The 57,671-nt window shown below is 34.5% G+C and carries 58 protein-coding genes (1 of these 58 running past the window's edge); 50 read left to right on the top strand and 8 right to left on the bottom strand.

Annotated features, from left to right (window positions below):
• The first annotated feature begins 4 nt into the window (after positions 1 to 4).
• Positions 5 to 487 (top strand): GNAT family N-acetyltransferase, encoded by a 483-nt coding sequence (locus tag ACQVD9_RS10800; protein ID WP_264745961.1) that lies wholly within the window; start codon positions 5 to 7, stop codon positions 485 to 487.
• 135 nt (positions 488 to 622) lie between these two features.
• On the opposite strand, the gene ACQVD9_RS10795 is transcribed toward ACQVD9_RS10800, so the two are convergent.
• A complete protein-coding gene (locus ACQVD9_RS10795; RefSeq protein ID WP_264745663.1) occupies positions 623 to 1,663 on the bottom strand; it encodes an IS481 family transposase in 1,041 nt (346 codons plus the stop codon).
• 91 nt (positions 1,664 to 1,754) lie between these two features.
• Complete coding sequence (locus ACQVD9_RS10790) at positions 1,755 to 3,758, bottom strand: hypothetical protein (protein WP_264745960.1); 2,004 nt, start codon at positions 3,756 to 3,758, stop codon at positions 1,755 to 1,757.
• A 197-nt stretch (positions 3,759 to 3,955) separates the two neighbouring features.
• Here ACQVD9_RS10790 and ACQVD9_RS10785 point away from each other — a divergent pair, with 197 nt between their 5' ends.
• Positions 3,956 to 4,225: a tyrosine-type recombinase/integrase gene (locus tag ACQVD9_RS10785; protein WP_264747890.1), complete on the top strand. Its 270-nt coding sequence runs from the start codon at positions 3,956 to 3,958 to the stop codon at positions 4,223 to 4,225.
• Positions 4,226 to 4,482: 257 nt separating this feature from the next.
• Here the strand turns inward: ACQVD9_RS10785 and ACQVD9_RS10780 are convergent, their stop codons facing one another.
• Entirely contained in the window at positions 4,483 to 13,653 is a 9,171-nt protein-coding gene (locus tag ACQVD9_RS10780; protein ID WP_264745959.1) for a hypothetical protein, read from the bottom strand.
• Between the two features lie 894 nt (positions 13,654 to 14,547).
• Between ACQVD9_RS10780 and ACQVD9_RS10775 the strand changes: the two genes are divergently transcribed.
• The 20 genes from ACQVD9_RS10775 (at position 14,548) to ACQVD9_RS10680 (ending at position 31,108) form a co-directional block, all read left to right on the top strand.
• Positions 14,548 to 14,868, top strand: a complete 321-nt coding sequence (locus ACQVD9_RS10775) for a hypothetical protein (RefSeq protein ID WP_264745958.1) — start codon at positions 14,548 to 14,550, stop codon at positions 14,866 to 14,868.
• Positions 14,869 to 15,201: 333 nt separating this feature from the next.
• Complete coding sequence (locus ACQVD9_RS10770) at positions 15,202 to 16,101, top strand: ParA family protein (protein WP_201095235.1); 900 nt, start codon at positions 15,202 to 15,204, stop codon at positions 16,099 to 16,101.
• A gap of 12 nt (positions 16,102 to 16,113) precedes the next feature.
• The gene (locus tag ACQVD9_RS10765; RefSeq protein WP_201095237.1) at positions 16,114 to 16,725 is read left to right on the top strand and encodes a hypothetical protein; all 612 of its coding nucleotides are present in this window, start codon (positions 16,114 to 16,116) and stop codon (positions 16,723 to 16,725) included.
• On the top strand, positions 16,722 to 18,086 hold the full coding sequence (gene dnaB, locus ACQVD9_RS10760) for a replicative DNA helicase (protein ID WP_201095239.1): 1,365 nt from the start codon (positions 16,722 to 16,724) through the stop codon (positions 18,084 to 18,086). The genes ACQVD9_RS10765 and dnaB overlap by 4 nt, the downstream gene beginning before the upstream one ends.
• Before the next feature lie 18 nt (positions 18,087 to 18,104).
• On the top strand, positions 18,105 to 18,383 hold the full coding sequence (locus ACQVD9_RS10755) for a hypothetical protein (protein ID WP_201095945.1): 279 nt from the start codon (positions 18,105 to 18,107) through the stop codon (positions 18,381 to 18,383).
• A 2-nt stretch (positions 18,384 to 18,385) separates the two neighbouring features.
• Positions 18,386 to 19,156, top strand: coding sequence for a hypothetical protein (locus ACQVD9_RS10750; protein WP_201095242.1), 771 nt, complete (start codon positions 18,386 to 18,388; stop codon positions 19,154 to 19,156).
• A 23-nt stretch (positions 19,157 to 19,179) separates the two neighbouring features.
• Entirely contained in the window at positions 19,180 to 19,599 is a 420-nt protein-coding gene (locus ACQVD9_RS10745; RefSeq protein WP_201095244.1) for a hypothetical protein, read from the top strand.
• Complete coding sequence (locus ACQVD9_RS10740; RefSeq protein ID WP_201095245.1) at positions 19,592 to 20,332, top strand: DUF2786 domain-containing protein; 741 nt, start codon at positions 19,592 to 19,594, stop codon at positions 20,330 to 20,332. Before ACQVD9_RS10745 ends, ACQVD9_RS10740 begins: the two co-directional genes overlap by 8 nt.
• On the top strand, positions 20,322 to 21,212 hold the full coding sequence (locus ACQVD9_RS10735; RefSeq protein WP_201095246.1) for a DNA adenine methylase: 891 nt from the start codon (positions 20,322 to 20,324) through the stop codon (positions 21,210 to 21,212). The genes ACQVD9_RS10740 and ACQVD9_RS10735 overlap by 11 nt, the downstream gene beginning before the upstream one ends.
• Positions 21,209 to 22,978, top strand: coding sequence for a ParB family protein (locus ACQVD9_RS10730; RefSeq protein ID WP_201095247.1), 1,770 nt, complete (start codon positions 21,209 to 21,211; stop codon positions 22,976 to 22,978). Before ACQVD9_RS10735 ends, ACQVD9_RS10730 begins: the two co-directional genes overlap by 4 nt.
• Before the next feature lie 14 nt (positions 22,979 to 22,992).
• On the top strand, positions 22,993 to 23,898 hold the full coding sequence (locus ACQVD9_RS10725) for an STY4526/YPO1902 family pathogenicity island replication protein (RefSeq protein ID WP_201095248.1): 906 nt from the start codon (positions 22,993 to 22,995) through the stop codon (positions 23,896 to 23,898).
• Position 23,899: 1 nt separating this feature from the next.
• Positions 23,900 to 25,147 carry an STY4528 family pathogenicity island replication protein gene (locus tag ACQVD9_RS10720; protein WP_201095249.1) on the top strand — a complete coding sequence of 416 codons (1,248 nt, stop codon included), beginning with the start codon at positions 23,900 to 23,902 and terminating at the stop codon, positions 25,145 to 25,147.
• A 79-nt stretch (positions 25,148 to 25,226) separates the two neighbouring features.
• Positions 25,227 to 25,739: a hypothetical protein gene (locus tag ACQVD9_RS10715; protein WP_201095250.1), complete on the top strand. Its 513-nt coding sequence runs from the start codon at positions 25,227 to 25,229 to the stop codon at positions 25,737 to 25,739.
• A 373-nt stretch (positions 25,740 to 26,112) separates the two neighbouring features.
• The gene (locus tag ACQVD9_RS10710; protein WP_201095251.1) at positions 26,113 to 26,919 is read left to right on the top strand and encodes a PFL_4669 family integrating conjugative element protein; all 807 of its coding nucleotides are present in this window, start codon (positions 26,113 to 26,115) and stop codon (positions 26,917 to 26,919) included.
• A 10-nt stretch (positions 26,920 to 26,929) separates the two neighbouring features.
• Complete coding sequence (locus ACQVD9_RS10705) at positions 26,930 to 27,445, top strand: DUF3158 family protein (protein ID WP_201095256.1); 516 nt, start codon at positions 26,930 to 26,932, stop codon at positions 27,443 to 27,445.
• 70 nt (positions 27,446 to 27,515) lie between these two features.
• A complete protein-coding gene (locus tag ACQVD9_RS10700) occupies positions 27,516 to 27,983 on the top strand; it encodes a single stranded DNA-binding domain-containing protein (protein WP_201095257.1) in 468 nt (155 codons plus the stop codon).
• Between the two features lie 127 nt (positions 27,984 to 28,110).
• Positions 28,111 to 28,416 (top strand): hypothetical protein, encoded by a 306-nt coding sequence (locus ACQVD9_RS10695; RefSeq protein ID WP_201095258.1) that lies wholly within the window; start codon positions 28,111 to 28,113, stop codon positions 28,414 to 28,416.
• Positions 28,417 to 28,453: 37 nt separating this feature from the next.
• Positions 28,454 to 28,663: a hypothetical protein gene (locus tag ACQVD9_RS10690; RefSeq protein ID WP_201095259.1), complete on the top strand. Its 210-nt coding sequence runs from the start codon at positions 28,454 to 28,456 to the stop codon at positions 28,661 to 28,663.
• Positions 28,664 to 28,672: 9 nt separating this feature from the next.
• Positions 28,673 to 28,942, top strand: a complete 270-nt coding sequence (locus ACQVD9_RS10685; protein WP_201095261.1) for a hypothetical protein — start codon at positions 28,673 to 28,675, stop codon at positions 28,940 to 28,942.
• 138 nt (positions 28,943 to 29,080) lie between these two features.
• Positions 29,081 to 31,108, top strand: coding sequence for a DNA topoisomerase III (locus ACQVD9_RS10680; protein WP_201095262.1), 2,028 nt, complete (start codon positions 29,081 to 29,083; stop codon positions 31,106 to 31,108).
• A 73-nt stretch (positions 31,109 to 31,181) separates the two neighbouring features.
• Here the strand turns inward: ACQVD9_RS10680 and ACQVD9_RS10675 are convergent, their stop codons facing one another.
• The 3 genes from ACQVD9_RS10675 to ACQVD9_RS10665 form a co-directional block, all read right to left on the bottom strand.
• Complete coding sequence (locus ACQVD9_RS10675; protein ID WP_201095263.1) at positions 31,182 to 31,940, bottom strand: tetratricopeptide repeat protein; 759 nt, start codon at positions 31,938 to 31,940, stop codon at positions 31,182 to 31,184.
• 94 nt (positions 31,941 to 32,034) lie between these two features.
• Positions 32,035 to 32,289, bottom strand: a complete 255-nt coding sequence (locus ACQVD9_RS10670; protein ID WP_201095264.1) for a hypothetical protein — start codon at positions 32,287 to 32,289, stop codon at positions 32,035 to 32,037.
• 37 nt (positions 32,290 to 32,326) lie between these two features.
• On the bottom strand, positions 32,327 to 32,788 hold the full coding sequence (locus tag ACQVD9_RS10665; RefSeq protein ID WP_201095265.1) for a hypothetical protein: 462 nt from the start codon (positions 32,786 to 32,788) through the stop codon (positions 32,327 to 32,329).
• Between the two features lie 999 nt (positions 32,789 to 33,787).
• Between ACQVD9_RS10665 and ACQVD9_RS10660 the strand changes: the two genes are divergently transcribed.
• The 19 genes from ACQVD9_RS10660 (at position 33,788) to ACQVD9_RS10570 (ending at position 48,641) form a co-directional block, all read left to right on the top strand.
• Positions 33,788 to 34,045 carry a hypothetical protein gene (locus tag ACQVD9_RS10660; protein ID WP_201095266.1) on the top strand — a complete coding sequence of 86 codons (258 nt, stop codon included), beginning with the start codon at positions 33,788 to 33,790 and terminating at the stop codon, positions 34,043 to 34,045.
• A 153-nt stretch (positions 34,046 to 34,198) separates the two neighbouring features.
• The gene (locus tag ACQVD9_RS10655) at positions 34,199 to 34,768 is read left to right on the top strand and encodes a DUF3577 domain-containing protein (RefSeq protein ID WP_236254057.1); all 570 of its coding nucleotides are present in this window, start codon (positions 34,199 to 34,201) and stop codon (positions 34,766 to 34,768) included.
• A 130-nt stretch (positions 34,769 to 34,898) separates the two neighbouring features.
• Complete coding sequence (locus ACQVD9_RS10650) at positions 34,899 to 35,366, top strand: hypothetical protein (RefSeq protein ID WP_201095268.1); 468 nt, start codon at positions 34,899 to 34,901, stop codon at positions 35,364 to 35,366.
• A 70-nt stretch (positions 35,367 to 35,436) separates the two neighbouring features.
• Positions 35,437 to 35,934 carry a hypothetical protein gene (locus ACQVD9_RS10645; RefSeq protein ID WP_201095270.1) on the top strand — a complete coding sequence of 166 codons (498 nt, stop codon included), beginning with the start codon at positions 35,437 to 35,439 and terminating at the stop codon, positions 35,932 to 35,934.
• Between the two features lie 83 nt (positions 35,935 to 36,017).
• Positions 36,018 to 36,554: a hypothetical protein gene (locus ACQVD9_RS10640; RefSeq protein ID WP_201095272.1), complete on the top strand. Its 537-nt coding sequence runs from the start codon at positions 36,018 to 36,020 to the stop codon at positions 36,552 to 36,554.
• Positions 36,555 to 36,654: 100 nt separating this feature from the next.
• The gene (locus ACQVD9_RS10635) at positions 36,655 to 37,239 is read left to right on the top strand and encodes a hypothetical protein (protein WP_201095274.1); all 585 of its coding nucleotides are present in this window, start codon (positions 36,655 to 36,657) and stop codon (positions 37,237 to 37,239) included.
• Between the two features lie 97 nt (positions 37,240 to 37,336).
• Positions 37,337 to 37,651, top strand: a complete 315-nt coding sequence (locus ACQVD9_RS10630; RefSeq protein WP_201095276.1) for a hypothetical protein — start codon at positions 37,337 to 37,339, stop codon at positions 37,649 to 37,651.
• A complete protein-coding gene (locus ACQVD9_RS10625; RefSeq protein ID WP_201095277.1) occupies positions 37,648 to 38,022 on the top strand; it encodes a DUF7673 family protein in 375 nt (124 codons plus the stop codon). The genes ACQVD9_RS10630 and ACQVD9_RS10625 overlap by 4 nt, the downstream gene beginning before the upstream one ends.
• A gap of 118 nt (positions 38,023 to 38,140) precedes the next feature.
• The gene (locus ACQVD9_RS10620) at positions 38,141 to 40,048 is read left to right on the top strand and encodes a PcfJ domain-containing protein (protein WP_201095278.1); all 1,908 of its coding nucleotides are present in this window, start codon (positions 38,141 to 38,143) and stop codon (positions 40,046 to 40,048) included.
• Between the two features lie 113 nt (positions 40,049 to 40,161).
• Positions 40,162 to 40,833, top strand: a complete 672-nt coding sequence (gene pilL2, locus ACQVD9_RS10615; RefSeq protein WP_201095279.1) for a PFGI-1 class ICE element type IV pilus protein PilL2 — start codon at positions 40,162 to 40,164, stop codon at positions 40,831 to 40,833.
• A complete protein-coding gene (locus ACQVD9_RS10610) occupies positions 40,830 to 41,585 on the top strand; it encodes a hypothetical protein (protein ID WP_201095280.1) in 756 nt (251 codons plus the stop codon). Before pilL2 ends, ACQVD9_RS10610 begins: the two co-directional genes overlap by 4 nt.
• Positions 41,586 to 41,594: 9 nt before the next feature.
• Entirely contained in the window at positions 41,595 to 42,380 is a 786-nt protein-coding gene (locus tag ACQVD9_RS10605) for a TIGR03759 family integrating conjugative element protein (protein ID WP_201095281.1), read from the top strand.
• Positions 42,381 to 42,407: 27 nt separating this feature from the next.
• Positions 42,408 to 43,421 (top strand): YadA-like family protein, encoded by a 1,014-nt coding sequence (locus tag ACQVD9_RS10600; protein WP_201095282.1) that lies wholly within the window; start codon positions 42,408 to 42,410, stop codon positions 43,419 to 43,421.
• Between the two features lie 62 nt (positions 43,422 to 43,483).
• Positions 43,484 to 44,470 carry a YadA-like family protein gene (locus ACQVD9_RS10595; protein ID WP_201095284.1) on the top strand — a complete coding sequence of 329 codons (987 nt, stop codon included), beginning with the start codon at positions 43,484 to 43,486 and terminating at the stop codon, positions 44,468 to 44,470.
• An 88-nt stretch (positions 44,471 to 44,558) separates the two neighbouring features.
• Entirely contained in the window at positions 44,559 to 45,071 is a 513-nt protein-coding gene (locus ACQVD9_RS10590; protein ID WP_201095286.1) for an integrating conjugative element protein, read from the top strand.
• A 25-nt stretch (positions 45,072 to 45,096) separates the two neighbouring features.
• Entirely contained in the window at positions 45,097 to 47,304 is a 2,208-nt protein-coding gene (gene traD / locus ACQVD9_RS10585; RefSeq protein WP_201095288.1) for a type IV conjugative transfer system coupling protein TraD, read from the top strand.
• 10 nt (positions 47,305 to 47,314) lie between these two features.
• The gene (locus tag ACQVD9_RS10580; RefSeq protein ID WP_201095291.1) at positions 47,315 to 47,599 is read left to right on the top strand and encodes a hypothetical protein; all 285 of its coding nucleotides are present in this window, start codon (positions 47,315 to 47,317) and stop codon (positions 47,597 to 47,599) included.
• An 8-nt stretch (positions 47,600 to 47,607) separates the two neighbouring features.
• Positions 47,608 to 48,330 (top strand): TIGR03747 family integrating conjugative element membrane protein, encoded by a 723-nt coding sequence (locus ACQVD9_RS10575; protein WP_201095292.1) that lies wholly within the window; start codon positions 47,608 to 47,610, stop codon positions 48,328 to 48,330.
• A 23-nt stretch (positions 48,331 to 48,353) separates the two neighbouring features.
• Positions 48,354 to 48,641 (top strand): hypothetical protein, encoded by a 288-nt coding sequence (locus ACQVD9_RS10570; RefSeq protein WP_201095293.1) that lies wholly within the window; start codon positions 48,354 to 48,356, stop codon positions 48,639 to 48,641.
• Positions 48,642 to 48,712: 71 nt separating this feature from the next.
• On the opposite strand, the gene ACQVD9_RS10565 is transcribed toward ACQVD9_RS10570, so the two are convergent.
• Together ACQVD9_RS10565 and ACQVD9_RS10560 are read right to left on the bottom strand one after the other, a co-directional pair.
• Positions 48,713 to 48,925, bottom strand: coding sequence for a hypothetical protein (locus ACQVD9_RS10565; protein WP_201095294.1), 213 nt, complete (start codon positions 48,923 to 48,925; stop codon positions 48,713 to 48,715).
• A gap of 127 nt (positions 48,926 to 49,052) precedes the next feature.
• Positions 49,053 to 50,309 (bottom strand): hypothetical protein, encoded by a 1,257-nt coding sequence (locus ACQVD9_RS10560; protein WP_201095295.1) that lies wholly within the window; start codon positions 50,307 to 50,309, stop codon positions 49,053 to 49,055.
• A gap of 220 nt (positions 50,310 to 50,529) precedes the next feature.
• On the opposite strand from ACQVD9_RS10560, the gene ACQVD9_RS10555 reads away from it, so the two are divergent.
• The 9 genes in view from ACQVD9_RS10555 to ACQVD9_RS10515 are tightly spaced (at most 23 nt apart) and all read left to right on the top strand, a layout consistent with a single transcriptional unit that may run on beyond the window.
• A complete protein-coding gene (locus ACQVD9_RS10555; RefSeq protein WP_201095296.1) occupies positions 50,530 to 50,847 on the top strand; it encodes an integrative conjugative element protein, RAQPRD family in 318 nt (105 codons plus the stop codon).
• Between the two features lie 3 nt (positions 50,848 to 50,850).
• The gene (locus ACQVD9_RS10550; RefSeq protein ID WP_201095297.1) at positions 50,851 to 51,081 is read left to right on the top strand and encodes a TIGR03758 family integrating conjugative element protein; all 231 of its coding nucleotides are present in this window, start codon (positions 50,851 to 50,853) and stop codon (positions 51,079 to 51,081) included.
• A 23-nt stretch (positions 51,082 to 51,104) separates the two neighbouring features.
• The gene (locus ACQVD9_RS10545; protein WP_201095299.1) at positions 51,105 to 51,458 is read left to right on the top strand and encodes a TIGR03745 family integrating conjugative element membrane protein; all 354 of its coding nucleotides are present in this window, start codon (positions 51,105 to 51,107) and stop codon (positions 51,456 to 51,458) included.
• Between the two features lie 9 nt (positions 51,459 to 51,467).
• Positions 51,468 to 51,893, top strand: a complete 426-nt coding sequence (locus tag ACQVD9_RS10540; protein ID WP_201095301.1) for a TIGR03750 family conjugal transfer protein — start codon at positions 51,468 to 51,470, stop codon at positions 51,891 to 51,893.
• Positions 51,886 to 52,524: a PFL_4703 family integrating conjugative element protein gene (locus ACQVD9_RS10535; RefSeq protein ID WP_201095303.1), complete on the top strand. Its 639-nt coding sequence runs from the start codon at positions 51,886 to 51,888 to the stop codon at positions 52,522 to 52,524. The genes ACQVD9_RS10540 and ACQVD9_RS10535 overlap by 8 nt, the downstream gene beginning before the upstream one ends.
• Positions 52,525 to 52,527: 3 nt before the next feature.
• Positions 52,528 to 53,355, top strand: a complete 828-nt coding sequence (locus ACQVD9_RS10530; protein ID WP_264745957.1) for a TIGR03749 family integrating conjugative element protein — start codon at positions 52,528 to 52,530, stop codon at positions 53,353 to 53,355.
• On the top strand, positions 53,355 to 54,833 hold the full coding sequence (locus tag ACQVD9_RS10525) for a TIGR03752 family integrating conjugative element protein (RefSeq protein WP_264745956.1): 1,479 nt from the start codon (positions 53,355 to 53,357) through the stop codon (positions 54,831 to 54,833). Before ACQVD9_RS10530 ends, ACQVD9_RS10525 begins: the two co-directional genes overlap by 1 nt.
• Positions 54,799 to 55,200 carry a TIGR03751 family conjugal transfer lipoprotein gene (locus ACQVD9_RS10520; protein WP_264745955.1) on the top strand — a complete coding sequence of 134 codons (402 nt, stop codon included), beginning with the start codon at positions 54,799 to 54,801 and terminating at the stop codon, positions 55,198 to 55,200. The genes ACQVD9_RS10525 and ACQVD9_RS10520 overlap by 35 nt, the downstream gene beginning before the upstream one ends.
• Positions 55,200 to 57,671 carry the 5' portion of a conjugative transfer ATPase gene (locus ACQVD9_RS10515; protein WP_264745954.1) on the top strand. Its footprint extends 405 nt past the window's final position, so 2,472 of the gene's 2,877 nt are visible here — the first part of the coding sequence; its start codon is at positions 55,200 to 55,202; its stop codon lies beyond the right edge, outside the window. Before ACQVD9_RS10520 ends, ACQVD9_RS10515 begins: the two co-directional genes overlap by 1 nt.

Raw genomic sequence — 57,671 nt, 5'->3', positions numbered from 1 at the left:
ATTTATGCCAGATATGATTGACGTTAATGCAATTCTTATTCAATTTCAAGAAGCTTTGCTAGAAAATAAAATTGAGCTATTTCCTTCTGAGAAGTACCCAAACCTATATATGATGTTAGATGATGCAGATGGAAATTCAAGAATGACTTATGCTTTTATTGAAAAAGATTTAAAAGTCAAAGCAATTGCTATTTATTTGCATATGGAACCAATTGGATATACAACCTGTGTAGGAGTTTCTTATGCTGTTGCAGAAGATTTTAGAAATCAGGGAATTGCTAAGTTAATTCTTGAACAAAGCATTTCTGATTTAACAGACAAAATGCCAGAGTATATAAACGAAATATATATTGAAGCTATAGTTGGCATATCAAACATACCATCTCAAAAGGTTGCTGAAAAAGTGTTATCAAGTACACCAAAGAAAACTGTAGATGCATTTTCTAACCAAGATGCTTACCAATATGTAAGATTGGTAAAAAAATAAGAGTATAATATACATGTTAGCAGTTATATTTACATGTATAAAATTAAATTACAGAAACAAAAAAGCCTTATATGTAATATGTAGTAGTCACGACCAGATCGTACAGTAACCCATTTTAAAAAGGTGTCTGTTAGGTTAGATCTGGTCTAAATTCTTTTCTAACCAGATCAGTTTTCCATCAAGTAATGTTTCCATAGGAGTTCTTCCACAGCATATTTTACCTTGATGAGTTCGGTTATTATTGTAGTAATCTAGCCATTCGTCCAGATCTTTTTGCAGTTCCTCTAGATGATTATAAAGCTTTTTCCTAAAGGTAATTTGGTAAAACTCTTGTGATACAGTCTTATGGAATCTTTCACAAATACCATTAGTCTGCGGTGACATGGCTTTAGTTTTAGTGTGATCAATATCATTGATCGCTAAATAGAGCTGATAATCATGGTGTTCTACCTTTCCACAATACTCTGTGCCTCTATCAGTGAGTATTCTCAACATAGGCAGTTCATGACTATTATAGAAAGGTAATACCTTATCATTAAGTATATCCGCTGCGGTAATCGGTGTTTTAGTGGTGTATAGCTTACAATGAACTACCTTTGAGTAGGAGTCGATAAAGGTTTGTTGGTAAATTCTACCTACACCCTTTAAGTTACCTACATAAAAGGTGTCTTGGCAACCTAAATAACCAGGATGAGCAGTTTCTATCTCACCACTCGCTTCATCATCGTGCTTTTTCTTTTCTAAAGCAGCTATTTGTTGATCGTTGAGAATAATACCTTCAGTAGCTACTTTTTCTTCTAATGCTTTAAGACGTTTTTTAAAATTCTCTAAGTTATACCTAAGCCAAATAGAACGAACACCGCCACCTGAAACAAATATACCTTGCTTTCTTAACTCGTTACTAGCTCTGTGTTGACCATAGGCAGGATACTCTACAGCATAAGATACTACTGATTGCTCTGTTGTTTCATCCACTCTATTTTTTAGATTAGGTACTCGTCTACTTTTTGAAATAAGCGAATCGATATCACCTTGCTCTACAAGTTCTTGGTAGCGATAAAAGGTATCTCTTGATACCCCCATTACTTTACAGGCTTTGGATACGTTTTGTAGTTCTTCTGCTAAGTTTAAAAGACCTACTTTATGTTTAATGATTGGATTGTTAGTATGTAACATGAGAGTTACTCCTTTTGTTCTGATTAAAGTTTCAACACCTTTATCAAAACGGGTAACTCTCTCTTTTGCAAGAAAATTGTACGATCAGGTCTTAACTATTCCAATTAAAAGCAACTAAAAAACTTCCTTTCCAATCTCTTTCCCAAATATTTGTGCCTAATGTTTGAATGTTCTCAATAATATCTACAATATCTTTAGTAAGAGAATTTTGTTTAGCTTGCTTAATGACTACCTCAAAAAAGGCATTAAATATCCCACGCCAACTTTGAGCAAATATATCTTGCTTGTAGAGCTTTATGGTTTCTTGAACCAAGCCTGTAGCAAGGTTTGCATATTGTCCTATTTGATTTGGAAAAAGCGTTTCAATTAACTGCTGTTGTATACGTTGATTAGAGAGCACAGTTTCTAATAACTTACTAATAACACTTTTATAACCTGACTGACTATCATAAGCTTTTAATAATACATACAGTAAATCTAATGAAGCCTCATCAACCCCAACCCCTGAAGTTATTTCACCAAGTTTACGTGTACCTAACTTATCCAATGCCCAAAGGGTTTGTTTTAAAAAAGAATCCTGAACAGGAAAATCCTTGATTGCTGTTTGAAAAGCATAAGCTCTTTCTAACTGAGTTGTAATTTGAGGGGGTAAATAAGGAGCTATTAAATTAACCACCCACCCTTGATTAAACCCTTCTGCTAACCAAGCGAGTTTTTTATTACTATCCGCTTCAGCAGGATAACGATTAAAATAGCTTTGTAGTTTATTGAATTCAGGATGACTTTTAAATTGAGCAATATCTTTGGCTTGTAACCAATAATGATTGAGGGTTTGAGTAAGCTTTAGAAGAGGTTGTGCTGACTCAGCAATAACCTCTTCTAAATGAGGGTGATTGACTAAGCTGGAGAAGTACTGTTGATAGCTGGTATCAGGTTCAAGTTCCTCTAGTGATTTTGCAATTCCTATGCTCAATTGAACCTGATCTAATCCATACTGCAACGCTTCAAAGTGAGGATGTTCACCAAGCATATCCAAATAATTTATCTGCGTTGCAATATCTTTTACTTGAAGAACTAACTCATTAATCTCTTTAAATATCCTCTGATTACCCTCAAAGTTTTTAATTGCCTCCAAAAAGTGTTGAGTTTTATCATAAATACTTAAAGCTAACTTTAAATAGTTAATAGAAGTAGCAAGAGACTCCTTCGAGATGTCTTTAGTTATACTGTTAGATTCTAATATGCTGATGATCTTATTAGTCTTTTCAGTCAAAGATAATGTTGAATCATAATAGAGTGCTTTAAGATCACTATATAACACAGTAGCACTTTTATATTGCTCAATAACAACCGCCATTATCTGCTGAACATAACTGACAATGGGTTCTATAACTCCAATCCCTGTTAACACATTAAAGTAGTCGGTATAATTAGCATTATTAGGTAGTTGTTGAAAAGCTTGAACGGCAGTAATTAATTGTTGAATCGTGGTAATAGCATTAATAACTATATTCAACACTTGAGAATCAAATGAATTATAAATGATCTTGGAGTGGAACAGAGACTGTATTTGTATAATCAGGATTTGTATAGCTTCTAAATCAGAGTGATTTTGTATTAATTGATTGACAGAAAGATTGAGTTGAACAATCAGTTTTACTAACTCAATAATATTTCTTTGATCCTCTATACCGATAGTGAATAACAAATGGTTGGCTAGCTTAAGTCTTTCATCTAACGAAGTATTTGGATTAAGAAGCTCTTGTAAATCTTGAGAGAGTGATGGAAACTGCTGATAAAGCTCAAATAATTGGGGATGATATACTCCTAAAGAATCAGATAACTCATTGAGAACTACTGTGGCTAGATTGTTGATCAACAATGTAATAGATGGATATCGAGTAGATGGTTTAGATTGTGATGCCATTATGTGAGCTAAGAGTAAAGCTCTTTCTTCATAATGAGTAAGGGGAGAGGTAATAGACACATTAGAGCCTAAAGTATTAGTTGTGTCTTGATGATCAATCGCTATAGCTATTTGTTCTGATGGTTGTTCATCTTTAGTGTTAATATGAGTGTAAACAGGTTTAAGCATCTGGTTACCTAGTTATAGTCATTGGGTGATTAAGCAATCAGTTCTTAATGTGTTAAATGATATAAAAGTATTTAACTTATTAATGAATAAATAAGCTTAATATAGTTATCTACTACAGGATATACCATTGCTTTTTTGGAAATAGTAAATTGTGTGTTAACGCTATAACTTAAAAACTAAAAAAACTAACAGAAGAAATAACTCTTAACAGAGTATTCAATGTATTTGACTTTATCTCTAAAAAAGTAGGTATAAGAGTTACGCATCATCGATTTAGACATACATTAGAAACAGACCTAATGAAAGATCCTGATCGTAATCTGTATTCAGTCAAAGACTTAATGGGACATACTAATATCAAAACCACTTTAGAGTATTTTGAACCTGATATAAAAATGATCAAACAAGCCTTAGATAATCGAAAGGTATCTCCAAGTTTATTAATGATTAACCAGTGGAGATTATAAAAAATGGCTATTTTTAATAGTGGTCAAATACTTGCAAAGTATGGAAGTACGAGCTTGGCTAGTTAAGTGTTTCCCTTATAAAGAATGTCTACTACAGATCAGATATGAGCCTATCTATTTTTAGGACGCATCTGTTAGTTTAGATTTGAGCTAACTGTTTCTCAGCCCAAATCATCTTTCTATCAGGTAATGTATGCAGTTAGATATTAACTATTTCAATTAATGCACTTATTTATTACCACTCTGGATATTTTTTATTAGCTATTAAAGGCTCCTTGTTGTAAAGCTAATATTTTTAATGCATCTAATAATATGTCAAAATCTTCTCCCTCTTCAGATAAACTTAAATCTGCAGGATGAACGGTTTCTAAATCAAAATCATCAAGAGAATCAGGAATATTTGGAGTACTTAGAGTATTCTGCTCAATTTCTGGCGTCTGTGTAGGTGTAGGTTCATTCGTAGTAGGAGCAATATTTACGCTTCTCTTCTGAATACTATCAAAAAGATATGGATGATCTGCAAAATATTTAGAAAATTTTATGATGCTAATAGCAATAGGATCTGCTGTCATTAAAGTTGCATTAAGTCTTAACCTAGGTAATGTAAATAGTCTGACTCTTGCTTCAGCAATTTTAATAGGATCCAATAGGCTTTTTTGATCACGCAATGAAGGTGGATAATCCTCACCTAATAAAAAAGCTGTTGAATCTGCTAGGTCACCTTTTGCAGTATGTAAATACTCATAATACAGTGAATTTGTAATAGCTCTTAAAGGAGTTTTATCTCCAACAGAGGTATTTACATAAAACAAATCAAAAGATGAAGGAGATAGATGGCTTAGTTCATGTATAACTGTTTCGCGAATATCATCTTTGATTAATGTTGCATCAATATTAACAAAGATCCTTTTTAAAGGATCAAAAGGATATACAAAAGCAGCTGCTTTAGAGTTTTTATCATAGAAGTATTCAACATGTTTAAAACTATTATCTAGCTGGTAATTAGCATCAGAAATCAATAAATCGATCAACTGTTTATAATGTTTATACACTTGTATTATAGTTTTTTTATCTCCATTTAAATGGAATGTTTTATTAAATAATGAAAACAGTTTACTTCGTATCCTCTTATTTGTTTCTGCTGTTTCCAAAATGTCTTTAAATGCTTCCAATTTTTGACTTGCCCTAAAGAAACTACTTTCAAACTTTCTTTTTGCTTGGGCATATTTAGTTGTCTCTTGTGCTGTAAATGCACTTTTATTGCTTTCTTCATAAATACGGAAACCCTGTTTCTTTTTCTCATTTATGACCTCTTTCATTTTATCTTCTGTTATAAATTCCTGTCTAGACTTAATTGGCCTAAACTCATCAATATCCTCACTGAGAGGAACTTTAAAATTATCTATGTTTGTTTTCCAATTAGTTAATTTTAGTCTCGCTTTATTTGCAGATCTTGCTTCTTCAAGTGCATCATCAAGACTATCTTCTAACCTAACTTCGGCCTCCGAAGAGTCTTCTACAGAAACACTGATATCTTCTTCTAAACTAGCATCTTCTAAATGAGCCTCATTACCTGTATCTGGATTTACTCTTTCATGGGGGGAAGGATCTTGCCTATGTGATGGCCCTTCGCCTGGGTCTATTGGCTCTGGAGGAGGTGGTCTTCGTCTTATTCTATCTCGCAAATTATGCCACCACTTTTTAAATGAGAAAGGTCTTCTACCAGGAGGTTGCCCATCACCAGCAAAACGACGTAAATCATTTATTTCATGCCAAGTTACTTCAAAATCTCTAAATATCCCATCCTCATACCAATCAGAGCTAGTAAGTAACCTAACATCTCTATTAAAACCTAATAAGCCGTCAGCAAATTTATCTTTTGCTTCTTGAGCAGTAGCTCCATCAGCATACTTGCTGAGTAAAGTTCGATCTTGTATATTGTTCTGATTTTTCCTAAGCCAATTACCTTCCTCTTCAATAGCAAGTGTTTTAGAAGATATATTGGGCTCTACTACAAAATTAGGTTCACCTTCCTTTTGTGCAATTATGGTATATCGATAATTAGCTTCACTATCAGCACTATTCCAACTGGCTATTGTACGTACTTGGCTCTTATAACCCTTATTATTTAGATAACTATTTAATTTATCTAGCTCTGATTCAATAGTATTATTTTCTAGAAGTAACTGTGATTTAATTTCTTCTTCAATTAACGCTGATAATCTTTTGAAAGGTTGAGTAATACTTTCTGCACTTACGCGAGTCGGGGTAACGATCCGTTCTATAGGTAAATCATCAACAGTCCTTGTGATTAAAGGAATGAGTTCATGACTAGATGAAAGTGATTGACTACGTAAATGTTTAAAGAGCCGAGTGACTCTAGATAACAGAGCTTTCCCTGCAGGCGCAGCAGCTTTTAAAACAAAAGGCAAGAACATATCAGAAAATATTGAAATTACTAATTCTTGTTGATACTGGTCTTTATCCAGTTCTTCGGCAATAACATTTTGGGCAATTAAAGAGCCATAATAGAGAAGAGCACTCACAGCAACAAATCCTACACTAATCGTGGTAGGAGCAGCTATCCCTAGAGTTGCAAGCGTTATAGCTGCCAAAAGCACACTAAGTCCAATAATTAAAGCTACATTTTTTGCTATATCTAACCACTTATTTACTGCGTCCCAATATTTTTCATCATCAGTATGAATTAAAAAATCACTGATTTTTAATATGTTCTCTAAGCTTATTTCCACTAGTTTTTTATTTATATTTTCAACTGCTTCCTCTTCGATATTAATTTGTGAGGTATAAATTGGCGTACCCACCAGCGGATCTTCTTCTCGATGTGTATGCATGTCGTATATAGTTGGGGTATAAAATTCTGCTGGTATTCTTTGCCCTATATCAATGCGAACATGTTCTTGTAGGAATTTTTGAAAGGCTGGTTTGTTTTCTTCATCGATATATTCTTTGATAAAAGTAGCATCACGATTTATGGTAAATCCCGTGTCTACAACATAATAGGGTATCTGATCATTAGCTCTAAGTGTAAAAATAATACCCCTTTTTCTTTGTATATCAGGGTAGTTTCCTTCTTCTAAGGGTACAAAAAATATTTCAGAAGCCCACTTTCCTTCGCCCTCTGTAGAGAGGAGGACAGCTCCAACATCCAAACTGGTAAAACGTCCAATTTTAATAGGCTTAGCCTTTACCTTTCCAGCTTGGTAGTCTTCAGCTAGTTTTTTAAATTTTGGTTTGTCTGATTGACTAAGATTGACTCTATCTTTCTGTAAATCATCTAAAAAACGATTTACGGCCACTTTATTAAGCGTTTGATAATAATATTCATAATATTTTTTATACTCATCATTTTGCTGAGCATCGGTGTATTTTTTTAAGAGAATAGTTTCAATATCTGTGTTCTTTAAATCATTAAGTAGGTCTTGCAAAGCGCCCTCTTGTTTAAAAACTATATCGCTATTGTTATACTCTTTAAATACTTCATTTTTATATTTTCGTGTAACAAGCTCTCGTAGTGTAGCTGGTCCCAATAATACTTCAGCGCCATCTTTAATAGTAATAGCTGTAAAATCGGTATCTGGGGTAAGATTCTTATCTTTTAACTCAGGATATTCATCGATTTTACTCTTAATGTATAAATCCACTGGAGCAAGAGGTGTCCATCCCAAGGAGGTAAATTCTTGGAAGTGTTTAAGTAGCTTAACACGCTCAGAAAGTGCTTTTAAATCGTATTTAGATTCATCATCCCAACCATAATAATTTTCAGGAGTTGAACCAAGAAATCTTTCTAAAAATGAACGACTAATTATTTCTTGATCAAGTATTTGCTGCTGATCAGGATTTTTTGGCTCTATTCCAAAAGGTTGTATACTAAGTTGTGTTATTTGTTTTTGGCGTAATTGTTCAAATTGTTGTTTTGCTGTTGGAAAAAACTTAAATACATGCTCATTGATAACTCGGTAAAATTCTTGCTCAAGTTTTTCAAACTTGCTATAGGGCTCTTTTAGCCCTTTGGCTTTTAACCGCGATAAATGATCAATTAATAGCAAATCTGTTGTAGTATAGAGTTTAACCAGATCTAATTTCTCAGGTTTATCTAGTGCTTCATTATTTATATCAAAAGAAGCAAAGATTAAATAGAATAATAGTTGAGAAACTATTTCTTCATCAAACGAATCTAGATTTAGTCTATCTAATAATGCTTCGCGACCTTCACCATGAAAAATCGTATTCCATGAAACATCATAATTAGATAAGATGGGAGTATTTTTATGGGTAGGTGTACGCCTTTCAGCATCGAGGGCATTAAATAAACTTGCTGTTTCTTGGTGAATAGTTGCTATTCTTTGCAATAATTCAATATAGAAAATATTTTCCTCTAAGTTGGGTAGTAGTTTGAGTAAAATTTTTCTCCAATTTTCAAGTCTTATTTTAATTTTTAATAGAATGTATATATTTGAATAAAGGTGTGCTTGTGCTGCTTCAGAAATACCTTTATTGATTTCCTCTAATAGGCTGAAATAAAACAGTGGTAACGATATAGTCTCATCATTACTAGTAGTAGCATCATAAGCAGCTTTGTAAACTATTTTACGGATTAAGTTCGTAAAATTAAGTTGCTGTGTTTGTGGTCCTGTTCGTAGGTAAGTTGTAAAATAGTTAATCAGTTGAATTACTTTGAATTGAGTTGGTTCTGAGGTATTGGCTTCTCCAACGACTTGTTTAAATTTATTTACTTCTTTGGTAACATTTTTTGAGTTAAGGAAAGGATTGATTTCCTTAATTAATTCTTTCTTATAAGCTTTAACCTGTGTTTCAACAAGTGTATCCTGCTTAGTATTGTCTTGATTATTTATACGTTGTTTTAATTCTGAAAAACCTATTTTTATAGCATTATAAATATCTTTTTGTGCTTTTATAGCAGATTGTAAAGTATGTTGATTTGATAACCCTTGAGACAATAATTCTAAATTTACTCTATCTTCTTCTAAGAACAAATCATATTGCGTCATAAAGTCTATAGTTTTAATCTGTACTGAGTTTGGATTAGCTTCAAACACATGTTCAATTTCATTAATAATTTCAGAATGAATTTGAAAATATTCATCAGCCATTTTTAATCGTAAGTAAACATTATTGTTAACACCTTTCTTTAAATTTTGAGCAAGTGTATGGATATCTTGTATGCTTTCTGGAGTTAAATTATAGATATTGTACCAACTACTAGTCGTCATATCTTGTGCATTTAACAAAGTTAAATAGATATTTCTAGTTAAATCTTTGACCTTAACAGATAGATCCTCATTATTTATCAATTCTAATGCTACTGATAAAAATGAAACCATTTTATTTTTATAATTTAATGTTAGTAGAATATTGTCTAATCCAGTCTCATCTAATGTGCTACTCAATACTACCAAAGCGTGTAACAAATAGATGTAATTACTAAATGAACTCAATACTTCTTGGTCTGTAAAATTATCCTGATCAATAAATGGCTCTAATGTGTCTTCTAGTAATTGTTGAATAATACCTTTTAAATAATTTAAAAAGTTAATAGGTTTATCAGGAAGATCATTAACTCTTGTTTTGCCCCATTTTGCTAATAAATAACCTTGTGCCTCTTTTTTAAAATTATTATTACTTGCTAATCGTGGGTCCAGTTCTAATAGTGTTTTAATGAAAGCCCCAAACTCTGCCTTAGTAATTGTTTTAGAGGATATTTGTGGTGAAGAAGCTTGTTTAGTATTAGATGTTTGAGTAGAGGTTTTTTCACTTTGCCAACGTGCTTTTATTTGGCTAACAGTTTTATTCCATTGACTCCGAATATTATCCCAACCTTTTGATTCATTAGAAAAAAGATTTGGGTAGATTTCTTTAAAACCATCTAACCATTGTGAGTAATAATTTTGTGCACCACCATATATTATATAATTTCTATAATTGTGTTGTTCTATTGCTTCATCTGCTTTACTTTTTAATGAATTACTTAATTTGTTTAATACCTGACTCAAAAGAACTTCATTTTTTGTATTTTTATGAGGTGCTTTTTTAATTAATTGTTCTAAGTTATTTTGTTCTGTTGTGTCTAATTCAATAATTTTTGCTAAATGAGTTTTTAAAGTAGTTGTAAAGTAATTGATGACATCGTTATAAAAAATGATAGGAATATGTTTTTGTTGATGAATATATATTAACTGTTTAAAACTCGCATATTTATTGGTAACACCGCTTAAATAGCTTGAATGAGGGTTGTCATCATCTTTTGATTCAGGAAAAGGTTTCTCAATATGAGTTCTACTCCACTTCCAGAAAGCTAGAAAACTAGTAATTCCGCCAAAAGCTAAAGTTGCAATAGGAGCACCCCATTGTCTTAATCTAGAAGTTTGAGTATTTATTGGAGGAGGAGGGGCTCCAGTTAATGGGGTCGCAAAGTCTTGTAGCTCTATATCATCTGATAGCGGTACCCTATGATAACTGCCTTGATAGCCTCTCCAAGCAGCTACTAAAGCTGCTAAGGCTGTTGCACTTCCTGCACCAACTACGGCCCATAAAGGTATTTGCCATTCTTGATCTAAATCCTCAATTGCCAGATCTTCCTCTGTTAGTCCCCAAGTTTCATTTGTATTTGCTTGATTACCTGCAATGAGTGTGCTAAATACTAACCCACCTAACCATCTTCCCCAACGGCCTCCTTGGTTAGCTAAACTTGTTATGCGATTATTGCTAACATTAGTGTTCTCATGTTCAATCACTATACTAGAGGCATCAAATGCCTGCCAGCTCTTGTAACCTGACAGTAAGGTTAATACTGTTGTTAATCCTAATCCTATTTCTAACCAAGGTAAATTTTCGAGTAGCCCTTCTTGTTGTTCGTCACTTTCATTCTCCCAGTTGTCTTCCAAATCAGATTGCCACCAAACCTCTGGTTGTTTTTCTCTAGAGAACCAATGACTTACTGATTGTTGTGTTTGAATAATTTGATTGGCAATCCACTTTGAAAATAATCGATTAAACTCTTTATAGGTACTATGCAATGTCATACTCTGACTACTGCTAAGCACTTCAGATATTTGGTCTGCCCAACCTAGCCAAGAACCTGCCTGAGGTAACTGTTTATAATGATTGACAGCCTTACGTAAAGGGGCAAGATATGTTAATAAATTTAATGCGTGACCAGCCGCAGAGTCTTTTTCAATTCCTAAACGAATGCTTAACTCTTGACTCAGTTGGCTCAATTGTTTTTCTTGTTCGGCTATATTTTCAATTTCCCATATACTATTAACTTTCCATGTTAGGCTGAGGGCTGAGTAAACTCGGCATAAGGCACCATATGGCTCTGGTAAACCACTAGCTACTTGTACTACTTCATCTGCTACTTGCCACCAAGTACCGTTTATTAATGCCTCTATTAAAGGACCTATACGATTTAATCCTTGTACTGTAGGATGTTGTTGAACAGCTCTTTGTAATTGTTCACCTGCACTTTGCCAACCTTTATGTAGGTAACTATGACCAATTTTTAAGGCTTGGTTAATATAAGTGCCATAGCCTGGCAACCAGTAATCAAGTGCTTTTTCTTTTATAAAGTCACTAAATACAAAATTTAGTATCTGTTGTACCAAAAAATTAGAGTTACCAGATTCTTGCACAGTACAAACTATCGTATAAAGCCAGTTAAGGGAGTCTTCTGATAACCATGTTTGATCTTGACCTATAGTCTTAGTAAAATCTTTAAGACTGTTTGTAGGTAGTTGTTTTAAGGCCCATTGAGTTTGTTCTAAGAAACTACCTCTTATAGGAAATTCTTCTGTTAGATTTTGTAATTTTACAAATTGCTGTAAGGCTTGACTTAATCCTGTTGGTAAATAAAGGCTAATAAACCCTGTTACTTCACGTTTAGTTAAACCATCAGTTAACCACTTTAATTGCTCCTTGATTGAGCCATTTTGTGGATACTGCTCAAAATAGGCTGCAACTATAGGATAATCTTCAGCTAAAACAGTTTGATAGTTTTGTTGATTAGCATTCCACAATCGCCAGAGGGTTTGTAGGAACGATATAAGTGGTATAACATTTTCTGGTAGTAATTCTTCTAAATGAGGATCATTAAATATCTTATCCAGATATTGATTATAGTTTGAACCAACCTCTAGTTCACTAAGCGATTCTACTATCGCAATCCCTAATTGAGCTTGATGAATTCGTAATTGACTGCTTTGAGTAGCTTGTTTACCCAGCCATGATTCTATTTCAGCTGTTTTACTCCATTGTTCAAATTTACTTAAAATAGTTCGTATATCATTAATTTTAAAAGGCTTATGACCAATTTGATGCGTTGTTTGCAATATATCCAAACCAATACTTAGAAAAGTGATTAAATTGTTAGCCTGTCCTTTATTCAATACACTCTGCATAACCGCATCTTCTATAAGATTATTTAAGCGATTAGTTTTTTCCTCTATATTCTCATCACTCTTAATTATCTTATATGCTTGTTGATAAATCTGGTGATTATTCTCTAATAGGCTAAGTCCTTGTTGAATGGTATTTTCTACATCACTTGTTAATTCTTGTACATATTTAGTGCCTAGTATTAACTGAAAATACTCTAAAACACCCGCCTGCTCAGGCAGTTGTCGATATCTCTCCACTATCCCCAGTAATTCCTCAATAACCACTAATGCAATAGTTACAGAATTTTGCCAAGCAGTTATTGTTTCTGTGGTAGATGCTTGTTTATCTAACTTTTCCCGTAATTGAGAAACAATCCCTTTAATAGCAACTAACCCATGTTCACTATTAAAATGCTGAACGCTTTCTATCAACCCTTGAATTAGCTCAAGAATATGAATCCACCATTCAGCAATTTCACGTTTATGCGTTGCAAAAATAAGTCGCTTGGCTGAATCAATTCGTAACTCTAAACTATTTTCAGGATTTATAATAATCCGAACTTGCTCAATCTGAGTTACCTCATCTTCTTTTAAATTTAAATAATCATTAGCGATCTCTACTAGTATTTCCAATAAAATAGACGAACTTATTGTTTTAAGTAACTCTATTAATACTGGATATTTTTGTTGTCCCTGAATTTGCAATAATAATTGTTGTGCCTGGTGGATATCTCTATTGTTAATGGCAGAAGTTAATAAGGATAGATCAACTCGTTGTGAAATAGCTGAGCCACTTTCTAATAACCACAACAAAGCTACCCATATTTTTTGTTGTTCTTGTGAAAACTCCTTAGTATTCTTAACAAGATCATTAATTAATGCAGGCATATGTTGATAATTAGATGAAGGCAGATCAGTGTGAGTTATTTTAGATTCAGACGAAATAGTATTTTCTTGTTGTTCAGTATTATTATGAGAGGTAGTGGCTATAGAATAAGTAAATGAAAGCATATATACTGTCTACCCAATGCAAATTGATAATCTAATTGAAAAAACAAACTTATTATCTAATATTAACTTTTGTCATCATATAAATTATTTATTAGAACTACTATTGCTATTTTAGTAATAGCTATTATTATTTTTAATAACTGAGTGACAATTGACTGTGGAGCAAAGTGTCTGACATCTACTCAACCAGAAAATATATTAGATTACAAATTGTTAGCTTTGATGGAATAGAGGATTTAAGATCAAAATGGCAAGTGAGAAGCCCAAGACTTTGCAGGGTTGAGAAACGTATTGAAGTTCTTATGCTAAATTTAAAAGACCTACTTTATGTTTAATGATGGGATTGTTAGTATGTAACATGAGAGTTACTCCTTAAGTTCTGATTAAAGTTTCAACACCTTTATCAAAACGGGTAACTCTCTCTTTTGCAAGAAAATTGTACGATCAGATCTTAACTATTCCAATTGAGTCTATGTACACCTTTCATTTAACTTCATAGGGCGGAAATCCTGTGAAAGTCAAGAGTAGCAGTTGGTGGGGTGTGTAGGGCTCGAACCTGTGACCAATTGATTAAGAGTTTATAGTTCTTCCTACAAGCTTTTTTTCTTTTTATAAAAGTGACAATTTTATTTTTAACCATTCAATTATCAATCAAAATAACTAATACTATTTTTTTTAGTAAACGTTCCTTTTAATCAGTTTTAATTCGGTTGATTAGAAGACTTAGAGGATTATTTAAACCAAGATAACTCGCCTAAAGAAGCTTGGTCAAAATTAACTGAAGAAAAATTAATAAGACGAGAAATTGCAAGATATTTAACTGAATACTCTCGACAAGCCTATACTGTTGATCAGGAAAGTGTCACTGCTGAAGAAAAAGAAACAGATATAAGATTGAGAACTACATCAGGATTACAAGCTGTAATTGAATTAAAAATAGGTGATAAGTGGTCAGCTACAGTGTTAAAGAATACGATTAGAAAACAACTAGTAGACAAATATATGGCGCCAGAAAACAGTCGTGCTGGTTGTCTATTAGTGACAATTATAGATAGGAATAAAAAATGGAAACATCCGAATAAAAAAGTATTAATTGATATTAATGGTTTAGAAAATTTGTTAAAAGAAGAAGTTAAACAAGTAGAAAAAGAGATAAGTATCGTGTCTCCAATCTTTTTAGATATATGGATTCTTAATTTAGATCATAGACTTTAAGCAAAAGAAAATATTTTTGAGTCACTGTTTGATTTTCTAAGCATAGAAAAGTTAATTAAGATAAAAAAACAACGCCTACGAAAAATTACAAGAAATATCTTGCAAAATTTCTGTAGGCGGTATATTCTGAAAAGGTACATTGTATATTGAGTTCATGTACACCTTTCATTTAACTTCGCAGGACTGCAATCCCGTGAAAGTCAAGAGTAGCAGTTGGTGGGTCGTACAGGGTTCGAACCTGTGACCAATTGATTAAGAGTCAACTGCTCTAAGATTGTTATTGGTGGTACTTTTGCGCTCACAGTTTTTTATTAAAACTGAGAGACATGAGCCATGCAAAATTCAATATTATCTAGCACTAACCGTGCAAAAGTTATTTCCATTGTTTCAACCAAAGGTGGAGTAGGTAAGACTACTACTGCTGCAAATCTAGGTGCTGTCATCGCTGATGCAGGTAAAAAAGTACTGCTTATCGATTTAGATACACAGCCAACATTATCCAGTTACTTTGCATTAGAAGATGAAAAACAAAAAGGAACATATGAGCTTGTAGCACAAGGTGATACCAGTTTTGATAATGTATCTAAAACCAATATAAATAACCTAGATATTCTTATATCCAATGACTTTAAAAGTGAACTAAATGATTTAGGCGGAAGTGGCTTAGAAGTTAGATTAATCACGTTATTAGAACCATTCAAAACTCACTATGACCTTATATTAATTGATACACAAGGAACACGATCACTTACTCTAAAAATGGCTATTCTAGCTGCTGATACTACTATCTCCCCAGTTCCTCCTGAAATGCTAGCTGCTAGAGAATTTGGTAGAGGCACTGTGCAGCTTTTTAAAGAGCTACAAGAAGCTTATCTACCTTTTGGTATTAAAGTACCTATAGTTAACTTATTTATTAATAGAGCAGATTTCACCTCAACAGACAGCCGTTTAATCTCGGATTCGGTTCGTGAAAGCTTCAGTAATTTTGATAACGTCAGAGTACTAAATACTGTTATTCCTTCTATTGCAGTCTATAGAAAAGCAGCTACTGAAGCTAAACCTGCCCATCGTTATGAAACTAAACGTCCACATGGTCGCAAAGCACCTTCAGCACTTGAAACCATGACAGAACTAGCTAAAGAAGTTTTTCCAGAGTGGGTAGAGGAATTAAGTGCTTTAAATCCAGAAACCATTAAATCCATAGCAGGGACAGAGGTAATCCAAGAAGCCTAGGAGAATAACAACATGGCAGGTCTAAAAAGCTTGGCCTATTGTGATGTTATCTTTAAAGGCATCAAAAAGAATACTCACAATGGCTATGATATTGTTTTTATAAAAGATGGTGTAGAACAACGTCTACCTTATTATTGTTCATATACACGTACTAAAGAAGATAAAAAGTACGATAAATTTGTGGTGGGTAAGATTGGCTCAATACAACCAGTAGTATGTTGTACGGGTTATTGGTTTGAAATTTATACAGATCAAAGCCTGAGACGTGCTCCTGAACTGGATATGGATCAAATTGATATTGATCAGAATCCTGAAATCATTGATACCATTGGATGGCGTAATGAGCGAAATCCACAAGGCTTTCGTTCGCCTGAAGGTATTATTCCTTATTGTTTTACTCCAAAACAAACACCTTCTGAAAGAATCACCTTAGATATACCACAGGGATTTGAAACTATCTGTGAACAATATCATTTGTCACCAGAAAAAATCCTCCAAGATTTTATCGAAGGCGTTTGTGTGCAAACAACAAGCCAATTATCACTTAATCCTAATAGGGAGGTTTTAGTTACTAAACACTACCTTCAAGCACGTTATGGTAAAGCAGAGGAACAATTGATATGAGTTCAAAAATTGTTCCACCTTCATCTATGGAAGCTGAACAAGCTGTATTAGGTGGTTTGATGTTAGAAAACAGTACCTATGATGATGTAATGGAAATCATTTCAGAGCATGACTTTTATAATTTTGATAACAAAATTATTTTTAATGCAATCCATCTTTTACATATAGAAAATAAGCCATTTGACCCCGTTACATTAAGCGACAAACTTATATCAACCCAACAACTACCTCATATTGCAAATGTTTTAGCCTATGTGGTGGAGTTGTCACGTAGCATTCCTTCAGTAGCCAATATTGTTGCCTATGCCAAAATAGTAAAAGAGCGTTCTACTCTTAGACAATTGGCGAACTTAGGTCATGAAATAAGCCAAGCAGCACATCAAAAAAGTACCAACAGTACTGAAGTGATGGCAGTTGCTGACCAAAAACTATTTGAAATCACTCAAAAACAAACAGGTCAGAAAGATTTTATTAATCTAAGAGACTGTTTAAACGATGTCTTAAACGATATAGACCAACACTTTAATGATGGTAATCCAATCACAGGCGTACCATCAGGATTAACAGACCTTGATGACTATACATCAGGCTTCCAAAACGGTGATTTAATTATCCTTGCTGCTAGACCTTCAATGGGTAAAACAAGTTTAGCTCTAAAGTTTGGTTTGAGTGCATTAGAGTCCAAAACTGATAAACCAATACTTGTTTATTCTTTAGAAATGCCAGCAGAGCAACTACTTAAACGCTTAATTGCGCAAATTGGTGGTTTAAACCTAAAGTCAGTAATGTCGGGACAACTAAATGCTGATAATAATGGCGTTAATGAATTTAATCTACTGACATTGGCTTTCAATCAACTGACACAATATGAAAATAGACTCATCATTGATGACACAGCCTCATTAACCACTTCTGCCATACGTGCACGAACCAGACGTTGTACACGTAAATTTGGCAACCCCTCACTAATTCTCATTGACTACCTGCAACTGATTGCTGAATCAGGTAAATACGAAAATCGCAACAATGCAGTAGGAGCGATTACCCGTGAACTAAAAGCGTTAGCTAAAGAGTTTGAATGTCCTGTGATTGCCTTATCGCAACTTAACCGAGATGTTGAAAAAAGAACCAATAAACGTCCAGTGAATGCAGACCTTAGAGACTCAGGTTCGATTGAGCAAGATGCAGACCTAATCATGTTTATCTATCGGGATGAAGTTTATCACCCTGATAGTTTAGAAACAGGTACTGCGGAAATAATTATCGGTAAACAACGTAATGGTCCAATTGGTACTGTGCGGACAACCTTCTTAGCTGCTCAAACTGATTTTAAAGACATCTGTCGCACTACTTATTACTAAGGAATAGGGGAGTAAGTTATGCCAAATAAAAATACCCAAGAACAAGCTGTTCTAACTTTTACCAAAGAAAGTAATGATATTTACAAAATGATCGCTAATTTTACCCCAGTAAATAGCTTAAACAATGAAGTTTCAGTGTTTCATAAACATGTTTTAGCAATAGCAGCAGAAGTGATGGGAACCACCTTATTACTAGCTAATTCAGGTGAAATCTTTGTACTTAGCAATACACCTATTTGGGTAAGACCTATTGCAGTGGCATTAAGCTTAAACAGTCAAGTTTTAGAAGGAGTATAACAATGCAATATAAACCAATGGCAATATTTCCAGAACTAATCAATGGCTTATTTACTGGCAATACAAAACAAATTAGAACTCTATGCGAACCTGCAAATATAGCCAACTTAAGCTATATAGAGGAAATTGATAGCAACAAGTTTGATGATGAAGAAGGTTATTTAACTTTTGAGAGTCCTTACCAAGTTGGCGATAAAGTTTGGTTACAGGAAGAGTTTAAAGTAGGTGCTTGGCGGCATGATGGACGTATAGCAATAGATTACTTAGCTTCACCTGAAATACGTCTGACACCTTGGTTATCACCTCTAAACAATGCAGACAGAGATATTATCTATCTATGGCAAAACGAAACTCTGATAGATGTCATGGACAGTGACTTAACGTCTGATGAACATGGTGATTTTTATTGGCAACCAGGTAAAGCTCCTACCCGTATAAGACCTGCGATTACTATGCCCATGTTTGTCAGTCGAATATGGTTTGAAATTACTGATGTGCGTGTTGAAAAACTACATGAGATGACTGTTACAGATGCTCTTAATTCAGGCATTACCCCACAATTCTATAATCAATCAGTACGCGGTTATAAAAATTTTCAGTTGCAAGACCGTGCTAATGATGAAGCTACCTGCTTCAGATCACCTATAAAAAGCTACGCTAGTTTATGGAATAAACGTATTGCTTCAAATACGCCTAGTTTAGCGTGGGAAAGTGATAACAATCTATGGATATGGGTTTATGAAATCCAACGCATTAACAGTCCGTTTAATTGATGTAAATACAGGGAACACGAGCCATGAACATGAATATAGGCCAATTAACAGCACAACAGCTTTTAGAGCTTTGTTTAAAAGCTCATGTATTAGGTAGTGAACCTAATGAAGCTGTGATGATTACAGAACAAGAATTACCGCTATGGAAAATCTTTGGTGATATTGTTGTGATCACAGACATAACTAAAGATATGGCCATTAAAGGTAATCAAGTTAGCCATTATAACTACCAAATAACTGTTAATAGCAAATATCAAGGGGATGCAGGGGTTATGCTGATTAGCTGCTTGTACAATGAATTTTTACCTCTGTATTACCTTGATCATCACTATAACTATGTCAAAAACTTTAACAAGATTGAAGAAGATGTAATAGAAGTCCCTCTGCTTGAACAACCTTTTAATGCGAATGAGCACTCCAATAAGGAGGCGACTTATGAATGAGCATAATCGTAAAGATTGGGCAATAGACAAAATAAAAAAATGTTTAGCCTTATATGCCAAATCGACAGGCAATGAAGCTGAGACTGCATTGCGTCAAGCTAAAAGCTTAATGGAAAAATATGGTCTTAATGAGACAGATATAAAATTAGATGACATTAAAGAATGTGATGAAGCCATAGGTACTGGTAGTGGAAATATCCCTCAATGGATAACCTCTTTAGCAACAGTAGTAGCGTATTGTTTTAATTGTCAGGTAATTTTTTCCTATAAGACAGTGATAAAAAACTATCGTTTTAGTACTGTTAAACTAGTGAGTTTTATCGGTATTGATTCCTCGCCTGAACTAGCACAGTACCTCTTTGTGGTACTTAAAAGACAATTGAATAAAGATCGTAAAAAATACCTCAATACAGTGAGCCCTTTATGTCATTTAGCGACTAAACGTAAAAAAGCTGATTTGTTTGCAGATCACTGGATTGAAGCAGTAACAGAAATAATTGATAGATTTACTGAATTTAACAAAGAGTTCTATCAATTGATTACTCAATACAAAGATATTAAATACAGTGATCGTACTAAAATTGAAGAGAAACCAAAAACTCAGGATAAACGTTTTGACTCAGCACGATTAGCAGGTCACCTATCAGGAAAACAAGTCAAAATACATCATGGTATTAAGTCAGATAAACCTACTCAACAAACATTAAGTTGGGAGGAACGTCATGTTGGTTGAACAAAGTAAATTGAATTGGTTTAATCAGTACCAAAGCATTAACTCCTGTGCAGTACGTTATCATGGAGGCAAGTATAGGTTAGCACCTCATATTGTAAGCTATTTTCCAACTCACAATACCTATGTTGAGCCTTATGGAGGAGCAGCTAGTGTATTACTTTATAAACAACCTAGTTATGCTGAAGTTTACAACGACCTAGACGATGAAATAGTCAACTTTTTCAGAGTACTTCAGGATGAACAACTGCTGCAAATATTGGTTAAAAAAATAACAGTTACACCTACTGCACGGAAAGAGTTTGAACTAGCATGGCAACCTACAGATGATCCAGTTGAACGGGCAAGAAGAACGATTATTCGTGCTCAGTTTGGTTTTGGAAGTGCAGGTGCTACACAAGGTCATACAGGTTTTAAAATCGACACTAAACGTGAATACAGCCTTAGTTTTCATTTATGGCGAGACTATCCTGAAAATTTAGTGGCCATTAGAAATCGTTTTATGGGCATTCTTATTGAAAATAAACCTGCTTTAGAAGTGATTAAAAATCATGATCGTAAAGATACCTTATTTTATATAGATCCACCTTATCCTAAATCTACACGCTCCAGAGAAAGACGTAATGCGTATCGCTATGAAATGACTGATAGCGAACATCAACAACTACTTGAGCTACTTAACGAGATACAAGGCATGGCTATTATCTCGAGCTACCCTAACAAGCTTTATAAAAAGCACTTAAAACATTGGCACTATATTGAAAAATCAGCAGCCATTTCAGGTAATAAAGGCACTGCGACAAGAACTGAAAGTCTATGGTTAAACCCTGCCTGTTATAACTCTTTAAACCAACTCGCTTTACCCTTAAGGATGGTCTTATGAGCAGTACAAACCCAAAAAACCAAAAAAACTTACAACAACAAAAAGTAACGCAAAGTTTAATGTCAAAAACCTTTAAACGTGGAGAAGAGCAACCAGGTAATAAAACGCCTGTGAATGATATTTCAATCATTGTCACTTTAGACCAACTAAGAGCCTATGATCATAACCCACGTAAAAGTGTTAATCCAAAGTTTGCTGAGATTAAAGAGTCTATTCGTACACGTGGTTTAGATCAGCCACCTACCATAACCAAACGTCCTGATGAAGAACACTATATTATCCGTAATGGAGGTAATACACGACTTAAAGCCCTTAAAGAACTATGGACTGAAACAGGCGATCAACGTTTTTATCGTATTCAATGTTTATTTAAACCTTGGGATGGTGAAATAGCAGCACTGGTTGGGCATCTAGTTGAAAATGAGTTACATGGTGAATTGTTATTTATCGATAAAGCAGTGGCTATTAGCAACATGCGCGAGTTTTATAATAGCCAAGCTAACAAAAATCTCTCACTACGTGAACTGGCAGAATGTTTTAGAAAAGATGGCTATCCAGTATCACATACCTTAGTAAAAAGAATGCTAGATTGTGTTGAGTATATCTACCCTTATATTCCTGAATTGCTATTTGAAGGGTTAGGTAGACCCCGTGTAGAAGAATTAATTAGCCTTAAAAACCAACTCTATAAAATATGGAATAAATATATAGAAGATAGCAATCCAATAGATCCTGATGATAATGAAATGTTTCTTGGCTACTGGGGAGTATCTTTAAGCAAATTTAATGACCTTAATGTTGACGACTATAATTTTAATCGAATTAAAGATGAATTATTAGGTGATTTAGAGTTCTATACAGGGCAAGAATACAGAATGCTTGAACTCGACTTACTTAGTTTAACTAAAACCAAAGACCCTATTGAAGCAGAGACACAAGCTCCAACAGTGTTAGCAGATCCTGTTAAAAATGCAACAGTACCTACAGCTACAACAGAAACAACTGGCTCAGTAAATACCCCATTAACCACACCTACACTAACCACAGTAGCTAAAGATGCTGCAACACAGCGTCAACAACCATCAACGAGTGATGATGGTGGATCTGCTGCTGAAGCAGTCATCCTTCATAATATAGCCATTGACCAACCTTCAGAAGAACAACAACTCTCTACTGAAGAACAACAATACCTTATTGAAAAAACCACTGTAAAACCTGTAACAACCTCTTCAAAGGTACAGCAACTCAATGCCTCATTAGAAAAAAGTCTAGGAGGAGAACTGCCCGTATTTAAAGAAGAAGTGGTTAAATCAATTCCTGTTGAAGCTGGTGGTGGTTTGGCGGAAGTATCCAATATTTGGTATATCTCTAAACAAATTGAAAACAGTCCTGAACTAATCCGAGAAGAAATATTCAACCTAGCTTGTGATATTGCCAAAGAAGGTAACTACCAATCATGGCTTATTAAAACCAATGAAGGTCTAGGATTTGGTATGCAGCCTATGGCTACGTCCAATACTGACCAGTCTGAAGCAATAGGCTTATTGCTGACCTCACTATTAAGAATGTTAGATGGTGTACAAACAACACAAGCACTTCCGAATGCTTTGTTCTGCCAACTCTTGATAGGTGGTTATGACATCCAGATTGGAAATAAACCACCTGAAGCAACAGGCCTCGAAAGATTATCAGATGTATTACTTATTAAATTATTTAGATTAATAAGGCTAGCTAGACACCTAGTCGATCTAATTAAAGAAAATTAATGGAGGGCCGTAGCATGGAACTTAAGGAGTTTTTACCTGCGAGTACACCGCTTAACCAAGCGGTACTCAGTCAACTCATAAAAGATATTAATCAAGGTTACTATAATCGTTGTAGAGCGATGGGTATTAATGATGAAGTGATCAAAATGATTGAGACATTACCTCCTAATGCACTATTTGAGCTAATGGGAACTCCTGTCGTTTGGGCTAAAATTCAAATTGATGTCAACATGCTACAACGTGTTATACAACTAACTGAGCAAAAAGAACAACATAAAGAATTGATCGATAAGGCTATTAGAAATAATGCGTCAAATCGTATTCTTAATGAATGTTTTGGTATCACCAGTACGATAGCGGCTATTAAACGCAAAATGATGAATATCCAAAAGAGCAAAGGGAGAGTAACACGCCTTAATGATGAGCAGAAAAAAATTCTATGGAGCGAATGGAAGCTCTTTCTAAGTACCGAACCTGTGATTGACCATATCAAGCGTATGGAAAAACTAATTGCCATTGCGGAACAGTATAACTGGGATCTCACCTCATTATGGTGTGAGATTGAAGAAAATAACTTAGAAACCAAAGCAGATCAAGAACTGTTTGAAAAACTAATGATGCTTAGAGCAAAAATTGAAATCGTTACTACCTTTTTTAATGTTTCTGATCGAAAAATCAGTGTAACAAGAAGGTTTATCAATAGTGATAACCAAGATCGTCAGCCTTTTGGTAGTTGTGATGAACAAATTAAAGGAAGTGTAAAGGACGAGTGGCAATACCTTTTGAACAAAACCAAAGTAAAACACCTTCATCAATTGACACGTGAACATCTTAAAAAGTTAATTAGTCTTTCTGATAAATATCGGATTGACTTTAATACCTTATGGAATGCATTAACTAAAGGGTTACTAGGGGAATGAAATGACTAAAAGTATTTGGTCAGAGATTGTTGAACAATGCATTAAAAAAACCGATTCACAGTGGCCACAAAAGATTACCTCTGATCGTCCTACACCTGAAGGAAAATCACCCAATGGAGTGAGTGGCATTATATACAGTGGTAACATCCATGAGACGGTACCTAAACGACTATTATTAGATAACCGTTTAACACCGATTGAACGTAATGCGTGGCAAGTATTTAAACTACTGCTTGATAAAGAAGGTTTTGCTGTACCTCATTATGAAGATCTACAGCCTTATCTATCAATGGTACCTTATGGTGAAAAAGCCTCCAAAGAAACCATCGCTAGAACTATCCATATCCTACGTTTAACTCGTTGGCTCAGTTTAGTCAGTCGTGGCAGAGATAAACGAACAGGACAACACCTTGGCTCATTATACATACTCCATGATGAACCCATTACTGTAGCAGATGCGGTAGAAATTGATAAAACTTATATTGAACTTGTAGCGAATAGTCGTAAACATGCTAATAAAAGCGTGAGAATTGTAGCTGATGGAGCAATGGATGATCTACAAAGCTCAGAACATGAAGGTGTGCAAACACGTCTAGCATTAATGGCAGAACGGATTAGCTTACAAAGCTTGTCTAAAACTAATGAAATGCACCAGTATCAAACATCTAGTTCGGAATCCAAACCCAGTAAAAATAGCCGAGTTCGGAATCTAAATAACCCAAGTTCGGAATCCGAAATCAGCAAAAATCACCCAGTTCGGATTAATGATTTACTCAGTTCGGAATCCGAACCAAAGCTAGAGCCACCTAATAGCAACGGAGTTCGGAATCCAAACCTATATAGTACTAGTACTGTATTTATAAACAATAGTACTAGTACTGTACTGGATAATAAATATTTAACTGAGGCTACAGCACAACAACATAAAAATATTAACGAGCTAATCAAACAGATTGAACCTGATCAAATACCTTTGGTGATTCAAGAGTTTAATCAACGTTGTGCTGAAGGAAATATTCAAAGCCCTATTAAATACTTATTTGGTTTATTAAAACGTGCTGTAAACAATGAATTTAAGCCTTGGGCAGCTAAAGCAGAAAATAAGCTACCTGCGCAACAGCTTGTGAAGCCAAGTATACAGCCTTTAAAAAATTATCGAAGGGATATAAGCCAACCTATACCAGAGGATACTAAGCGACAACTTTCAAGTTTAAAAAATCTGTTATCCATGAATGGCCTTAAAAAATGATTAAGTTTTGAATTTTTTTAAAATATTTACTTGTTAACACTGTTAACAGCAATCAAAAATTAGTTTAGGAAAATAGCTGATGATTAGCTTAATTTTAATATATTCAATATTTCTTTATTTTATGTTGAGTATTTTTTTTGAAGTTTCAGAGAGGAAAGCAATTAGTTTTAGTATTGCCTTCTTTATACTTTTAATAGTAACTGAAATGATTTTTAATAACTATTATGATAATAAACTTTCAATACAACTAGCCATAAACAAAAAAATAATAGCTGAACATCATGAGTTTAATATTATAAAAAATAATACAACATTTACTGATCAAAATTCGACACTAATATTCTCAGAACTGGTTGAACCTAATGATGCTGCTTTACCTTATAACTTTAATGAACAGACAAAAATACTAGTCAATAATCTTTACCAATCTACTATTACTAATAACTTCTTTTGGTATAGATATGTCGTTTTGAATAGTGAAGTTATAGAGGAACAAATTGTGACAGTTGAAGAAGATGCTGTTAAAGAGTTTTTATTAAAAACAGATAAAGCAATTTACCTTAAAATATTTGGTGAGCCAAATCCTTATTAATACTGTTAACAGTGTTAACAAATTAACGAAAGAGAATTATATGAAACATAAATCTTTACAAATGTTAATAATAGAGTCTGAAATTAAAATTCAAAGCAAATTAAACGCTTCATTGAAGAATAGCAGCTTATTAAATTATGCTAAACCTAAGATAACGATTGTAATTCAAGAGTTAGAGAAAATAAAAAATTCTAAATCATAAAACTAGCAATTAAAAAGTTAGTTGTTAACAGTGTTAACACTGTTAACAATATTGTGTACAAAGTACTTACCGTTAATAGGTTTTGACCTATTTCTATTTAACCGCAGTTTATAGAGCGTTTTTAGTAGACATTATCATCATAGTTAATTTTTTATCATATGAGGTATAACTATGGATGTAACAGAAGATGATGTTTATATTGAGTCAGAAAATAGAATAGGACCATTACAAAGTCAAGTTGTAATTACACTTCATACCATACAAGCTATGAAGCTATGGGAAGGTAGGAAGGCTACTGATCCCAAGAAGAGAAATGTAATTATAGGATTACCTGGTTTTATTAGTCGTTTAAATGCTATTCATTTTACAGCAAGTTTTGATGATCCTTATGCAGATTGGGACCTGATTAAAATAGAAGATAAATATAATAGTACTAGACGAGAGCTATCAAGACTGATTAACACTATTAAGCAAATCAAAGAAAAAAGATTACCTAAGCAAATTAAGGTATCTGAAAACTTAAATATTAATCCCTGTGAGCTGATGTTAATTAGTAAGTCACCGCTTGGTTTTAGTGGTGCTTATATGCTAGTTGAGTATGACGATTTCACGAAGGGAATACTGCAATTAAGGCATCTTGGACTAATTGGTCGAACTCAATCTGAAGATTTTATTAATGAAGGCTCATCACTCATGAGAAGTTTCTATAGTGTTGTACGTAATTATAGAAACTCTGGTGCAACTCGTGATGACTTTGCAGCAAACAATGCAAGAGCAAGACAAGCATTAGAGCGAATGGGAGAGCTACCACCTAAAGAAATATTGGAAGGAAGGAAAAGATCTGAATTTGCTCCAGTCATTAAAAAACGTAAGTTAGCTAATATTGAGCCAGTTATAAAAGATGACAAAACTGAACATTCGATTCCTCAGTTGGAGGCGAATGTTCAGTTGGATAACGATCAATTGAATGAAGAATAAAGGTTAAAGAATGCAGAACTCTGAACAAAGTGCTTACAAACTAGCTGAACAAATTGTCTCCAGTTCGGCTGAACAAATTGCCTCCCTAAAAGGCCTTTTAAAGGGTAAGGGGGAGCATGAGGACTCAGCATTGTTAATCAGTCATGCTAAATACTTAAAACCTAAAATTTTTCGACTAATGGAGGAGCTTCTCGTAATAGTTAATCAACCCCCTTATACATTATTCGATTTGAGAATGAGAATACAAAATTCAGCAGGTGATAATTCCTATCTTAGATGGAGAAATAGTGATTTCACATTAATGGGGGTACATATATGGGAAAACGCTATGTTAAATCCACCTGTAAGAAATGAGCAATCCTTAAAGTGGTTAAATGATTTAGCGTATTTTGAGATTGCTCGATTAGAGCTTAATAAGCATATGAGCTATTTATCAATATTAAGCAAACAGCATAAGGAGCATTTGCAAAACTTAGATAAAGTAACAATGGTTTTAAAGAAATCTACAGAACAATTTAAAAGGTAAATACATTTTATTAATTCAATACAGGTTTGTTAACAGTGTTAACACAAAATTAAATTTAGAGGGTTAAAGTATGTCAACAGTATTTTTAGGTGAAGGTAATATTGGAAGTATTAATAATAGAACGGTAGCCAATGGTAATGAAACACCGCAAACAGTAATATCTTTAAATACCCATTTTGATAATTTAGTCAGAAATAAAAAAACAGATGAGTTAGAAGATCAAGGTGGATTTTGGGCACCTGTGGAGTTTTGGGTAAAAGATCCTGATGAAGCTAGCCTGTTAATTACTAAGATTTTTAAAAAAGGAATGCGAATTAAAGTTGATGGTGTTCTGGTTCGGGAAGAATTTGAAGCCAAAGAAACTGGTGAAAAGAAAGTTATTATGAAAGTACGTACTTTTAGAAGTGGTGTAAGTATCTGCTTACAACGTTTAGAGTCTGTGACTATGAAAGATAATAATAGTGCTGCTGTCAATCAATCTACTTCTGAACAAAAGTCGTTTGAAGATAGTAATTTAGAACAGGAAGAAGCTTTTTAATTTTTATTGTAGGGTGATGGTAATTGTAATAAGAGAATCTATTGAACATGTAGGTTCTCTTTTTTGAGTTTTGTTAACAGTGTTAACAAGAAGAATAAATAATAACTACATAAAGGAAAGTTAATAAATGCCTTGGATCAAAATACCCATCAAACTAAAACAAGAAATAATTGTTTTGCATGAAGAAATAAGTAAAAGAGGTGATTTCTTAATATCTTATGGGATTACATCTTATTCTAGTGGCTCAGAAGATATGGACGCTTATGTAGAAAGCTCAAACTATCATATGCCTGTTAAAGTTACTTTAAAGCCCACAAAGCGCATTAAGGAAAACTGTGATGACTCATCATGCGTAGTATCTTTGAAAGATATTAAACAATATATAAATGAGTTAAAAATGCTGTTGAATATCTTAAAAAACAAAAGTAAATAAAGTAACGCGTTACTTTTAATGATTTTTGGAGATAAGTATGTGGAATAAATTGAAAATCGTAGCAAATAAAAAATGGCCTTTTAGTGACACAATGACTTTATTTGGGTTAATAGTTGGGTTTATTTGGTTTATGTATTTTTATATAGCATGGGGAAATATTTGTATTAAAGATATTATTGAACTCAGTATACCATCTACAGCTGTTCTGTTATTTGCAAAATTAACTGCAAGTTACACAGATGATTGAATATAAGTTATGAAAAAAGATAAACAACCAATAACACCTGCCGAGCGTATGAAAGCTAAGAGGCTTCGTGAAAAAGAATTACACCAACGATTAGGTGGTAAAGAAAAACGAATACACCTCTATAACTATTCAGTAGAGCATATTAAAACTATTATGGAAAAGTGTGATTATAGTTGTGAGGATGAGGCAATAGTGGATGCTTTAGCTGTGGCAACACAAGTGGTATTACAAAATGAAGCTGACTTTAATAATTATTTATCAATGAGTCGTAAAAAATAGTAGTAAGCAATTTTGTTAACAGTGTTAACAGATAATGTAAGTAAAAATCTAAATGAATTAATCCAATTTCCTATTAACTATAGTCTACCTAACTAGAATTAGGTGATTCTATTCTTATTTTAATAATAGGAGTAGATTATGCAACTTATCTTATGTGAAAAACCTGATCAGGGAAAAATAGTCGCTAAAACGTTAGGTATTACCCAGTCGAAAAATGGCTATATTGAAGGAAATGGTATAACTGTAACTTGGTGTATAGGTCATATTTTGGAACTGGCTCAGGCCTCAGATTATGATGAGAAATATAAAAAATGGGCGTTAGATTGGCTTCCCTTTATTCCGAATCAATGGAAATATAACGTAACACCAAAAAAATCTGGACAGTTTAAGATTATTAAACAGTTACTAAAACAAGCAACTGAAGTCATTATAGGTACTGATGCAGATAGGGAAGGTGAGTTAATTGCGCGTGAAGTTATGGTATTGTGTGGTTACAAGGGGCCTGTTAAAAGACTTTGGTACAGTGCTTTAAATGCTACAGCGATTAAAAAAGCTTGGAATGAAATGCAAGATGGTCAAAAAACCTATCCATTATATCTATCTGCTTTAGCTCGTAGTAAAGCAGATTGGCTTGTAGGATGTAATCTTACTTGCTTATTTACAATTTTAGCACAACAAAATGGATATAAAGGCTTTATACCAGTAGGCAGAGTACAAACTCCTACTTTAAAGTTAGTGGTTGATAGAGAGCTAGCTAATACTAATTTTGTTCCAATTCCCTATTGGTTGATAACGATTAAACTCACCAGTCAGGGACAGTCTTTTAAGGCTGCATGGGATGTGCCTAAACAATTTACAGATGAAGTAGGGCGTTGTATTAAACAAGAAGCAGCTATCCAAGCAACTAAACTTTTTCAAACCACAGGACAGGCCACTGTTACCTCAATTACTACAGAGCGTAAAAATACTAATCATCCATTACCTTTTGATTTGGCAGGACTACAACTGATGTGTTGTAACAAATACGGTTTTGATGTGGAGGAAACCCTTAATATTGCCCAATCACTGTATGAGAAACATAAAGCAACTTCTTATCCAAGAACAGAATGTGGTTATTTACCGACTAGTATGTTTGCTGAAGCACCTGTTATATTTAACACATTAGCCAAAACAGATCCTAGTATCAGTAATCTACTCACAAAATTAGATACCACCATTAAATCTAAATCATGGAATGATAAACAAGTGGATAAACATTCACATCATGGCATTATTCCTACGGATGAAATCGTTGATCTTTCAGCTATGACGGAAAAAGAACTACAAGTCTACAAATTAATTAGAGCTAATTACCTTGCCCAGTTCTTACCACTACATGAATATGACCATACAACAGTATTACTGGACTGCAAAGGGCAAACACTGGTAGCAATAGGTAAGAAAATAATAGTTAATGGTTGGAAAGCTTTATTATCAGGAGATATAGATGATGATAATACTGAAACAGAAGAGAGTACAGAGCCATCTGAAGCTAAAAATCAAACACAAATACTACCACCTCTTCAGCAAAATATGACATGTCAGATTAATCAAGTGGATTGTCACTCTAAGCAAACCACTGCACCACCCTTATACAATGAAGGTACGTTAGTAGTAGCTATGAAATCTGTTGCTAAATTAATTGATGATCCTAAAATCAAACAAAAGCTAAGAGAAACGACAGGTATTGGAACACAGGCGACTAGAGCAAATATTATTAAAAAGCTTAAAGACAAAAAGCTAATTACTAAAAAACGAGGTAAATTAATTGCCACAGAAGTAGGGCATTCTATTATAAAGACTGTACCAGATGTTATATCTAATCCTGGTACTACAGGTATATGGGAGCAAGCACTAGATATGATAGAGCAGGGGGAAATATCAATAGATGCCTTTTTGCATAAGCAGTCACAGTGGTTAGCTAGCATGGTTCAGAAGTATGGGAATACTACCATTGAGATTAAGCAACAACCTATAGCAACTGGTGATCCTTGCCCTAAATGTGGCAAACCTACCATAAAACGTAAGGGAAAAACCACTACATTTTGGGGATGTCCTGATTATCCTAAATGTGATGGTGTTATATTTCCTAAAACCCGAAAGAAGAAATATAAAAAACAAGAATAAACAACTAATAACTTTTGTTAACACTGTTAACAGTGTTAACAAAAAAGAGATTAGATAAATTAATCAAACACTATTAAGGGGCACTCTCTTGTAATCTTTTTAAATCGAGAGTTGCCATTAGGTAACCGTTATCAAGAGCTTTTTTATACCAGTATATTGCACTATCTAGGTCGTTTAGTTTCTTTTCATAAATATAAGCAATATTAGCCATTGCATACATATTACCTTTTTCAGCAGCTTTTTTATACCATACTATAGCTAGTTCATAATCCTGTTTAACATATATTCCCCACTCATATAGGGAACCCATATTATATATGGCTTGAATATTACCTTTATCAATAGCCTTTTTATACCATGCCAAAGCTTGTTCACTACTATGTTTGACACCTTCACCTTGAGAATACATATAACCAATATTATACATAGCTGTGCTATTTTCTTTGTCTACACCTTTTAGATACCATTGCATAGCTTGATCGTAATCTTGTGTTACTCCATAACCTTCTTTATACAAATAAGCAATATAATTGATGGCCTCTGTATATCCGTTATCATTAGCTTTTAAAAACCATTGCATAGCTTGTTGATAATCTTTCTGAAAATAATAGACAAGACCAACATGAGCCATAGCTTTACTATTTCCTTTATCTGCTGCCTTAAGATACCAAGGTAAAGCTTGCTGATAATCTTTTTGTTTAAAATGACTTTCAGCCTTAATCATAATCTCATCAATAGATTGATCATCATTTCCATAACTAATAGAACTAAAACAAACAACTATTAAACTAGCTAAAAGGAAATTTAATAGTTTAATAAATATAGTTTTCATAGAATACCTTGGTTTTTTAAAGTATTTATTTAGTCATAAAACAGTTGTATTAAAGGTATGTTAACAGTGTTAACAAAAAAAGAGTAAGAAAAAACTATTTAATATCATAACAGCCAGTAGAAGAATCAACCTCAAGTTCTCCATCAGCACCTATAGGATACTCTGTTTGTATTAAGGTTATATTAATTGAGTTACCACATTTAGGACACTTTGTATCTATTGAGACCCAATAATTAATACTAGGTCCCATGTCACAGTCAGAATCAAAATCTTGGTCAAACTCCCAATCGTTAAGATCTTCGGTTCCTTCAGTATTACACTTGTTACATTTAAAAGTTATATTAGTCATTGAGTCTATCCCCTGTTAACAGTGTTAACAGCAAAAATTACTTATCCATATTCTTTTTTACATAATAATCTACAAGTCCTTTGAGCATTTCAGCCATTTCTTGATTTTTTTCTAGCTGCTCTTGTTCATCTTCAGTTAATTTGATTTTCATAATTTGTACAAAATGAGCCGAATTATTTAATGCTTCTTGTTTTGCTAGGGCAACTCTTTGTTCACCATAATTTTGGCCTAATCGAACAGATATAATACAAATGTCACATTTATGTTTAATGCAGTAAGCAAAGTTTTCTCTGATGAAATCAGTATGATCACCACATGTAGCTATACCTATATTTAAACCATGATAATTATTAATAACCATTTTTCTATCATAATCATTAGCCTGATACTTTTCTGCTTTATCTATGTCATAGTTTGGATCTAGTAGTTTAACCAATTGTAAAAGTGTTTTTGATTTACCTCTAAAATTAAGACCAGTGAGCGCAATAACTGTTTTCATAATAAAAAATCCCTATTTATTGAGTTTATTGAAATAAGACTTGTCAGTTAAATATTATTTTAACATAATAAACATGTTAACCACGTTGACTACTAACGTCATTTAGTAGTACCCCTGAACTGATAACTTTATCGATGGCTCGTGTCGGTTATTAGTTCAAACCTAAGACCGAAAAAGCTTCAGGTGGGTCGGTCGGTGCTTAAATGTAGTTTAAGGATTGAAGCTTTATTCTCTGAGGGTATTTTGGTTAATACCCATTTATTCTTTGATTTATATTTATTATAAATATTATCTAGGTGGATGCTTTAAAAATTTTTATTGAGAGTTTTTAAAGCATCCACTTGGATGCTATTCAGATCCAGGCCTAACTGGATAAACATTTAGGAACCTTTTGTGCCAATTGAGGTGCCAGCTGGATACTAGGTCCAGATAATTGATCAGCTACACATAGGATCAATGGTTGAAAATACTGACAGCGATGATAACTGGATAATGATTGACGAGGGATTATTTGGTTTATTTGAGCTAATCATGTAAACATACTTTGTAGCTTTTTTCTGAAAATTGGTTAATTACTTTACAAACTTGAATTGCCAATCTATTTTATATCAAGGCTACAGGCTTTAATTAGCACAGTCTTTCAAATTATTTTAAAAAAATGCTTGACAAGTGTTTTTTTATAGATATAAATATTAGGCATGGATTGTTAGCGTTGCTAACAAAACCTGCCCAGTGAACCATCGATCTTCAAGGTTCAGTACAACGTAGTTGTATGGTCACATAAAGTCGATAAAAGCGCACGGTAGCATCGACGATTACTAAACTGAGTAATGTGTGCTTCTTTTCTACAAATTCTATTTAGCTTATTGCATGAAATGTGTATAAGTTATTTCATTGAAATTCCATTAAAGAATACCGAATGGGGAAACTTTTTTCCTCATAAAGGAATTCATGTTTCTCCTTTATTTATTTTATTTAAGTTTTATATTGGAGAGACAAATGGCAGATTTAGTGAATGAAATTAAATTGAAATCAAATATTGTTAAGTTATTGACTAGATCAAGCGATCCTGAGTCAAAACAAACAGTATTAAAGTTTCAAGAAATGATTGTAACTGATGTAGTTAATTTGGCTTATAAGGATGTGATTGAAAATAATCACAGAGATCTTGAGCAATTAGATACATTAGGAATAAGTAAGCTTTATGAACTTGAAAAAGCTCGCTTACAAAGTGGAAGTTTTGCTATAGCGTGTTAACACTGTTAACAGCAAAATGAACTAAAAATTTTTTATAAAATTGTTTTTGAACCCAATTGGGGAAATACTTTCCCTTTGGGATTAGTCTTTCTCCAATTTTTTTTGAGAAATATTATGAGTAATCGAACTCTACAAGCTATTTGGAGAAATATCATGACTAATCAAACTCAACAAACTACTCAATACTTCAACGTTCACACTACTGGTCTTGGTTATGTAAACCGTATTCGTGAAGTAAAACCTGAAAATGGTGGTAAGCCATTTTGGTCTTGTACTGTTGCAGTATTAAGAGGTGCATCTGATAACGTTAAGTATACCTATATCGACTGTCGTGTTTCTGGTGAAGAAGCGTTAAGTTTAGTTAAACGCCTTAAAAAGACAGTTGATGAAGCTATCAAAGAGGGTAAGGCTGAACCAAAGCTATTAATCGGCTTTACTATTGGCGATATCTATCCTGAATCATTTACTTATGAATCAGGCGATAAAAAAGGTAAAACTGGTGTAAATATCAAAGGTAGACTACTTCGTATATCTTCTATCAAAAAAGATGGTGAAACAGTTTATCAAGCACCTAAGAAAGAGGAAGCTGATCCAGAAGTTCCAGTAGATAATATTCCTGCTGAACAAATAGAACAAGCTCAACTTCAAAATGATGTTCCAACAACTCCAGCACCTTCTGAGCAACCTGCTCAAGAAGAAGCTGAAGAAATGGCAGCATTTTAATTAACTATTAATAATCAAGGCCTCTTCTGAGGCCTTTTTATTATAAATTTAACCCATTGGGGAAATATTCTTTCCCTTATGGAAATAGTGTTTCTCCAGTACTTAATTTTTTATTTATTGGAGAATGACCATGACTGATTTAACAAGAAGAGAAGTACAGCAAGCTTTTAATACCTATATGAGTAAGCGATATGATACTTGTCCAGATATTAGAGGTTGTAGTTTTCCTTTGCCTAGTAAGAGTAAAGCTTTAGCACCAGGTAGACATATCGTCATTAATACAGGTGTATTTGAGAAGGAGCAAGGTTTTGTAGAGTTAAGTGAAGATTTTTGCTCACAAATGTCTAAACCTAGTAAGCATTTTGATAGAAAGACAAGAGCTTGGTTTGTAGGTCAATATTACATGGGGCAGTATAAAAAGGTTTTTTCTTTTTCAATAAGGTGTTCACCTTATTTCACAGGAGAAGATGCTCCATATGCCGCTGAAGCTCTTGCCAGAAAATGTAGAAAATTTGGCTACATTGAAGCTTTAAAAAAAGAGGGGTTATATGACGATTTTATTAACAATGTGAACACTGTTATTGATAGTAAAATATAACACTTACTTTAATCCCAAGGGAAATTTCTTCTCTTGGGAAGGTATTTCCCTGTTATTTTGGAGAAATACCATGTTTTTAAAAATTGTTGTTCAAGAAAGTAGGGTTAAATCTAAAACTATTGGAGCAAAGGTTAAAACAGATATTGAAGGTGGTATAACTTACGCTCAACATCAAGTTAAATCTATGCTTTCTTATTTAATTGATAACAAAGTAATACAACCCAAGTTAGTAAAGTTAGTAGCATTTATAGAGGGACCAAAAGTTGTGCCAGGTGTATCCTCATTAATAGAGGCTACTGTTGTTTCAGGTAAAATTTTAGAAACAGGAGACATCCAATGGATGATACCTCCAGTTACTAAAGAGGCTGAAGATGCTCTATTTAGGAGTATGCAAAAGCTTGAAAAAGATCCTGATTTAAAAAATACTGATGAAGCTTTGTATTTACAAGGTTTTGATATTTTTTATAAATTTAGTGAACGTGTTGCTGAAGTCTTAAAAAATCTTAATCAACCTATGTTGTATTTAGATATTAATAAGGTGGGTAGTGGCACTATTAAGCTCAAGTAATCATTCATTAAAAAACTTTCCTATGGGGAGATACTTTCCCTAGGAACAGTATTTCTCCTTATTTTTTTATTTGGAGAAATAATATGTCAGTTTTAAACATTTCAAAAAACCAACAACCTATTAAGGTTTGTAATGAGGAAACTACAACTCAAAGTTTAGAGGAAAAGCTACGTAAATTATTGGTCTATAAAAGGCTCTGTAGTCGAACAGATAATAGAAGGGCTGAAGCAAAAATAAAGCATGATGTAGCTATATTTAAGCAGTTTAATATAGACTCGATAGATATATTTTACTTAGCAATACCTGAGACGTTAACTCAATATCCTAAGCTGTTTAAACAGTATGGATTATTAACATTTCATAACTATTCAGTGTTGAATGAATTAAATATTTTAGAGATAGACACTGGTTTTGTTATAGGTACAGTAACCTTTTTTAGAGGGTTTGGAATAAAAGATAGAGTACGATTATTGCGTGAATCTATTGAAAAATTCGATACTTATGATGAAGCAAGAGTGGCTTTAGAAACTACTAATTGGACACAATGGGTGCTACTAGATAATTATGAAGAATCAATTATTGATACAAGTAATTATGATTGGTCACTTTTAAGAAAATAGTCTTTTTTTAAATCAGAATGGCTAACCCAATAGGGAAATACTTTCTCTATTGGGAAAGTGTTTTTCTAGTAATTAATTCGCTAATTATTGGAGAAAAATTATGTCTGTATATTCAAATAAACCAATGCATATTTGTGCTGAAGCATTTGAGACTATTGATAAGTTTGAAGGTTTTGGTGGAAATGTAATCGCTGATATTGAAAAAGCAATTAATCATTTTCAAGATCAGTTCAAAGGTATTTATTTTCCTGTAATAACAGAAAATACCGTTATATTGCGACCAGACTTAAGGTCAAACATGATTAAACCTAAAGTGGTAAGTTTATTCACTTATATAGGGGGTAAACCTATCTCTGAAGGTGTTATTGAACTACTACGGGTCACGCTTTTATCAGGTGTTGTCTTAGAGAATGGTAATATTCAGTGGATGTTACCAATCACTGATGGACCTAATAATAATGATCCACGTATAGAAGAAGCTGAAAATGCATTGTATGAAAAGGTTCTTGAATTAGAACAAAATCCTTTTACAAGAATGAGTGACGAATTTTTGTATTTAAGAGGGTTTGAACCACATTTTCGTTTTAGTGGTGTTGTCAGAAAAGTATTAAATAAACTAAATCAACCATTATTAGTTTGTGATATTGATAAATCTGGCAACTATACAATCAAGCAAAGTCAATAATACTTAGCTAATCATCAACCCAATGGGGGAATACTTTCCCCTTGGGCTTGGTGTTTCTCCATTTTTTCATTTTATAAGTTAATTTTGGGGAAATACCATGTATGAAATTCCAGCTATAGCCTTAGCTCCTGGTCGTCATCAAATTGTATCTACACAAGATGAAGAGGATCAAGGATTTGTAGATTTATCTTTAGAGTTATGTAAAGAGATGTCAAATCCTAGACTTTATGAACATAAAGAAAAGGGATATTACTTTGCATACTACTATCAGGGTAATAAGATAAACGTTAGGTTCAAGGTGATATGCTCACCTTATATTAAAAAAACAGATATTCAGAAATTTCTTGAAGTAGCTAGAAAGTTTGGTTTTGCAACTGCTTCATTAATGTTTATGGAAGGTAATAAACAATGATTGCTGATCGTCAAACTCCTGCTATCTGTTTATCTAGTCATCAACTTAAGGCTTTATGTACTAATACACATCCATCTGAAGAACAGCTTAATGCTTTAATTAGATTATGGATTGTAGCACGTAATAGTACTTCTCAAAATAAGCGTATAGCATCATTTTTACTAAACTTTTGGGGTGGTAGTTACTATAAGTTTGATATGACAGAGTTAAAAACAATGGAAAAGGACTTATTGGATGACTGTTTAACAGTAATTCAGTTACTAAGTACGAGTAGCCAATCACTGACACAGCTTTTAGGTGTGACAGAAGATATGCTTCAAGCTCTAGCCAATCATCATAAAATAAGACCTTTCTATATAACTAAGAAATAAATAGGGCATCTTCGGATGCCTTTTTTATTAGAAAAAGAGCAGTTTCTATTTACCTGCATCATTAATTCATAATAGCTTGCAACATAGTTATATTCACTAATAATTATCTGAGTGGCATATGACTATAGAGATCGAGAAACTTTCAACTAAATATTCTGCAAGCCAAATAGAACATGCATTACTATGGAAAGAACGATTTAAAAAATGTGCAGATAATCCTGATAAATTTGAAAAAAACTTTCTTAAAGATTACTTAGACATAACTAATAGACACTACTTCTGGTTTTACCAGATTAGTGATACAGAAGTTATATTACGTCTCTTTGATTATTTCTTATATTACGATGGTCAATTTATACGTGGTGTAGCTAATACCTATCGTAAAGCCAGTCCTAAAAAATTAACCAAAAGATATATAACCCAATGTAAAGAGATGGTTATAGAGCAAGGTTGCTACTATGATCCGCTTATCCCTAGTACAAGCTTTACTGACAAATTTCGAGAAAATATAGCGAGCTATACGAAATATATTTATTACACATTGCTTGTTAAGAAGTATTTTAAAGTAGTAGATAAGCATTATCACAATGCATACAATATTGATAAAGAGATATGGAATCAGTTTCATACTAATACAACGAGGTTTATCAGAGGTAAGAATTATTATTTTCTTCGTTTGGCAGCCTTTAAGTTAAAGCTTTTTAATCAAGCATTAAACCCCAATATTTTAAAACTTATACGATCAGTTAGGTGTCCTACCTATCGGTTGTATAATTGGGTTGCTGAAGGCAACTCATCTTATCGAGAACAACTGATTAGGGCACAACCTGTATTGGTACCTATGCTAGTATTACATGATGTGACAGATATACACCCATTAAAAGAACTTTTACTTTATTTACAAACCAATAACTACCCTTGGAAACTATTAAATAACATAAAGAAACCTGATCTAATTGAAAAAGATTATATTGATTATAAGTTACCCTACAAGATTAAAGGTGAACCACAATATTTGTTCAACTTATTTGGAGTAGTAGCAGATAGACAGCTACCTTTAAATGAAGTATTAAGTTTCTTTTTTAGAACACCCTCAATTAAAGAGATTAGCTATATAGGTAAAATGAGAGTGTATGATCTAGGAGGAGCCATTTCTTATACTCATTATAATATCTATGATTGGTTATTTGATGGTACTAAACTGGGTAATATAAAACCAAAAAATAAAAAAGAGTGGCAAGCATGGCGAAAATTATATTGGAAATATGAAGAATTTATAACAAAACGTCCAGATTTGATTAGTTTTTTCAAAGGAGTCAAAAACCCTCTGAATGAAGGGATGTTTGATGAATATAAAAGAACTAAAGAAGATTATATGGAAATGATACGTAATTTATCTACTACACGTTTAGGGGGTGATAATCTCTTTTATGAACTAAGAGATAAATTAGAAAGTCATTTAAGCTACATCCAATTAAAAAATATTCTAATTAAATACCATAAAGTATTGCCCAAGCTACAGGCTAAATTGACACAGGAGCTAACAGGCCTTAATCAGGGTAATTCATGGCAACCCATGTTAAACCAAAATAATCTAATAGCACCCAACAAAGTGGTTATCACAGAATTATTAACACCAGAAGCTTTAGAGAAGGAGGGACGTAGTATGAAACATTGCGTTGCCTCTTATTTTTCATCCTGTTTTGAAGGATATTGTCGGATTATTTCTTTTAGAAAAGAAGGTAAATCATTAGCTACTGCTGAGTTTAATATTCAGACTGTTCAACAGGGTGATAGTTACATTGATGAAATACAATGTAGGCAATTTAGAGGCTTTGGTAATAAAGAGACCCCTAAAGAAGCTGACGAGGCATATAGGTGGTTTAGCAAATATTATCTAAGTACTTCATCATCTATTATTAACCTAGACTGGCCAGATGAAAGTTATAAAATTGATGGACTACGTTATTTTCGTAATAAACTTTCGGATGAATTAAGGCATTGGTTAAAGGGTATTATCTTATAAAAATTTACCCTTGAATAATAGGTTTTGGCCTATTTCTATTTAATCGCATAAAAAAAATAACAGCTATGTAAAAGTTAACTTATTTCAAACATGTCAATCATGGAGTTAACTGAATGAAACAGTGCATTGTAATCATCTCACTAGGCTTATTAATCAGTCTAACAGGTTGTTCAAGTAAAGATACAACCCAAAAATCAACACAACAACCCAATATCATTATTACAGATAATGACCAAAATGGTGGCTTTCGTAATCCTGAGCCATTAGCCCCTGATCTTTATCCACAAGGTTCTGAACCAACACCAGAACCTATTATTCGCTATGGTCGATATAATTTAGCCAGTGCCAAGCCTACAGCAGAACAACAAGATTTGATGGCACAAATTATTACTACCAATATTCCCATAACTATTACTAATCCAACTGTGATGGATGCGATGGATTATGTTATGCAAAGATCAGGATATAACCTTTGCCCATCTAGTACGAGTAAAGAAATTCGTACTCTCTACTCAAGAAACTTACCTGCTGCACATTACAAGCTTGGTCCTATTACCTTAAGAAATGCTTTACAAGTTTTAGCAGGTCCTGCTTTCCAAGTGAATGTTGATGAAGTTAACCGTAAGGTTTGTTTTGATGTTAGGGAAGATTACAAATTACCAGAAGCTACATCTAGCATTAAACAAATCGCTGCTAACGATGCTTACTTAGCTACACAGTCCACATTAAAAAATAAAAACAACAAACCTGTAGCAGAGCAAAAAGAAGGGGATAACAACAAATGATTAATTCAGAAAAAATCAAGAAATCATTTAGAGGCCTTACATTTAAGCAGATTTGTTTAATTAGTTCGGCTGTATTCGCTATTTTGTTTCTTACTCTGTTTATTTTAATGAACATTTCTGATAATTCAGCTATAAATAGTTTAAAAACACAAATAACAAAGTATGAGACAGAAATTGAATCATTAAATAACCAAGTTATTACCAGTAAGGAGCGTGTAGAGCATTTTAAAAATGAACTCACTAAAATTATTACTACCAATGATAAAATTAAAGACACAATAGCTAGTCTCAACCGTAGGTTAGAAGAAGTACAGCAGTTCCAATTAGACCAATATTTAAAACAAAGCCAAGCAACTGAAGATTCACCTTCAAAAGATGATATAGCTAACCTACAAACTCAAATTACCACACTACAATTTCAGATAAGCAGTGTTAATCAAAAGATTTACGAACTCAATAAGCAAAATATAACCAGTGTTGTAAACAACCAAACAACAAATACTGGCAACGCCACTACAACCACTGCTAAAACTGTAGTAAGGCCATTAAAACCAAATTTTGCCATCGTTGGTATTGAATCTAGGGGTGGACAGCTATTTGTGGCAGTAGCTCCTTCTTCTTCAGCAAAACTCAACCAAATTTCACTATTACGTGAAGGTGATAGCTATCGTGGTTGGCAATTAAAAACAATTCGTACCAATGCCGCAGTTTTTAATGTAGGTGGTCGTCAACAAGTCATCAGTATTCGTTAGGGGATAATCATGAAATATAACTATTTACTAGCTTATTGTTTATTAACCGTTTCACTGACAGCTTCAGCACAACTATCTGTAACTAGTGATAAAGAAAGTTTTAGTTTTCTTAATCAACAACAACTGCAAGGACAGACTCACGCTGAGACTAAGCAAACTCAGTCGCAAATTACCAATAGCCTTAAACAACAATATGCAGAACAAGCAGCCCAATGGTCACTTACTGAACAAGAATGGGAAAAGTTTGAGGCAATTAAGAAAGGTCCTAGGGGATACTGGAGTCCTAATCTTGATCCATTAACCGCATTAGGTATGGAAGCTGAAACAGATGAGGAACGTCAACGTTATGCAGAAACTCAAGTAAAAATGGAAGTAGCCAGAGTTGAGCGAGAGCTAGCTTATCAACGCGCTTATAACGCAGCCTTTAAACGTCTTTATCCCAATATGCTACCTGTACAAGGCATGGGAACAACTAAACCTTTAATGAGTACTAGTACAGCTACCAGTAATCGTTTAACAGTATTTGTTAAACAAGACTGTAAGCCCTGTGAAGCAAAAGTTAAAACATTGCAAAAAGCAGGTACTGGTTTTGATATATACATGGTCGATAGCAATAACAAAGACGATGTAATCAGAAAGTGGGCCAATAAAGTTGGTATCCAACCACAGCTTGTTCATCGTAAACAAATTACCTTGAATCATGGAGAAAAGCTTTGGAAACAAGTAGGGAGGGAAACGGACAAATTGCCTATTACCTATCTTCAGGCTAATGGGCAATTGGTTCGTCAAAATTAAAAATTTAAGTTGTAGGTAGTAGAAAGTATGAGAAATAAATTGTTATTAGTTTTACCCTTATTTATGACGAATATAGCAATAGCAGGGAACTGGTCTACCATTTTAGATGTTGAGGTATATGGTGACGGAAATGGCAATAACCAGTCGCCATACTCCGTAACAAATGGTTATAACAATACCTTAACAGACATAGACCCTGGTGGGGAAACAAGAAGTTCAGAGTCGAGTATGGTCACAGGTTCTGGTAACTATTTTGGTACGGGGGAATGGAATAGTGCCTTTGGTAATAATAATACCGTCAGAGGCTCTATTTGGACAAATGGAGCTAATATTTTTGGCAACAGTAATAGTACCAATACTGCACACTCTAACACCATTGGCAATAACAACACTGTAACAGGTACAGGCAATATTACTATAGGCAATAATAGTACCGTTTCAGGAACCAATAGTATTTCGTTAGGGAGTAATAATAGTGCCTCCAATGGTGGTATAGCAATAGGTAGTAATTCAACTGCTAGTCGAACAGATGAAGTTAACTTTGGAGATCGTCAACTCACTGGCATATTAGCAGGGCAAGCGGATACTGATGGTGTTAATGTCAGTCAAATGAATAGTAAAGCACTGGAAGTATTGGATGATGCAAAACAGTATACCGATGATACCTTTGAAGATGCAAAATCAGTAGCCAATAGCTATACAGACCAAAAAATCTACGAATTGCTAAATGACAGCACTATCGACTTTTCCAAAGACAATGCTTATACCACAGGGCGTATTAATCAACTAAATAAAAAACTAGAAAAGATACAAAAAGAAGTCAATGCAGGTATCTCTTCAGCTATAGCTTCAGCCTCAGTACCCCAAAAATTAGGCAAGCAAGTTAGTTTCGGTATGGGGGTAGGTACCTACAAAAATGAAATGGCTTATGCCTTGGGTGTTAAGTGGGGTATTACCAAAAGAGTTGCATTAGGATCATCTATTGCTTTCAACACCCAGAAAGATACAAGTTTATCGTTATCACTGGCTTATGGCTTCTAAAGCGTAAAGCCAATGGCAATTATTTATTAGATTTACAACGTTAGAGTGAAATAAGGTGTTTTATGAAAAATGTTAAAAAGAAAGGTTTATTTATTATTAGTGTATTAGCTTTAACAATTGCTAATACTCATGCTAGAACAGTTAATGTGGTTATGCCAGATAATGTGCTACATGGTGATGGCAATGTCATCACTAATGCAGATAAAAGTGTCAATATTGGGTGGGGTGATCGCATTACAGATGTAACCAATACTAACAGCATTGGTTCAAATAATACGATCAATACAGCGACTGATAGTAATGTTAATGGGATTGGAAATAATGTAGAAAATGCCACTGGCACCTCGGCAATGGGCAATAGCAATACAATTAAAGATACAGAAAATAGCCAAGTTATTGGCAACAACAATACTGTTTCAGGTTCAAACAATATTGCTATCGGTAACAACAATAATGTATCAGGCGAAAATAGCATGGCCATTGGAGGTGGTACTGCTAGTAATGGGGGTATTGCCATTGGCAGTGGGTCAACAGCCAATCGAGAAGATGAAGTCAACTTTGGAGATCGTCAACTTACTGGTATCAAAGCAGGTGTGGCAGATACTGATGCAGTAAATGTTGGTCAGCTTAATAGTAAAGCGAGTGAAACACTTCAAAATGCAAATAACTACACTGATAGCAGAGTACCTACTATTATCAACGAAGCTAATCAATATACTGATTACCAATACAATCAGGCAATTGATCAACTTTTTCAGAAAAATCGTGGCTATATCGATAGTCAGATAAATCGCTTAGATAAAAAAATTGATAACTATCGAAATGATGCTTTTGCAGGGGTGGCAGGTGCGTTAGCTATTGCTTCTATTCCGAAAAAGGAAGGCTATCAAACCTCTTATGGCGTAGGTGTTGCTAACTTTCGTAATCAACAAGCCATAGCAGCTGGCATTGAACACAACACCAGTACTAGAACTGTCATGAAATTTAACTTCTCCTCGGATACTAAAGGTGGAATCGGTCTAGGCGCAGGTTTTGCCATAGGGCATTAATGCCATTTGACAGGGAAGTCTTTTTTATCTCTTCAATGCAACGTTGTTAACACTGTTAACAGTGTTAACAAAATCTAAAGGTGAACAAATGTACAAACTCCCTTTATACCTTTTTATTAGTTTCACAAGTTTAGTAGCTACAGCCAATGATAAGCTAACCATTGTAGCTGATCTTGGAGGTGAGTCAGCACTTCAGTACTATCAAACACTTAATATTCAAAATGATAAAAAGCCAGTTAAGCCCATTCCTCTTGTAAAAGTTCCTTATGATGAACGCTCAGTACTACCTATCGTGAGTAAACGATTAACACCAGGTAAGGTTGAGCCACGTTTGATCAATGCTAATGGCTTGATTAGGCCTTTTTTTCTCGTAGGTGATGATGATTATTCCTATCAATGGTTACAAAACAGGGCTGACATACTTAGACGTTTAAAAGCGGTTGGATTAATCGTTAATGCCAACAATGAAGCTTCATTAAAAAAGATCCGCACCTTTCTTCCTGATGTCACTTTATTACCTGTCTCAGGAGATGACATCGCAGATCGCTTTAAATTGACTCATTATCCAGTATTAATCACTGCCACTGGTATAGAACAATAAAAAGGCTTTGACGAGGGAAAAGGCTATGGCAAAAAAGCATATCTTAGAATCAAAATTAAGGCCTCCTGTAGAGTTGTATACTGCAACTGTTTGTTTTGGTAGTGCAGCACTCTGTTTGCATTCTCCTTGGGCGTTAGCATTATCACCACAAATAGGTATTTATACAGCAATAGGATTTGGTTGTTTAGGTACTATTAGAGCTAAACAAGGTTATGAAGTGCTGCGTTACCATCGTAATATAAAGCGACTGCCTACCTATGAAATGACCTCAAAGCAAATACCTATTAGCAATAAATTCTTGTTTATGGGCAAAGGTTTCATGTGGACAAGAGAGCATACGCAACGACTAATCGATTCTGATGATCCCAATGTTCAAAAATATGTTACCCCTTCAAGTTTCTTTAATTTAGCTCGCTATTTAGAGAAAAAGTTTGAAAATACCTCACTAGCACCACTGACTAAACTCACACAAACAGACCATTGGCTTAACCCTGTTAGACCATTACCACCTGTGGGGGGTAAATCAACCATACATGGTGTAGAACCCAATGAAGTAGATGCTTATTTACCATTAGGTGAAAGAGTTGGACATACAGTTGTTTTCGGAACTACTCGTGTAGGTAAAACTCGTCTATGCGAAGTTTATGTTACCCAAGATATACATCGTGGAGAAGTGGTAATTGTATTTGATCCTAAAGGTGATGCTGATCTACTGAAGCGAATGTATGCTGAATGTAAACGTGCAGGTCGTTTAAATGAATTCTATATGTTCCATCTAGGACACCCTGAAATATCAGCACGATATAATGCCGTAGGTCGTTTTGGACGTGTATCTGAAGTTGCTTCAAGGGTAGCAGGGCAACTTAGTGGATCGGGTAATAGTGCAGCGTTTAAAGAATTTGCTTGGCGATTTGTTAACATCATAGCCAGAGCACTGGTAGGTTTAGGTAAGCGTCCTGATTATTCATTAATTGCCCGTTATGTAATTAATATGGATGAACTCTTTGTTGAATATGCCATGACCTACTTCAACAAATACCAACCTAATGCTGCTGAACTAATTGTCAAAATTGAAGGAGGCCTGAACGATAAAAATATACCCATGAATATGCGTGGTCGTGAAAAACGAGTGATTGCTATTGAACAATATATCACTGTAAGCAAAACCTACGACCCTGTACTAGATGGTCTACGTTCAGCGATACGCTATGATAAAACCTACTTTGATAAGATCGTAGCTTCCTTATTGCCCCTGCTTGAAAAACTAACCTCTGGTAAAACAGCCGAACTACTAGCACCTGATTACACCGACTTAAACGATGATCGTCCAATCTTTGATTGGCAACAGGTTATTCGTAAGCGTGGTGTAGTTTATGTTGGCTTAGATGCCATGTCAGACTCAGAAGTGGCAGCAGCAGTAGGTAACTCCATGTTTGCCGACTTAGTATCAATGGCAGGGTGGATTTACAAACATGGTTTAAATGAAGGCTTACCAGGGCAAGCAACCAATAAAAAAACACCTATTAATATTCATGCAGATGAATTTAACGAATTAATGGGCGATGAATTTATACCCTTAATCAATAAGGGGGGTGGTGCAGGTATTCAAGTGACTGCCTATACACAGACACTAAGTGATATTGAAGCACGTATAGGTAATGCTGCAAAGGCAGGGCAAGTAATAGGTAACTTTAATAACTTACAAATGCTTAGAGTACGTGAACCTAAAACAGGAGAACTACTCACCAACCAACTGCCTAAAGTTAATATCCTAACCAATACATTAGTATCTGGTGCAACGGATGTGGCTGATCCAACAGCCAACACACAGTTCACATCATCCTCTCAAGATCGGGTAAGTCAAACCAGTGTACCTATGTTAGAACCTGCCATTATGACCAAACTACCTAAAGGTCAAATGTTCTCTTTACAAGAAGGTGGACAGCTTTGGAAAGTTAGAATGCCATTACCTAAACCAGATCCAGATGACATTCTGCCTGATCGTTTACAAGACCTTGTTAACGACATGCGAAAGAACTACAACGCTAATGCAGGGGAGTGGTGGAAGTCCTCTATCAGTGCACCTTCTAGTATTGAAGGCTTTGAAGATTTACTTAAATCATACAGTACACCACCTTCAGTAATAGATGATGGTATAGATGATGAGCTTATGTTTTTTGGTAGTCAAATGACTGAACAATCTTATGAAGCAACTGCTGACTTGCAAGACTAAGGACAACATAATGCAAATGGCCGAATGCAACCACAGCAAAACGATTATTAACTCTATTCAAGTACATAGTTTAGAAGTTGATAAAATTGCTTCAGATTACCTAAAAACACTGCTCAATAAACTCTTATTTCATTCTGACACAGAAGAAAGCTTAATCAAACAACTCATAGAGCTAGGATTAAAGCCAACAGTACTTGAAGAAGTAAGTATTGCAACAAAGGCCCTTATGATAGACGACCCTGATGTAGGTAAAGCAGTTCTCTATCTTAATGAAATCACTGTTAGCATACATTAGGAAAAAATATGAGTAGCACAGTATCTGAAGCACAAAGAATACAAGCTAAACCCAAAGGTTTTATTGGAAAAACAATCAACTTACCCTTTGCAATATTAGGACTACTGCTAGTCTCATTATTACTCTCCATTGTCTTTGAATGGATCGGTATATTCTTCTTTTGGAGTGAAGAGGGTTGGCATCATAGTCAAATGATGTTTAATACAGAATTAGGATGGTTGAATGATAACTTTAAGCAATCATTGGTAGTGAGTGAACCAGGCTCTACAATTGTTTGGCTATTAGAATTAATTTATGAATGGTTATTTGTTAAAACAGGATTTGTAGATTTTACCTCTAGTGCAAGGGTTAGCAGTCAACAAGGCAATGATGTAGCGACAATCTATATTCTGATTGAAGACTACTTAGTTGCCATTATTTATGTCACCTTAACCTTTATTGTAAGGGTAATGGTATTAGTTCTATCAATCCCTTTATTTATGATGGCCATGTTAACAGGCTTTACTGAAGGACTAGTAAGGCGTGATTTAAGACGTTTTGGAGCAGGGCGAGAATCAAGTTTTATCTATCATAGAGCTAAACGATTGATTACCCCCTTATTGATAGCACCTTGGTTCATTTACTTATCCTGTCCAGTATCTGTCAATCCTGTATGGGTGTTAATACCCTGTGCCATTGCATTAGGTATTGCAGTTACAGTGACTGCTGCTACCTTTAAAAAATACCTTTAATTTATCTTACTTCAGGAGTTACTATGCAACGTTACCGACATACCACTAGTTATTTTAAGATTCCTCATGTAGTAAATAAAACAGGCCTATTATTTAAAAAGCAAGAACAACCTAAAGAACCTGATGATAAATTAATATTATCAGAGCTTGAAGCGCATGTGAATCAATATGAAAAGCAAGGGTATGAACTTATCAATACCCAAGCTGTTTTAAAGGCAGTTGAAATGCAAGTAACAGAACAATCTATCACCAGAGGCACAGCCTATAATCTGACTGATGGCATTATATTGTTTTGGAAAAGAGCTATTTAGTCTGTTAACACTGTTAACAGTAAATATATAAAAAAGGTATTACCAAAATAAGTAATACCCCTTAAAAATAGTTATTTTTTCTTTTCAAATTGATTTTTATTCCTGCTAATAGCTGAAGATACTTCATCTTGGGTTAATTTTCTTTTGTTAGTATCTTTTCTAGTCTGTTTACCAATTTCTTGAAGCTTCTCACGATTAGCTTCGGTCTGTCTGAGTTCATGTTTTTTAAGTTGATAATTTAATTCGTGGTCTTCTTGAAAGTTAACAAATTTGTTGTCGGTCATTTTTCCAACTCCTATATTACTTTAAAAAATAAATATAGGGATAAAAGAATGGCTTTCAAGTATGGTTTTGCTTTATAAAAACTAATTGGTGATCCAAGTCATCAATTGTATTTTTTACAATAACTACTTAGTTCTCTTTGGCATTATGTTTTTGATCATCATTAGAAGTTTCTACATAAATAATAGCTATATCTGAGTCTTTAAAGGTAATGCAGTTTTTAAGTCTCGTATTTTTTGTTAATTTGTGTGGTGGGAAAGGTTTTTTACATAGCACACGATTATTTCCAAGAAAGTATTGAGTGTAAGCAGGGAAGATATTACTTTCTAAGAACTTAGCTTTTATTTTAGTTTCATCATTAACTTCATCTTTATCATAATTATCAGTTGTTAATAGCTTTGTTAAAATTGCTTTTTTATAACTGTCATTAATTAATAAAAAATGTTGTTCTTGATCGTTATAAATGCCTGAATTTTTTAAAATAATAGTTTTATAGGCTAATGGAGAAACGATCAGGCTCAATATGGCTAGTATTACTATAATGACAAGAATTTTTGTAATGATACTAGCAGCCTTATGATTAGAGCTTTTAAGTGCAAGATAAACACAGCCAGGGATATATCCTAATATTGAAGTAATAATAATAGAAATTCTTACGGGCTTACTTTCTAAGGAGTCTACAAAAAAATTATTTAAACTTGCGAAGTTTGGAATTGGTAGTATGGTGGCAATAAAGATAAAAACGATGATGAATAAAAATTCAATTTTATTCTTTTTTGTTAGACTGTGATAAATGGAAAGCCAGATAGTAGTGTATGGTTTAAAATTACTAGGAATAAATAGTACACCTATTAAGATTAGAGCTACTATGCAAAGGATTTCCTCGACAGAAAGAGTTTTAGTAAACTCCCAAGATGACCAAAAATAAATAATAAATGCTAAAGGGGTAAGAAAATAAGCCATTATAAGTGAAGTGGGAATTTTATTTTCGTTATAGTTAGTGGTTACTAGCATTGTAGCTATTATAGTAGGGGTAAAAACAAGAACACAGAATGTAAAAGCAAAGATAAATGCAACCAAAACAATACTAAGTAAGCTACTAAATGAAGCCAGAGAAGAGTTATATAGATCAATTGCATCCAATTTTTGCAATAAATCAAAAATAATTAAAGCAATTATAAAACTAAAAAAACTTGTTAAAAGTGTTAAGGATTGTAGAAAAAAACCTGCCCAATTGTAGAGAGTTTGACTTAATGAAGAAGGAAAGATTTGTTTCTCATACTTCTTATTAGACACAATATCTATTTTGTTGTTAACAGTGTTAACATGTTGGTTATTTTGTGTTACTGGTGGTTCAAGCTTATTGTTGTTATTAACGTCTGTCATTAACAAAATCCTTGTATATAAGTCATGTCTTAAATAATTAACCTATTAATATAGCTGACTGTAGCTACTTTGTAAAAAACATAACTGCATAATAAATTCCCTGTTTGAAATCTACCCTCAATTAATAGGTTTTAGCCTATTTCTATTTAACTGCATAATTTAAGTCCATTTTTTAGGAAGCTTATTAAACGCTAAAACATCATTGTATGGAGTTTGTTTAATGAGCATTTTTTGTCGTCAATTAGTAGTTATTGTTTTTAGTTTATTAGCATTTAATGTAATGGCTAGTTCTGCTTATGAGCGTGAGCAATTACGTTTAATTTTAATTCAACTAGATAATGCAGAAGTTTTGGCAAAGCAAAGTAATGCCAATAAATCTACATCTGTTAATGATCGTTTTAGTTTCGATTACCAACAATTCAACAAAGACATACAAGCTATTCGCCAAGGTATTTTGAATTACCTTGATCCTTCTCGTGCACAACCAAGAGAGCTTTACGAATTAAGCACAGATTATCGTGCTGATAGTAAGGAGTAACTCATGAATGAAGCACAAAAAGCAGCTTTCACAAGTTCTTCAGGAATGGCCATCGATAAATTAGGACTACTTTGTCTTAGTTTTGTTTGTGCGATGGCTTTTATATGGGCGGCTTGGACCGTAGTAACGCTTTATCGAGGATGGGCTGCTGGCAATGTACCGCTAGGTAAATTGATGGGTGGAATGGTGCGTATGGCTTTTACGTTGGGAATCTTATTTTACGTTGTGCTTTAAAGCTTAAGAAATGGAGATATACGATGCTAAAACGATTAAAAACAACTTGGCGTGAACATATTGCACTATTTATGTGTGCATTAGCCACTGCTCAGGCAAAGGCTGCTTTACCCCAAGCGCAAAGTCCAAATGATTCAGGAGGGTTGCTAGATCAAATATTTGAATGGCTAAAAGCCAGTGCCAATATTTTAGGGATCGGTATCTGTGTCATTGCTTTTATTGCAGTGGCTTATTGGTCTGTAGTGGTATTTGGTGAAGTTCAAAAAGGCAAGAAAACATGGGGTGATTTAGCTATCTGCGTCATTATCGGTGCAATCATTATTGTTATTGCTATTTGGCTACTTAACCAAGCCAATGATGCAGCTTCCAGTCGTTAAGGTAAAACAATGGATGATTTCAGTAACAAAGAAGGTACTGTTACATTCTTACCTGAAAATCTAAATAGGTTCCCCGTAGTAATGCGGGGACTTACTTCAGATGAAGTAATAGCCACCTTTGTGATAGGTATTGTGATAGGGCTAGTAGCAGGGATTATTACCTTTTTAATGTTTGGTAAACCTGCATTGATTCCAACTGTTATGTTTGTGATCACAGGGTTTATTTTAATGTCTACCTCAAGCTTATTAAGACGATTAAAACGTAATAAACCAGATACATGGTTTTACCGTAAGGTTCAATGGGTAATACAGTACAAACTAGGGTTTAAGTTTGGTAAACCATTAATTACTCGTTCGGGTCATTGGACAATTAGACGTAGTGAACCATCACGAACAAAACTTCTTCAAAAAATAAGTGGGCAAACGAATGAGTAGGTATAAGAATTTTGCTGACGCACAGAAAGCACACATTTTAACACTAAGAATTATAGTCATAGGCTTAATAGCTATCTGTCTCTATTTTGGCTATGGATGGAGTAAAGCTCCTGAAAAACTAACTGTACATGTTCCTCCTGACTTAAGGGCAGGGAGTACAAGATTATGGTGGGATATTCCACCAGAAAATATTTATAGCTTTGCCCTGTATCTATTTACCCAAATAAACCGTTGGCCTACTAATGGTGAAACGGATTACAAAAAAAATATCAATGCTTATCAAGCTTATCTAACAAGTAGCTGTAAAGCGATCTTAGAAGATGACTTTCAAAAAAGAAGCTATGCAGGGGAACTGCGTAATCGTGTTCGTGGTGTATATGAAATCTTAGGTCGTAGTTACGCTGAAGATCCTACCTTAAGAGTGAAACAACTGGATAAAAATACGTGGCGAGTCAACCTAGACCTTAATGCTGATGAATACTACATGTCAGAACCAGTTAAAAGAGCCGTAGCACGTTATCCATTACGGGTGCTGAGATTTGATGCAGATCCTGAGCATAATCCATTTGGGCTTGTACTCGATTGTTTTGACTCAACTCCACAGAAACTAGAGATACCAGAGGGGAAATAAACCATGATCAACTTTTTTAAACAATGGCTATTAGTCAGTATGCTCCTGATTGTCTCTTTCTCAGCTTCAGCAGTAGAAATACTAAAATGGCAACGACTACCACTTGCTGTTCCCTTAGTGTTAAATCAAGAGCGTGTGATCTTTATTGATAAAAATGTTCGTGTAGGAATGGATGCTTCATTAAGAAGTAAACTACGTGTGCAATCCACTGGGGGTGCATTATACCTACTAGCTACTGAACAAATAATGCCTTCACGCCTACAAGTACAAGTAGTGGAAACGGGAGAAATTATTATTATTGATGTGGCTACGATCAATGGTGAAAATGCCTTAGAACCCGTTAAAATCATCGATGAAAAAGACGCTCAGCTTAATTTAACTACTGAAGAACAGGTAGCACATAATCAACAAGTTACTGAGTCACTTAAAATACCTGCACCTATAGCATTAACACGCTATGCTGCTCAATCACTGTATACACCCTTACGCACCATAGAACCTTTAGCAGGGGTTAGTCGAGTTCCTGTCAAAGTTACCCATGCTCAACTAAAGACCCTAATGCCTACCTATCCAATAGAAGCTAAAGCTTTAGTGGCTTGGCGTTTAGGTGATTACTATGTGACAGCGATAAAGCTCACTAATAAAGGATTTAATCGTATTGATTTAGACCCACGCAAGTTACAGGGTAATTTCTATGCAGCTACCTTTCAACATACCTATTTAGGTGAAATTAAGACCGCAGAAGATACTACCACCCTTTACCTAGTTACTCGTGGTGCTAGCCTTGAGAAATTTCTCTTTACCTCTATTGTGATTGAGGAGAAAGCTTAATGAAAAGCAATACACTACTGAAGGTCATTGTAGTAGGGGTAGTGGCTTTTATAGCCGTATTTATTTTTAGTACTAGCTCCTCTAAAAATACCAATAACAACCTTGATCCAAGCTTAGAACTCACTGCTGAAGAAGCACGTGCATTGGGTATTGAAGGTGACACTGCAAAAGACACCTTGGCTACTCTATTAGGACAGATGAAAGCAACTCGTAGTGAAATCAAAGATGTTAAAGACAAAAATGATAACCTCCTTAAAGAAAATGCTCGTCTCAAAGAGCGTGAAGAACTGTTTGATCAACAAATTCGTAAAGCAGTTAGTGATGCAACCTTAAACGCCCGTAAAGAAATTGAAAAAGCACAAGACGCAGCCAATAAAAACTTTGATAATAAAACCAAAGGGATTATGGATAAATTCAATTTTCTGCAAGGTAAAATTGGTGATCTAAACAATACCCAACAACAAGCATTACCTATTGGGGGTTCTTCAGTAGAAGAAGAAACAATTGGTACTATTTGGATAGAACCTAATGATGCACAAATAGTTGACCCTAGGACAAGTCAAAAAAATACAGGGTTTGCGTTTCCTAATGCGTTTAGTAGTACCGTATCAGAAAAACAACAAAGCTTTAATGACAGCTTAGACCAAGTGAAAAAACCACTGGAATTACGCAAAGTACATTATACCGATGCTGATCGTTTTAAAGACGAAAAGCCTATCTATACCATCGCTCAAAACTCCACCTTTATGGGATCTTTGGCGATGACAGCATTAATAGGTCGAGTACCTGTTGATGGCACTGTTAACGACCCATATCCCTTCAAAGTACTGGTAGGTAAAGACAACCTTGCTGCTAATGGTTTTGACTTACCTGAAGTAACAGGAGCAGTCATGTCAGGTACCGCAACAGGAGATTGGACACTTTCCTGTGTTAGAGGCCAAATCGAATCTATTACCTTTATCTTTGAAGATGGCACTATTCGTACGGTACCAGAACCAGAAAAAGTAACACGTTCCAATGGTAACAGTAATAACTCATCTAACGCTAATACAAGCAAAATTAAAGGAGGACTAGGTTATATCTCAGATCCTATAGGTATTCCTTGTGTATCAGGTGAGCGTAAATCCAATGCTAAAGAATATATTGGTACCCAATCCTTAATTACTGCCGCAGGTGCAGGTTTAGCTTCCGTATTAAGCAAAGATGATAAAGGCAGCAATGGTGGTTATTACAGCAGTGGTAATAACAGTACCTCCAGTGATCGTAATGGTGCATTAAATACCATTCTTTCAGGTGGTGTAGAAGATGTCCGTAACTGGATTAACAAACTATATGGTGAAGCCTTTGCAGCTATTTATGTCGCTCCTCATGCTGAAATAGCAGTACATATAGACCAAGAAATTATGATTGATTATGAACCTAATGGTAGAAAGGTAAGACACAATGAACAAGTTTTCAAAAATACTCATCTTGATTAGTTTAATGACTGCCTTAACAGGCTGTTACACCAGTAAAGATAAAATGTTTCCTAATGATGGTGTAACCATGCAAGAAATATTTAATAGCTCTGGCAGTGCAGGGACTAACCAAACATTAATGGATGCTCGTTCTATACTTAGACGCTCGATGGAAGTACCCCATGAACTGCAAGAGCCTTATAGTCGTACTGCCATTAATGAAATCAATAGCCAGTTTCAACGACTGCCTAATCCTGATTTAATCATGTACGTTTATCCCCATTTAGCAGGTGCTGAACAAGCTCCTATACCAGGTTATTCAACAGTATTTCCCTTATATACCAAAGTGCAGTATGCACTACCTGGTGAGCGCACGGAGGATTATTGATGTTAACTAGTTTAAAGCAACTCTTTAACAAAAAGCAGACACCCATTGAAGAGAAGCAACAACCAAACGAAGTGACTAATGAAGCCATACCTGAAGAACAGCATTGGCGACATTCTAAACAACGTAGAGCTACTAAACTGGATGAGCAAACTAAACTCTATAGTCATGAACCAGGCTTTACTGATTATCTACCTTATGTTGAGTATTTAGAGGATTCTCAATGCTTTTTGTTAGAAGATAATCAATCAGTGGGTGCGATTTTTGAACTAACTCCTATTGGTACTGAAGGAAGAACCGCAGAATGGTTACAAACTGCTAGAGATACAGTAGAAGATGTACTACAAGATAGTTTTGATGAATTTGATACAGCACCTTGGGTTGTACAGTTTTACTGCCAAGACGACAACGACTTTACCCCTTATATTAGAAATCTTCAAAACTATATTAAACCCCAAGCTAGAGGCACAGCACTAACAGAGCACTATATCTCCGTGATGGAACACCATACACGCACTATCGCCAAACAAGGAGGCCTGTTTGAAGATACCCGAATTACCAAATTGCCTTGGCGTGGCAAAAATAGACGCGTGCGATTAGTCATCTATCGTTGGTTAATGCCTAATCATAAAGTGAAAGACAGTACTCAGAGTCCTGAACACAAACTCAATCAAGCCTGTGAACGTGTGGTAGTTGGTTTAAGTGGTGCAGGGGTTAAGAGCCAACGCATGAATGGACATGACTTCTATGATTGGCTAATGCCTTGGTTCAATCCCAAGCCGTCTCTAACCGATGATGATCCCATTGATTTCTATCGTAAAGTACAGCATTTAGAACCCAAAGCCAATGATCCTGACGATCCACAACTATTAGACCTACCATTTGATCATGACTTTGCTGAAAGACTATTTTTTAGTGAGCCTACCAGTGATGTTGATAAAGGAGTCTGGTACTTTGACAATATCCCTCATACGGTAGTATTGGTGGATCAAATTCGTAATGCGCCTAAAATAGGTCAGATCACAGGAGAAACTCACACAGGTGATCAGCTTAATGCGTTATTTGATCAGTTTCCTGAAGATACCACCTTAACCATCACCATGTTAGTAACACCCCAAGACATTCTTGAAGATCGTCTTAACATGCTAGATAAAAAAGCAATTGGCGAAAACTTGGCTTCAACCACTACCCGTAGTGATGTTAAAAAAGCGCGTCATATGATTGCTTCAAAACACAAACTCTATCGAGGTAGTATAGCCTTTTATCTGAAAGCAGCCGATGAAAGAACACTGCAACACAAAGTTATCTTACTCAACAATATTCTAACTAGTGCAGGTCTACAGCCTGTTAAAGAAGGAGAAGAAGTAGCAGCTTGCAATAGTTATCTACGTTGGTTACCAATGGTCTTTAATCCTAATGAAGATCCTAAACAATGGTATACCAGACTTTATTTTGCTCAACATATTGCTAACCTATCACCCTTATGGGGTAGAACCACTGGAACAGGTCATCCTTGTATCTCATTTTTTAATCGAGGAGGAGGTACCGTAACCTTTGACCCTCTTTCACAACAAGATAGATCGATGAATGCCCATATGCTAATTTTTGGTCCTACTGGATCAGGTAAATCAGCTTCCCTAGTAGCGTTAATGATACAAGTAATGGCCGTTTATCGAGCTCGTATCTTTATTGTTGAAGCAGGTAACTCCTTTGGTCTATTGGGACAATTCTTTAAAAAATTGGATTTAACTGTTAACCAAGTATCATTAAAAATGGGTAGTGGTATCACCCTAGCGCCTTTTGCTGATGCAAAGTTATTAGTTGAAAGGCCTGATATAGTCGCTAATCTTGATGTTGATGCAGAAGCACCTGAAGTAGAAGAAGAGGATGAAGAAGGCGACTCACAACGTGATATTTTAGGTGAAATGGAAATTATTGCACGACTCATGATTACAGGCGGAGAAGCCAAAGAAGATCACAAACTAAGCCGCGCAGATCGCAGTCTAATCCGTCAATGTATATTAGATGCTGCTACCAAATGCGTAAAAGAAAATAGACCCATACTTACTGAAGATGTGTATTTTGCCTTAAAAGAAGCAGCTCAAGATCCTGTCATTAAAGAAAACCGTAGTGAACGAATCAATGAAATGGCAGAATCCATCCTTCTATTTACCCAAGGGTTTGATGGTGAAATCTTTAATAGAGAAGGGGCTAGCTGGCCAGAAAGCGATGTTACCATCGTAGACTTAGCTACCTATGCACGTGAAGGTTACGAAGCACAGATGGCTATTAGCTATATCTCCCTAATGAACACCGTTAACAATATTGCTGAACGTGATCAGTATGATGGTAGACCTATTATCATGGTAACCGATGAAGGTCATATTATTACCAAAAATCCATTGGTTGCTCCTTATGCGGTAAAAATCACTAAAATGTGGCGAAAACTAGGTGCATGGTTCTGGTTAGCCACC

The organism is Entomomonas sp. E7T21 (genome assembly GCF_058693955.1).
Note: the sequence above shows the minus strand (reverse complement) of the source record. Positions and strands in the feature narration are given on the sequence as shown.

Coding starts and splice junctions, on each gene's coding strand:
- ACQVD9_RS10800 (WP_264745961.1), top strand. CDS start 5: ATGCCAGATATGATTGACGTTAATGCAATTCTTATTCAATTTCAAGAA.
- ACQVD9_RS10795 (WP_264745663.1), bottom strand. CDS start 1,663: ATGTTACATACTAACAATCCAATCATTAAACATAAAGTAGGTCTTTTA.
- ACQVD9_RS10790 (WP_264745960.1), bottom strand. CDS start 3,758: ATGCTTAAACCTGTTTACACTCATATTAACACTAAAGATGAACAACCA.
- ACQVD9_RS10780 (WP_264745959.1), bottom strand. CDS start 13,653: ATGCTTTCATTTACTTATTCTATAGCCACTACCTCTCATAATAATACT.
- ACQVD9_RS10770 (WP_201095235.1), top strand. CDS start 15,202: ATGCAAAATTCAATATTATCTAGCACTAACCGTGCAAAAGTTATTTCC.
- ACQVD9_RS10765 (WP_201095237.1), top strand. CDS start 16,114: ATGGCAGGTCTAAAAAGCTTGGCCTATTGTGATGTTATCTTTAAAGGC.
- dnaB (WP_201095239.1), top strand. CDS start 16,722: ATGAGTTCAAAAATTGTTCCACCTTCATCTATGGAAGCTGAACAAGCT.
- ACQVD9_RS10755 (WP_201095945.1), top strand. CDS start 18,105: ATGCCAAATAAAAATACCCAAGAACAAGCTGTTCTAACTTTTACCAAA.
- ACQVD9_RS10750 (WP_201095242.1), top strand. CDS start 18,386: ATGCAATATAAACCAATGGCAATATTTCCAGAACTAATCAATGGCTTA.
- ACQVD9_RS10745 (WP_201095244.1), top strand. CDS start 19,180: ATGAACATGAATATAGGCCAATTAACAGCACAACAGCTTTTAGAGCTT.
- ACQVD9_RS10740 (WP_201095245.1), top strand. CDS start 19,592: ATGAATGAGCATAATCGTAAAGATTGGGCAATAGACAAAATAAAAAAA.
- ACQVD9_RS10735 (WP_201095246.1), top strand. CDS start 20,322: ATGTTGGTTGAACAAAGTAAATTGAATTGGTTTAATCAGTACCAAAGC.
- ACQVD9_RS10730 (WP_201095247.1), top strand. CDS start 21,209: ATGAGCAGTACAAACCCAAAAAACCAAAAAAACTTACAACAACAAAAA.
- ACQVD9_RS10725 (WP_201095248.1), top strand. CDS start 22,993: ATGGAACTTAAGGAGTTTTTACCTGCGAGTACACCGCTTAACCAAGCG.
- ACQVD9_RS10720 (WP_201095249.1), top strand. CDS start 23,900: ATGACTAAAAGTATTTGGTCAGAGATTGTTGAACAATGCATTAAAAAA.
- ACQVD9_RS10715 (WP_201095250.1), top strand. CDS start 25,227: ATGATTAGCTTAATTTTAATATATTCAATATTTCTTTATTTTATGTTG.
- ACQVD9_RS10710 (WP_201095251.1), top strand. CDS start 26,113: ATGGATGTAACAGAAGATGATGTTTATATTGAGTCAGAAAATAGAATA.
- ACQVD9_RS10705 (WP_201095256.1), top strand. CDS start 26,930: ATGCAGAACTCTGAACAAAGTGCTTACAAACTAGCTGAACAAATTGTC.
- ACQVD9_RS10700 (WP_201095257.1), top strand. CDS start 27,516: ATGTCAACAGTATTTTTAGGTGAAGGTAATATTGGAAGTATTAATAAT.
- ACQVD9_RS10695 (WP_201095258.1), top strand. CDS start 28,111: ATGCCTTGGATCAAAATACCCATCAAACTAAAACAAGAAATAATTGTT.
- ACQVD9_RS10690 (WP_201095259.1), top strand. CDS start 28,454: ATGTGGAATAAATTGAAAATCGTAGCAAATAAAAAATGGCCTTTTAGT.
- ACQVD9_RS10685 (WP_201095261.1), top strand. CDS start 28,673: ATGAAAAAAGATAAACAACCAATAACACCTGCCGAGCGTATGAAAGCT.
- ACQVD9_RS10680 (WP_201095262.1), top strand. CDS start 29,081: ATGCAACTTATCTTATGTGAAAAACCTGATCAGGGAAAAATAGTCGCT.
- ACQVD9_RS10675 (WP_201095263.1), bottom strand. CDS start 31,940: ATGAAAACTATATTTATTAAACTATTAAATTTCCTTTTAGCTAGTTTA.
- ACQVD9_RS10670 (WP_201095264.1), bottom strand. CDS start 32,289: ATGACTAATATAACTTTTAAATGTAACAAGTGTAATACTGAAGGAACC.
- ACQVD9_RS10665 (WP_201095265.1), bottom strand. CDS start 32,788: ATGAAAACAGTTATTGCGCTCACTGGTCTTAATTTTAGAGGTAAATCA.
- ACQVD9_RS10660 (WP_201095266.1), top strand. CDS start 33,788: ATGGCAGATTTAGTGAATGAAATTAAATTGAAATCAAATATTGTTAAG.
- ACQVD9_RS10655 (WP_236254057.1), top strand. CDS start 34,199: ATGACTAATCAAACTCAACAAACTACTCAATACTTCAACGTTCACACT.
- ACQVD9_RS10650 (WP_201095268.1), top strand. CDS start 34,899: ATGACTGATTTAACAAGAAGAGAAGTACAGCAAGCTTTTAATACCTAT.
- ACQVD9_RS10645 (WP_201095270.1), top strand. CDS start 35,437: ATGTTTTTAAAAATTGTTGTTCAAGAAAGTAGGGTTAAATCTAAAACT.
- ACQVD9_RS10640 (WP_201095272.1), top strand. CDS start 36,018: ATGTCAGTTTTAAACATTTCAAAAAACCAACAACCTATTAAGGTTTGT.
- ACQVD9_RS10635 (WP_201095274.1), top strand. CDS start 36,655: ATGTCTGTATATTCAAATAAACCAATGCATATTTGTGCTGAAGCATTT.
- ACQVD9_RS10630 (WP_201095276.1), top strand. CDS start 37,337: ATGTATGAAATTCCAGCTATAGCCTTAGCTCCTGGTCGTCATCAAATT.
- ACQVD9_RS10625 (WP_201095277.1), top strand. CDS start 37,648: ATGATTGCTGATCGTCAAACTCCTGCTATCTGTTTATCTAGTCATCAA.
- ACQVD9_RS10620 (WP_201095278.1), top strand. CDS start 38,141: ATGACTATAGAGATCGAGAAACTTTCAACTAAATATTCTGCAAGCCAA.
- pilL2 (WP_201095279.1), top strand. CDS start 40,162: ATGAAACAGTGCATTGTAATCATCTCACTAGGCTTATTAATCAGTCTA.
- ACQVD9_RS10610 (WP_201095280.1), top strand. CDS start 40,830: ATGATTAATTCAGAAAAAATCAAGAAATCATTTAGAGGCCTTACATTT.
- ACQVD9_RS10605 (WP_201095281.1), top strand. CDS start 41,595: ATGAAATATAACTATTTACTAGCTTATTGTTTATTAACCGTTTCACTG.
- ACQVD9_RS10600 (WP_201095282.1), top strand. CDS start 42,408: ATGAGAAATAAATTGTTATTAGTTTTACCCTTATTTATGACGAATATA.
- ACQVD9_RS10595 (WP_201095284.1), top strand. CDS start 43,484: ATGAAAAATGTTAAAAAGAAAGGTTTATTTATTATTAGTGTATTAGCT.
- ACQVD9_RS10590 (WP_201095286.1), top strand. CDS start 44,559: ATGTACAAACTCCCTTTATACCTTTTTATTAGTTTCACAAGTTTAGTA.
- traD (WP_201095288.1), top strand. CDS start 45,097: ATGGCAAAAAAGCATATCTTAGAATCAAAATTAAGGCCTCCTGTAGAG.
- ACQVD9_RS10580 (WP_201095291.1), top strand. CDS start 47,315: ATGCAAATGGCCGAATGCAACCACAGCAAAACGATTATTAACTCTATT.
- ACQVD9_RS10575 (WP_201095292.1), top strand. CDS start 47,608: ATGAGTAGCACAGTATCTGAAGCACAAAGAATACAAGCTAAACCCAAA.
- ACQVD9_RS10570 (WP_201095293.1), top strand. CDS start 48,354: ATGCAACGTTACCGACATACCACTAGTTATTTTAAGATTCCTCATGTA.
- ACQVD9_RS10565 (WP_201095294.1), bottom strand. CDS start 48,925: ATGACCGACAACAAATTTGTTAACTTTCAAGAAGACCACGAATTAAAT.
- ACQVD9_RS10560 (WP_201095295.1), bottom strand. CDS start 50,309: ATGACAGACGTTAATAACAACAATAAGCTTGAACCACCAGTAACACAA.
- ACQVD9_RS10555 (WP_201095296.1), top strand. CDS start 50,530: ATGAGCATTTTTTGTCGTCAATTAGTAGTTATTGTTTTTAGTTTATTA.
- ACQVD9_RS10550 (WP_201095297.1), top strand. CDS start 50,851: ATGAATGAAGCACAAAAAGCAGCTTTCACAAGTTCTTCAGGAATGGCC.
- ACQVD9_RS10545 (WP_201095299.1), top strand. CDS start 51,105: ATGCTAAAACGATTAAAAACAACTTGGCGTGAACATATTGCACTATTT.
- ACQVD9_RS10540 (WP_201095301.1), top strand. CDS start 51,468: ATGGATGATTTCAGTAACAAAGAAGGTACTGTTACATTCTTACCTGAA.
- ACQVD9_RS10535 (WP_201095303.1), top strand. CDS start 51,886: ATGAGTAGGTATAAGAATTTTGCTGACGCACAGAAAGCACACATTTTA.
- ACQVD9_RS10530 (WP_264745957.1), top strand. CDS start 52,528: ATGATCAACTTTTTTAAACAATGGCTATTAGTCAGTATGCTCCTGATT.
- ACQVD9_RS10525 (WP_264745956.1), top strand. CDS start 53,355: ATGAAAAGCAATACACTACTGAAGGTCATTGTAGTAGGGGTAGTGGCT.
- ACQVD9_RS10520 (WP_264745955.1), top strand. CDS start 54,799: ATGAACAAGTTTTCAAAAATACTCATCTTGATTAGTTTAATGACTGCC.